Source organism: Burkholderia sp. APQ4-4ca, assembly GCF_057837105.1.
In genome coordinates this window covers 1-42,668 of the sequence record NZ_JBYQCG010000223.1, presented here as the reverse complement: position 1 = coordinate 42,668, position 42,668 = coordinate 1, and the positions used below count along the sequence as shown (strand labels likewise).

Here is a 42,668-nt window from a genome sequence, read left to right as displayed (position 1 = left end):
AGCGCCATCACGTTGCCACGATCCAATCTGAGCCAGGATCAAACTCTTCAGTTCAAACCTGTTACTGTTTTCGGTTCGGTTAAGAACCGGTCGCTCACTCAAAGCTGACAGGAATATGAATCACTTCATAAACCTGACTTACTTTAGTGTGAGACTCTTGATACTTTTGCTATCTGATCCGAGGATCAGCTCGCTGCCATCAAGCGCCCACACTTATCGGCTGTTAATTTTTAAAGAGCATTTCTGCGAGGAATCTTGAACCCCTCAGCAGCGCTGCGTTTTCAGCAGCAGAGAAGCGAGATTATGAACCGTGTTTCGCAGCTCGTCAACATCTTTCTACACGACTTCGTTGCGACTGCGGGGCTCAACCTCCTGCGCTGCCAAGGTTCGCTACTTCCCGAACCCGACAGCACCGCTTCCCTTCCTCTCGCGCCGCGTTTGCGTTAGCGCGAAAGAGGCGTGATTCTAAGCACCCGCCCCCATCCGCGCAAGCCCTTTGTGAAGAAAGTTTGAAAAAGCCTCCGTGCGCTCACGCGCACGGGGGCTTCGGGCTCGACGGGCCGTGAAACCCGACGCACGCCGCCTTTCAAAGATATGACGAAGGCGCCCTTTCCTTCTATATAAGGGACACGGAACAGGCAAGGAAACTGGCGCGGTCGAGTATCATGCCGCGACCGAACCACGCACTCATATTGACGATGGACAGCACGACTCAATCCGGCGACAGCGACCTTCGCGACGAATACGCGGCACTGCGCGAGCGCGCGATCCTGCTGGAAGAACAGGTGCCGCCGCTTCTGCAACGCATCTCGGACCTGTTGCCGCGCATCAGCGGCGAATCCGAACTGGCGGATAGGCATCGCGAGCGGCTCGTCGGCGCACGCAATGCGGCGCTGGTCTCGATCGAAAACTATCAGCAGGCCATTCCGTTCCTGCAAACGGCCGACTCGATCATCGAGCAGCTGGACAAGACGCCCGAGCGCGACGAAGACATCGAGTGGCGCGAATCGCTGCTCCAACGGCTGGACGAGCTGATCGACGTCGCGGTCGTGATGATCGACGATGCGGACAGCTACTTCGAACACGCGCAAGCCTGCGACCTGTCCAGCGTGCCGAAATCCATCCTCGAGGATTGAGCGGACTGACCCGAAATCGCGCGATGTAGATGCGTCGCGCCACGCCCGCCGACAGTCGCTAGCTGACCTGCCCGTCGCCGGGCCTGCCGCATTCCCCCACGAAACGCCGCTGCGGCCGCCATCCCGCGCGGAGCAGCACGCCGCTCCTACGGCGAATCGAGCGCGATCGTCTCGCTCATCACCGGCACACGGATGTATCCGCCCGCCGCATCGCCGTACGCATGCGCGTTCCCGTCGATCACGTATTGCGCGGTCAACGCACACAGCGTCGCGTCGCGCGCATCGACGGAACGCAGCGTCGATACGTCGATGCCCAGTCGCTCCAGCAAGTGCCGGCGCTGGTTGCGCTTCTGCTTTGCCGACGCCACGGCCTTGCCCAGCATCGCGCAAGTAATCGCATACGGATAGGTTTCGAAGCTCACGCGTCCGCCCGTGTAGCACGCGTCGGTCAGCAACGGATAGGCGTCCGCGAGCGCACGGTAGACGAGCTCCCCCATGAACATCCAGTCGAAGAAGCCCGACGTGCTCGCGACGGCTTGCTCCCGCGACGGCGTCGGGAAACACGAGATCCGTTCACGCGCGAGCGCCTGTTCGGCCGCGCGGCGGCCGCTCCCCGTCCACCACAGGCTCGGCGCGGCGACGCCGACGGCGACAACGTCATGAGCAAGACATAAGGCGGGCACCGACTCGGGCGCGACCCGCGCCTCCCGGCAGACGACCGTCGACCCACGCAGGATCACGAGATCGCACAGCTTCCTGTCGCCGCCGACGTCGACGCCCGCCACGGCAGCCGCTTGCCGCGCGACGGATCGGGCCGATCGCATGCGCGTGCGTCAGTCCGCCGGCCGCGCGGCGTACGCGGTGTCGAAGATCGCCTCGAGACCGGGATGAACGCCGCGCATCGGATCGACGACCGACTTCGCCCAGTCGAAGTACGCCTGCTTGCGTTCGAGCGGCCAGTCCGCGGGCGGATGCCGGGCGATGTCGCGCAGGTTGCAGATCTTGTCGGCCAGCTTCACGAGCTTCGCGCGCCGGCTGATGGTGGCCGCGTGCTCGACCTGCAGACGCTTGCGCTCGTCCTTCGGCAGCGACTTGTCGTCCGTGACTTCCATCACGATGTCCGCCACGTCCTTGCCGAACAGCCGCAGCAACTCCTGCTCGGTCGTCTCCGTATCCTCGACCGTGTCGTGCAACACCGCCGCGACGATCACGCGTTCGTCCTCGACGCCGGCCTCGTTGGCGAGCACATCGGCGAGCGCGATCGGATGATTGATGTACGGCGACGCCTCTTCGTCCTTGCGCCGCTGATTGCGATGCTTGTCCGCCGCGAACGCAATCGCGGCTACCAGCTTCTTCATATTCCCCCCTCGTGTGGCCAGACCCGCGACCGCCGAACCGGCCGCATCCGTTTCCGAACTGCTCATACTACCTGTACGCGATGCCCCTTCCCGCGGGCCGGCATCCCGGCCCGCTCCGCGTCATACGCCGGCCGGCGCACGCTGCAACTCGACCACGTTGACCCGCGCGCCGAACACGTCCCTCACGAGCGGCAGCAGGTGATCGTGGTGCGTCAGGAACAGCACCTGGGTGCGCGTCGACAGATCGCGCAGCGCGTCGAGCCCCGCCTTCGCGCGCGCATCGTCGAAATTGATGAACAGGTCGTCGGCGACGAACGGCAATGCGGTGCGGCTGCCGAGCTGCAACTCCAGCGCCGCGATCCGCAGCGCGAGGAACAACTGATCGCGCGTCCCTTCGCTCAGCCCCGCGACCTCGACCGACGTTCCCCTCGTGCGCCGCGCATACAGCGCGGGCGGCGTCCGTTCGGTATCGACGGTCAGCTTCGCGAATTCGCCCAGCGTGAGCCCGGCGAAAATCTCGCCCGCACGCCGGAGCATCGGCCCCTGCTTCTGGTCGCGATAGCGATCCGTCGCCCACTTCAGCAAGCGGCTCGCCGTGGCTGCCTCCAGATACTGTTCGGCCGCGTCGCCCATCGCCGCCAGCGCTTCCTGCCGCTTCGACTCGGCAACCGCCGCGTTCGCCTGGCCGTCGATCGCGCCGAACGCCTGGTCGGCCACGACCTGTTGCTGCGCCAGCTCGTTCAGCCGCTTGCCGACATCGCCCAGCGACTGCTTCGCCGCTTCGAGATGCGCGGGCACGTCGGCGATGTCCTGTTCCGCCACCTCGGCCTCGACGGCGGACCGGGACAGCCCGTCGCCGTCGCGCACCAGCGCTTCATGCGCGGCATCGACCGCCTGCCGAAGCTGGCGCTGCCGATCCGAGCGCTCGGCCAACGGCAGCGCCGCGTCGATCGACGCGACGCCGGCCAGTTGCAGCAGCGGCTGGATACGCGCATCGGCGCCCGCCACCGCGGCAGCCGCGTCCGCGACCTTGGCGTCGGCCTGCCGCACGGCCTCGTCGGCTCGATCGATCGCCCGCGCGACTTCCCTCGCGGCCGCGAGGCGCATCGTCAGCCGGCGCGCCACGTCCGGCCAGTCGCCGCTCGCCAGCCATTCCGGCGCGAGCGCTTCGGCAAGCCGTCGCGCACCGGCCTCGAGCGCGGCCAGCTCCGCGCGGATCGCGGCGATCCGGTTGCGCGGCGCGTCGGCATCGGCCAGTTCGGCCGTCACCGTGTTCGCGAGCCCGAGCGCCCCTTCCGCCGCGGCCAGCGTCGCTGCGCTCGCGGACAGTTTCGCGTCGGCCAGCGCGTCGCGCCATTGCGCCTGCCACGCGTCGTAAGCCGCCTGCGCGTGGTCGGCCCGCGACTGCGCGGTCGCGCACCCGCGTTCGGCTTCCCGCGCGCGATCGTCGAGGCTGTCCTTCCGTGCGGCCGCTTTCTCGGCCGACTGGACGAACGTCTCGGCGACGGCGACGAGCGCGGCCAGCCCGTCCGACTCGCCGCCTCGCGAGACCGTCAGCAGCGCTACACGCAGCGCGGTTTCCGCGCCGGCGCGGGCAGCACGCATCGCATCGAGTTCGCGGCGCTGACGATCGAGATCGGCCTGCGCGGCGAACACCGCGTCGCGCTTCGCGAGCCAGTCGCCCATCGCCGCCAGCGGCATGCCGGGCACCGCGGCCGCCGTCGCGAGCGCGGCCCACGCATCGCGATGCGCGGCCAGTTCGCGCTCGCGTTCCTCCAGCGCCGCCTGCCGGCGCGCCACGCCCGCCCGCGCGGATTCGACCTGCTGACGCAGCGACTGCAGCGTCGCCGCGGCCTGCGTCGCGCCGAGCTGCGCATCGACGAGTTCGTCGGCGAGACGCATCGCGTCGTCGACCGCCGGCGCGCCCGTCGCGAGATCGACGGCGCCGCTGCGGACGTCGCCCCACGCGCCGTCGCGACGCGCGCGCGCCGCCAGCACGTCGGCGGTCGTGACGACCTTGTGGTTCTCCGCGAAATGCTTTTCCTGCAATTCAAGCCGCTCGAGCTCTTCGAGCGCACCGTCCCGCGCGTCGCGCGCGGCAGCGGCCGCGCTCGCGCATTCGCTGTCTTCCTTGAGCAGCGCGGCGAGCCGTGCCGCCGACGGCACGTCGAGCGCATGCAGCGCGTCGACCGGCATGCGCCATGGGCCGAGCGCATCGAGCGCGCCGGACAGCGTGCGTTCGGCCGCCGCGATGTCGTGCGCGAGCGCCTGCTCGCGCGGGCCGCTATTGCGAAAACCCTGGGCATCGGCCAGCGCCGCGCGCAACGCTTCCGGCACGTCGACGGTCGACAGGCGCGCCTGTTGTTCGCGGACCTGCGCCAGTTCGCGCGTGCGTTCGCCGAGCGATTCGCGCGCGCCGACAAGCGCCTGATGCAGCGCGCCATGTTCGCGCAGCAGGTTCGCGACCGTCTTCAGCGACAGCGCCGTCGGCAACGCGGCGCGCAGCGACGCCTCGTCCGTCGGCCAGCCGAGCTGCGCGGCCGCCGACGACGCGGCGGACAGATGCCGTTCGACGTCCGCGCCGAGCAGCAGCAGATCCTGCGCGTGATTCATGCACGCGCCGCGCAGCCGATCGAGCGCTTCGATATCGGCTTCGAGCGCCAGCGTGTCGGCGTCCGCGACAATCGCATCGCGCGCCTGCCGCTTCGCGAGCAGATCGGCACGCCGCTCTTCGAGCACCTTCTGCTCGGCCGCGAGATCGCCCTGCGCCTTCAGCAGATCCGCATACGCGGTCGGCGGCAACTCGACGACCGCACCCAGTTCCGCCAGCGCCGCGTCCTTGACCGTCAGCTCCTTCAGATACGGCGCGAGCCGCCGCACGCGTTCGAGCTTCGAGCGCAGCGCTTCGAGCCGGCGCTGTTCCGCGCGCGCCTGCTCGATCTGCTGCTCGACCGCTTCGCGCGCGTCCTTGCGATCGACCCAGTCGCGCGTGCGCACCTGGACCGTCTTCAGTTCGGCCACCGCTTCGTTGAACGCCGTTTCGGCCAGCGCAAACGCGCTGCCGCTGCGACGCGGCGCCCACAATTCGAGCGCGCGCGCATCGAGCTCCTCGCGCACCGGCCCGAGGCTGCCGACCCCGGCAGCCGATTCGAACAGCACCTGGCCGAGCTTGTCCGATGCGTCGAGAATGCTACGGCCGCCATCCACCAGCCGCCCGTGATCGAGCCCGAACATCTGCTCGAAGAATTCGCGCGTCGCGCCATCCAGGACGGCCGCCAGATAGTCGTCGGGCAGCTTGTCGTCGGCGGGCGTGCGCAACGGACTGCGCCCGCGCGCACGGTGGAACGCGAGTTCACCCGTGGCGCTCTCCAGCACGCCGCCGATCCGCAATTCGGGCGTGCTGTGCAGGAAATCGAGCGGCGTCTGGAGCTTCATCCCGAACAGCAACTCGGACACGGCCGTGCGAATCGTCGACTTGCCGGCCTCGTTCGGCCCGACGATCACATGGAAATCCTCGCCGGCCGACGGGAACCGCAGCGTTTCGTCGGTGAACTTGCCGTACTTGATCAGATCGAGCTGGCTGATGCGCATCGCTTACTCCCCCCTCGCCAGCCGCGCGAGCAACGCGGGCCCGACCTGCTCGACCAGCGCCGTCAGCTGGCCCGCGCGCGCCATCGTCAGCAACGGCACGTCCTCCTTCACGTCGCTGCGGACCTTGCCGACGAACGGCTTCAGGTCGCGTTCGAGCAGCGCGAGGAAATCGGGATCGTGCGCGGCATCGGCCAGGATCTGCTTCAGGTCCTCCAGCGCTTCGAGCGGTTCGCTTTCGCCCGGCTGACGATCGGCAGCGGACGTCGCGAGCCGGACCTTCTCGAGCCACAGCCGCTCGTTGCCGATGATGCCGATCTGGTTCAGCACCTCCGCACGCAACTGCGGCGCGCGGCCGAAAAAGAGGCCGTGCGCGGGCGTGCGCCCGGTGACGGTGACGCGCACCGCGCGCGGCACGTGGCCGTCGACGGTCAACAGCGCCTCCAGCGACTGGCCGATCTTTCGCGACAGATCGGCCACCGACTGGCAATCGGACGCATCGACCGACACGGCTTCCCAGCGCAGCACGTCGAGATACAGGCGTTCGACCTGCGTCCTGCCTTGCTCGACCGTCACGAGCACCGCGCCGCGCCGGCCCGTCTCGCGGATATGACGCCCCTGCAGGTTGCCGGGAAACACGACGGTGGACGGGCCCGTCCATTGCTGGAATTCGTGCACGTGGCCGAGCGCCCAGTAGTCGTAGCCTTTCGCGTGCAGTTCGGCCAGCGTGCACGGCGCATAGTTCGCGTGCGCCGCGTAGCCTTCGAGCGCCGTGTGCAGCACGCCGATGTTGTAGTGCCCGGGCACCGGGTCCGGGTAGCCGATCGCGAGATTGTCGACGACGGCCTTGTCCTTGAAGCTCTGCCCGTGCAGCGCGACGTCGAATTCCGGCAGCCTGACGGTTTCCGGCTTGCGGTGGCCGAACACGGTGACGTTGTCGGGCAGCGTCAGCTTCTTCGTCATCTCGCTTTCGGCATCGTGGTTGCCGCCTAAGACGAACGCGCGGATGCCGGCCTTGCGCAGGCGGCCCATCTGCTGGCCGAAGAAGATGCCCGTGTTGTGATCCTTCCAGTCGCCGTCGTACAGGTCGCCCGCGATCACGAGAAACGCGACTTCCTCTTCGATCGCACGATCCACGAGTTGCCGCAATGCCTCGCGCGACGCGTTGCGCAACTGCGCGGCCGGCGCGTCGGGATACGCGCTCAGGCCGTGCAACGGACTGTCAAGGTGAATGTCTGCCGCGTGGATGAACTTCACGAAGGTTCCTCTGTTTCATGGCGAACGGGCAACGCCGCTCACACGGGCCGGGCCGTCAAGCGCCGGACCGGTAGCCGCCGGACTCGCCGCCGCACCGGCGACACGCGCCGGAGCTGATCATGCTGCCCGCTGCAAGCGGGTCGGGATGGTACCTGAAAGCGGGTAACGACATGCGTTCTCCGTCGGTCCGGATGGCGGGGAAGCACACGATACCGATGCGAACCGACATTGTGCCGCAGCACGAGCGAGCGACAGCGATACCGCGCCGCTGAAGAACGGGCAGCGCACGAAATGATGGCCGCGCGATCGTCCGATCGCGCGAATGGTCATGACGGGATGCCTTGGAATGCTATCGGACCGCGCCGGGCGGGCCGGAACGGCACTTTCGTATCGTCTGTCGTCACGGTGTCGATCGGACATGCTGGCCCGTGCCGACCGGCGCTGCGATCGTGGCGGCCGGCTGTCGGGAGCCCTGCTATTTAAGCATGGCGTGCGGGCATTGGGCAGGAGTCACCCGTCGATCCGGGACTGATCGAGCGCGGCGCTTCGGTGATGTTCGTTGGAGGCACTTTCTCACCGACGGAAGCGCTGCCGCCGGGCGACCCTGCGCATGCGCACCGTCGAAGCCCGGTGCTTCAACCGCACGTGACCCGCGAACACGGTCGGCAGATACCGTTTCGATGCCGGCTCGCCCGCCGCTCGACTTGCAGCACGGCAACGCATCGCTATCGGGCAATGCGGGAACCGGGACGGCGGCGACCCCGCCTTCCCGGCATCGACGATTCGACGAGATCGGTCTTTGCGACCCGATGGTGCCAACTTCAGATCATCGTCTCGCGCTCGGTCCGATTGGCGAACCGCCCCTCATGCGGTGACCAGCCTTTCATGCGGCTGCTCGAGAAAACCGTCTTCGTAGAAGTAATCGAAGAACGTGCGCAACCAGTCGTTGGCTGGACGCAGATTCGATGCGAGCACATCACCCGCAAGCCGCTTCAGTTGGGTGACGTCGATCGGAAGAATGCGCCCGACCGTCGGATCCGCAACGGGGTTCAATTTCTTGAGTACCGGAATCAGCATCGAAAGCGGATGCGCCGGGTCCTGCCGGACATGTTCCGCCAATGCCGCGAGCCACGCGTCGTAGCTCGTCCGTTCGATCGCGAAGCCTTCGTCTTCGATGAAATCGACCAGCGCGTCCAGCGAGTTCCAGCGCGGGTTGACCACATGCACGCCATGCCCCGCGGCAGTCGGGTCGAGCGACGCACGTACGATGATCCGGCTGACGACGTCGACCGGCAGGATGTTGTCGAACCCCACGTCGCGCGGCGCCTTTCCAAACAGGATGATGCCCTTGATCAATCGACAGAACAGATCGTCCAGGTTCATCCGCCCGCTCACCGCATGCCCGACGATCCGCGCCGGACGATAGACCGTGACGGGAACGCCGCGCGCGTGCGCCTGGGCGAGCAACTGCTCGGCGACCCATTTGCTCTGTTCATAGCCGCTCGTCAGGTGTTCGTGGAACGGCACCGCGAGCGTTTCGGGCAACGCATCGGAATAACGGTTCAGCGTGCCGACCGTGGACACGTAGTGAATCGGCGTCACGCGATGCAGGCTCGCCAGCCTGACGATGTCCTGCGTCGCCAGCACGTTGACCTGCTTCAGCGTCGCGTACGGATAAACGAAGTTGACCAGCGCGCCGTTGTGGTAGATCGCATCGATTCCACGTGCGAGCGCGTCGAATGCAGCCGCCGACAAGCCCAGGTTCGGTTCGCCAAGATCGCCCGGCACGGCAACGATCCGATCGCGGCGCCGCGCGTCCCACAAGCCATGCGACTGCATCGCGGCCTCGATGCGCCGTACGCCGGCCGCCGGATCGTCGGCGCGAACCACGCACATCACGCGCGCGTCGGTCGTCTCGAGCAGCGTATGAAGCAGGTGCACGCCGAGGAATCCGGTCGCGCCCGTGAGCAACACCGTGCGATACGGGCGCCACGCATACGGTTCCCGTGTCTCGATCGTCGGGTCGAGTCGCGCTTCATCCTGCAAATCGACGGCCGGCGTATCGCGACGCACATCGCCATTCGCGATGCTGGCGGCCAGGCCGGCGATCGTCGGGGCGGCCAGCAGCGTTTCCATGTCGATCGGCTGCTGAAGCCGTTCGCCGATCTGATACAGCATCACGGTCGCTTGCAGCGAATCCCCGCCGAGATCGAAGTAATTGTCGTGAATGCCGATGCGCGGCTGCTTGAGCAACACGCACCAGATGTCGTGGATCGCCGTTTCCACCAGGTCGCGAGGCGCCGCCTGGCGATCATGCTGGCGAACCTCGACGTCACCGGACAGCAGCCGGACGCGGTCGATCCTGCCTTTCGCGGAACGCGGCAGCGCCGCGAGCGCGACGATTGCGCCGGCGGACAGTGCCGGCACGCCGCGCAGCCCGGCCAGCCGGCGCACGATATCCGCGGCGTCGGCCGTCGCGTCCCGATGGAACAGCGCATAGTCCCATTGCCCGCTTTCGGCGATCCGCTCCACGAGCGCGACCTCATCGACACCCGCCTGCCGCGCAACGTCGGCCTCGAAATCGAGCCAGTCCACCGTCGTCTCGTCGGAACCCGCATTCCGGTCGGGCAGCCACGTATGACAGCCATGCTCCGTGTGCCACGCGTCCAGCGTCGTGCGCAACCACGGCCCGTTGCGCGTGACGGTCAGGCTGTCCCGGTCCGGCTTGCCGTTACGCAGCATCAGATCGGGCACCGAATGCCCCGACACGACGAGCGTACCGAGCGCGTCCCCACCCGCCGGGTTCAGATGGGTGTCGGCCACGAACACGGATTCATTGGCCGATTTTGCCGATACCACGCCCGATTCGACGCGATCGAATCCATCGGCCGACGACACCGCATGCGGGAGCGACCACGCAGGCCAGCACAATCGTCGCAAGCGTTTCGCGCCGGGTGCGAGTTCGACGAGCCGCGCGGCGTCCTCACGCGTCAACGAGCGTGCATCGACCATGATCCAGTCGGTGCGAAGCGCGCCGGCCGACAGCATCGAGGAAGCGCGGACGATATGACGCGTCGCTTCCGGGCTGAGGACGATACCGTGCCAGTGCGCGTCCGCAGACGCCGCCCGCCGCACAAACGCGGGATCGCCGGCGCTCGCGATCTGGTGCAACGACAGCCCGGCGCTCAGTGCGCCCAGTACCGTCCACAACGCCGTATGCGACAGCGGCCCGTCGCCGAGCGCAACATCCCGCGACGCACCGGCCGGTAACGTCGCGCCGAACGCGCGCGCGGCTTCGACAAGCTGGGCGTGCGTATAGCGCATGACATGCCAATCGCCATCGATATCGCGCCGCAGCAGCGAGCAGGCGCCCTGCACCGGATCCGACCGATCGTCGAGCGTACCGTCGATTTGCCCGTACATCGGATCCTGCTCGTCGAATACGTAACACATGACGCCGGTCAACGGCGTATGCTGCGCGGTCGTCACGCAGCTTCGCAGCGGTTCCGGCGACCAACCGCCATCGACGATCGCATCGAACGCGGACGACGGCAGATTCGGGTCGGTCATCACGCAATCGACGCCATACGTCAGTCCGGACAGCAGCAACACCAGCCCCGACACGGGGTCATCGCATGCAATCAGCACGCGCTCGCCCGGCCGATAGCCGAAACGTCGCCATTGACGCACGGCACGCTGCACGCGATCGGCAATCGTTCCATAGGTGACGCCGTGCGCGTCACCCGGCGACTCGCGCCCGTCCGGTCGGGAAAAGGCGATCCGATCCGGCGTGCGAGCGGCCTGCGCGGCGATATGCGCGGACAACGTCGCGTCGCCGATCGATGCGTGTGCGGATGCGTCGGGCGCGCCGCCGGCACCCGTCGACGATCGCGCATCGAGCACGAGATCGCATACTTTTCGCGGCGTCGCGTCGATCAGGACTTCGAGGAGTCCGCGGTATTGCGAAGCCATGCGTTCAATGAATGCCGCGTCGAAGCGGGCCGTGTCGTAGGTCAACTGAAACGTCAGCGTATCCGTCGGCAATACGACCAGCGCCAGTGCATAACTCGTTTCCTCGACGGCACGCGGCTCGTCGATCCGCCACCCGCAACTCGCCGCGAGCCGGTCGAACGCATCCCGGCCCGGATAGTTCTCGAATACGTAAAGCGTATCGAACAGCGATTGCTGGCGCGGCACTTCGCTGCATTTCAAGACGTCCGTGAGTGCGCTGGGCGCATGCTGTTCCAGCCGCTGCGTGTCGGCTTGCAAGCGCCGCAACCAGTCGGCCGTATCGAGTTCGCCGTCGAGCGTCGCGCGCCACGGCAGCGTGTTGATGAACAGGCCGACCATGCGTTCGATGCCGTCCACCTCCGCGGCACGCCCCGATACGACGATGCCGCCGACGACGTCGTTGCAACCGCCGTAGCGCGCAAGCAGCATCGCCCACGCACCCTGGCAAAGCGTGTTGAGCGTCACCCGGGCGGCGCGGCATGCGCGGCCGGCCGCCTCCATCCATCCGGCCGGCATCGTGTCGGCCCGAACCGATAGCGTGCGGCGCGTGTCGGCGCCGCTTGCGGCATCGTTCGCCGGCGAAGGGCATACCGACGGCGCGAATCCTGCCGGCCTGCGATAGCCGCGCAACAGATCGCGCCAATAGTCGAGCGAACTGTCGCCATGGCGCGTGCGCAGCCACGCAACGTAGTCGCGATAGTCCCGCGCGATGGCAGGAAGCGGCGCGTCCGGGCGGGAATAACGTTGAAACACCTCGCCGAGCAGCAACGGCATCGACCAGCCGTCGAGGATCGCGTGGTGATAGGTCCAGAGGAACCGATGCCGCTCGTGACCGAGCTGGATCAGCGTGACGCGCATCAGCGGCGCGACGCTGAAATCGAAGCCGCGTGCGCGGTCGCTCGCCAGCAGGTGCTCGAATCGATCGGCTTGCTCGCCGGCCGCGCGACCGCGCCAGTCGATCACCTCGAACGGCAATCCGACCGTATGCCGGACGACCTGCAACGGATTCTCTTCGTGCAGGCGAATGAACAGCGTCTTGAGTGTGTCGTGGCGATGCACGACCGCTTCCCACGCGCCGCGGAATCGCTCGAGGTCCAGCGGACCATGCAACACGCAGGAAAATTGCTCGACGTAGATGCCGGAGGCCGGATCGAGTCGCGAATGGTGAAGCATGCCTCGCTGCAGAGGCGTGAGCGGGTAAATCGTATCGACGTTTCGGGTCATCCTGGATTCCTGGTGCGGTCATGCTCGACGAACGCGCGGTATCGCGCGCCGCCGCGTTCAGCGCTCGAGTGCGTCGATTTCTTCCAGCAGCGCGTCGAGCGCGTCCTGGTCGACATCGAGTTGAGGAACGTCGTCGGGTGTCAGACCGCCCACCCCGTCGGCGCTGCAATGGCGAATCAGCATCGTCAACGCCTCTTCGACGCGGCACATCAGGCAGCCGATGCTTTCGTCGACGCCCGGCACCCCGAAGAAGCTCGACTCGACGGTCAGCCTGCCGCGCGACACGTATGCGACGACGTCCAGCAGGTGCGTGCGCCGCTGGCGCGGGCTGCGGATACCCGGCGCCGGTTCGGGCGGCCCGCCGTACAGCGGCGACGACGGCCCCGACAATTGCTCCAGTTGACCGAGATAGGTAAACAGGATCGGTGCGCGCGGAAACGACGTCAGCGCATCGGCGCCGGCCTGCGGCTTCGTGTCGAGATAGCGCAGCACGCCATAGCTCGCGCCCTTTCGCGGCACCTCGCGCAGTCGGGCCTTGACCGACTTGACGAGCGCCGACGGATCCGACGCGTTAGCCGGCGTGTCGATCAACACCGGATAGATCGACGTGAACCAGCCGACCGTGCGGCTCAGGTCGATCGCGTCGCCGAGCGCGTCCCGGCCATGCCCCTCGACGTCCACCAGCAACGCGTCGCTGCCGCTCCATGCGTGGAACCCCGCGTGCAATGCGGCGATGAGCAGATCGTTTGCATCGGTGCCATAGGCACGCGGCGCCGTGGTTCGAAACGCGTGCGTCAGATCCGCGTCGAGCGTGATCGCGCAACTGAGCGACGATTCCTGATAAGCATGCTGAACGATCGAGGTCAGCCCGTGACGCATCAGCGCCACCCGCTTCGGCCCGCCCAGCACATCGCGCACCTGTGCGTTCACGTTGCGCCAGTAGAGGCGATCGTCGTCGAGCGCGTCGCCCTGCGCCAGCGCAAGCCACTGGTCGACCCAAGCCTTCACGGAACTCGTCTTCAACGGCAACGCCGCGGCCGTGCGGGCACGCAATCGCAGATAGCAGTCCGCCAGATCCTGCAGCAGGATGCTCCACGACACGCCGTCGATCGCCATGTGATGGACGACGATCAACAGCCGGCTGCTCGACACGCTCGTGCTCTCGAGCCACCTGACCGCGATGAGCCGGCCGCCCTCGAGGTCGAGGCTGCCCTGCGCGGCGTCGATCGCGCCGCGCCACATGCGTTCGCAATGCCGGCCGGCCGAGTCGATACACGGGACGATCGCAAAATCGACGGCGTCGCCGTCGCCGGCGAACACGTGCCGCATTCCGTCGCCGTGCGCGACGAACCGTGAACGCAACACGTCGTGATGGCGCATGACGACGCGAATCGCCTCGGCCATGACGTTCGCGTCGGGCGTCTCGCCGAGCGGAACGAGCAGCGCCTGGTTGAAGTGCGAACGATCGACGTCGACGCGCTCGACGAACCATTGCGCCGCCGGACCGAGCACGGTCTCGCCCTGCACCGGCCCCTGATCGACATCGAGACCCGGCGTCTCGCGCACCACCGTCGACAGGCTCGCCACGGTCGTATGCAGGAAGATGTCCTGCGGCTTCAAATACATGCCGTCGAGCGCGGCCCGCGACACGATGACCGCGGCCAGAATCGAATCGCCGCCCAGTTCGAAGAAATCCTGATCGACGCCGACGGACGGCTGGCCGAGGACATCGGCCCAGATCGCGGCGAGTTTGCGTTCGGTGTCGGTCGACGCGCCACGGTCGGCCCGCTCGCTTGCGCGAGGCAGCGGAAGCCCGCCTGCGTCGAGTGCGCCGCCCGCGTCGAGCGGCAGCCGGTCGAGCACCATGATCGCGTCGGGGTGCATCGAGTCCTGCAGCGCATGCTTCAATGCCGAACGAACCGCGTGTTCGAGTGCATGCGCATCCGCGCGGCCATCGTCCGCGACGAGATAGGCGACCAGCATTTCCTGCGTGTCCCGAACGACGCACGCACAGGCGACGGCGGCCACGCCGGGAATCGCGGAGATGGCCTGCTCGACCGTGCCGATCTCGATCGGCACGGGCCGGTGAAGCGCGACCCGCGACGAAGGATCGGCGCACAGCAGGTCGCCGCCACGGCGGACGACCGACACGCCGGTGGGTATCAGCGTCGTGTCCGGGCGCGCGGTTTCGAGCGGCGCCCCCGCACCCGATGCGCGGATCGACGCGCCGTCGAAGAAATGCAGTTTTCCGGCCTGACGATCGTCGGCGAAACTTCCGGACGATCCGAGCGCGAACGCAACGCGCCCCGGATACGACGGCGCCAGCAATTGCCAGCCGTCCGGCCCGGCCGCGAACGCACACAGCGCCGAACCGGTGTCCGAGTGCTGCACCGGAACGAAGTACGCCGCTGCGGCTATCCGGTTGGCGGCGGCGAACGACTTCAACGGTTGCGGATGCTCGCCGTACGCGACGAGCGCGCGTGCCCGCCCCATGCCAGCGACATCGGCACGTTGCAACAGAAGCGACGGCACGAGGAGCGACGGGCCGTCCGCGAGCAACCGGTCGAGCGCCGCGTACGCGCTGTTCGCGATCGCGGGGTCGCCGGAAGCGAGCGCACCGATGGCGGCCTGCCCGGACAGTCGAGCCGTGCCGCCAACGAGTACGACCTGGGCCAGCGCCGCTGCCGACAGCCCGTCATGCGCGCCGTGCGGAACGAGCGTCGTTGCGTTGGCGTCGAGATGGAGCAATTGACCGACATAGTCGAGCATCGGCTCGACCGCCGACGCGTTGCCTGCGGCAACGCCGTCGGCACGCGCGGCGGCATCGCGCGCACGCACCACTTCGATCGCGTCGATCTCCCAGCCGGACCACCCGTCGCTACGACCGCGGCACACTGCGTCGGCCGTGTCGCCCGACACCGTATAGCATGCGCCCACGGCGCGGATCGCGAGCAACGCGACCGCGCGCTCGGCGACACTTCGCAGTCGGAGTTCGACACGTTTTCCGGCGCCGATTCCGAGGGCATCCAGTTGCGCACGGACGGCACGAATCGCATCGCGCACCTCGCCGTCGCCGATCGCGCGATGGTCGAATTGCCAGACCACGCGCGAGGCATCCTGCGGCATCTCGGATTCGACATGGGGCGCGCGGCGCACGAATGCGTCGGCCGCGGCAATGCGGTTTCGCGCATCGTCGATCGGTGCGGTCGCGAGCGTGTATTGGTGCAGAGAACGGCTGGTGTCAGCCACCACCTGCTCGACGAGATGCGCATACTGGCTCGCGAATCGCTCGATCGTTTCGTCGTCGAACAGATCCGTATTGAACGTCCAGGCGGTCAGATATTCGTCGCCGAGATCCTGTACGTTGAGCGTCAGGTCGTGTGTCGCGCCGCGCGTACCGGTGCTCGATGCGGCGAGACGCTCACGATAGAACGGCACGCCATCCTCGCCTTCGGCGGCGAAATCGCCGCGAGCCTGGTTCCAGTTGTACATCACCTGGTAGATCGGCGACCGGCTCGGATCGCGCGCGGGACGCAGTGCGTCGACCAGCAACGGAAACGGATAATCCTGGTGATCGAGCACGCGCAGCATCATCTCGCGCGTGCGCCGCAGCAGATCGTCGAATGTGTCGTCCGGTCGGACTTCGCACGCGAGCACGACCGTGTTCACGAAATGGCCGACCACGCTCTCGCTGCCCGGCGCATTGCGCCCGGAAGTCGGTGCGCCGATCATCAAGCGCGCCTGCCCGGTATGAAGGTGAAGATGCAATTGATAGACCGCGAGCAGCAGCATGTACGGGGTCACGCGCAGCAACCTGGCCGTGTCGCGCACCCGATGCGATAGCGTCGCGCCGAGCGACCGGTCGTACACGCGGCCATGCTCGGTTTTGCGCGGCGGGCGCAACCGGTCGGTCGCCAGGCTCAATGCCGGAAACCCGTGTGCCAGCTCGCGCCGCCAGAACGCCGCGAGATGCTCGCCGTCCGCGCCGTCGAGCCGGGCGCGCTCGTGTTCGACGCAATCCTTGTATTGCACCGGCAGAGGCGGCAATTTCAGCGGTTCGCCCGCGCGGGCAAGACGGTAGAGCGTGCGAAGCTCGTTGAGCAGGATCTCGAGCGACCAGAAATCGGCGGCGATGTGGTGGACGTTCAACAGCAGCACCACGCGAATCGCGTCGGCGCCGTCGTGCTCGTTCAGCAGCAGCTTGAGCCGGATCGGCGATTGCGTCAGGTCGAACGGGCGATTCGACTCTTCGTCGATCCACCGGCGGATGGCGGCTTCGTCGGCCGCGAACACGCGATCGACCGAGAACCGGGCGCGCGCTTGCGACCCGACCTGCTGGCGCGGCTCGCCATCGATCACGCGGTACGCGGTGCGCAGGATCGGGTGGCGTGCGATCAGATAGTCGACACAGCGACGCAGCACGGACAGGTCGACGTCGTCGTCGATGCGCGTCGCGTACGTCACGTTGTACGCCGCACTGTCGGGATTGAGCTGATGCAGCGACCAGAGCGATTTCTGCGCGAACGAGAGCGGGTAGGTGCCCGCCGTTCCCGCGAATTGCTCGAGCAGCGCGATGAGTGTCGCCTTGTGGGTCTTCAGCTCGTCGACGAGCGAAGGTGTCACCGCGCCCTTCGGCGCCTTGTATTGCAACTTGCCGTCCTGGGCCCAGAGCTCGATGCCGCGCCCCGCCAGTTCGTTGATGAATTCGATCGAGCTCACAGCTCTCCTCCTTCCATTTCGACGCCGAACGTCGCTTCTCCCGACACCACGTCGATCCGGTCCGCGGCGCGCGATGGCGGTGTTCCGTCGAGGGCCCGCGACTCGCCGCGGTCGAGCGTCGCCATGATCGTGCGCACGACGTCGTCGAGCGTCGCGCCTTCGAGCAATCGCCCGAACGGAACATCGACGCCCAGCTCGCTACGCAATGCATTGCGGAATTCCGCGGCCATCAGCGAATCGAGCCCGAGTTCGATCAGCGGGATATCCGGCGCGATCCGCTCGCTCGACGTATGCAGGGTCGCGGCGATTGCGTCGGTGAGATGTCCGCGCAGCAATTGCATGCGCTCTCCGTCCGGCAACCCCGCGATGCGCTCGCGCAAGCCAGGGCCGGTGCCGGCCGGGCGATGCGCCGGCGGCGTCGGCGGCACGAGTTCCGACAACAGTGCGCCCATCGCCCGGCTCGGGCCGCGCGTGATCAGCGTATCGACGTCCACGTTCCAGATCTGCGTCTGCCCGTCCGGTTCGGCGGCCAGCGTGTCGAACACGCGCAGTGCGACGTCCGGCTCGAGCGGCTTGAGACCGAACGATGCGATGCGGCGCAGTTGCCGCGCGTCGAGCTGATCGACCATCCCGTTGCCGCCCCACAGGCCCCAGTTCATCGTGTGCCCGGGCAGGCCGTCCTGGTGGCGCAAGGCCGTCAGCGCGTCCACGTAGGCGTTCGCGGCGGCATAGGCGCATTGCCCCGGGGAGCCGATGCAGGCCACGATCGACGAAAACGACACGAAGTGCCGCAGCGGCAGATGCGCGGTCGCACGATGCAGATTCAACGTTCCGGCGACCTTCGGCGCGAGCACCTTCACTACGTCGGTCATCGGCTGGGTCGCGAGCAGGCCGTCGTCAAGCGTGCCCGCCGCATGCAGGACGCCCACGAGCGGATGCGCGGAATCCGCCTCGAGCGCATGGACGAGCGCGTCGACGTCGGCGGCCGACGCGACGTCGGCCGCCACGAATTCGACGATCGTGCCGTGCGCATCGGCGATCGATGCAAGCCGCGCGCGTTCGCTGTCGGCCGGCACCTGGCGGCTGGCGGACACGATCTTCGGCACGCCTTTCCGGATCAGTTGCTCGATCACCCGCGTGCCGATTGCACCGCGCCCGCCCGTCACCAGATAGGCACCGTGCGCAAGCGGTTGCGCCGCGCCGGCGTCGCGTGCGACGAGCCGCGGGACGTATACGGTGTCGCCATGCGACACGAACTGCGTCTCGCCGGTCGCCGCGGCGCCCGCCAGTGCGGTCAGCGCGCTCGCGCAAGACACCGCATCCGGTGACGGCAGATCGACCACACACACCGGAATGTCGCCGCTCTCGTGCATGAGGCTGCGGGCGACGCCCCAGGCGGCCGCCTGAAACGGCGACACGCGCACGTCGATGCCGGGCACGCGCTGCGCCGCCTGGGTCACGATGCAGACGGTCGGCGTGCCCTGCGGCCAGCGGGCCGACTGCACTTCGCGCCAGATGTTCGCGAAGCGCCGGTAAGCTGCGCCGACCGCGGCGAGTTCGTCTTCGGATCCCGCATCGTCCATCGACGGCCACACGTAGAGCAGCACGGTCGGTCGTGCATTCGGGCCGGCGAGTGCGTCGTCGTCGAGCGCGGCACGAATGCGCCGGGCACCTGCATCGTCGTCGAACCGGTCGTCCACCGGCAGCGCCGCGATGGCACACGCGTTGCCAGCGTCTTCACATGCGCGCGCCAGCATCGCGTCCAGTGCGGAACCGCTGCCGATCAGCACGAAGTTCGCGTGCGCGTCGTCCCCTTCATGTTCGGCCGCCGCAAACGGCCGCCAGACGAGCGTATTCAGCGCGACAGGCTCCGCAGCCCGCTGAAATCGGCGCGGATCGACGGCCATCAGCCGCAGTCCGGAGACGACGGCGACGCAGTTGCCCGCGTCGTCGTACAACCAGAGATCCGCGGTGGCGAGGCTGCGCTTCACCCGCGCACGCACCGCGCACCACACCGCCCGCACGCCGGGCATCGGCATGCAAGCGATCCGCTCGATGCCGATCGGCACGAAGGCGGTGTTCAGTTCCGCATCCCAGAGCGCGCCCGCGACGGTCTGAAACGCGTTGTCGAGCAGCGCCGGATGAACGATGCGGACGAGGTCGTCCGCGCCGTCCGGCTCCATTTCGATTCGGGCCAGCGCCACGTCGCCGTCCCGCGACAGCGCGCGAATCGAGCGAAATGCGCCGCCATATTCGAGGCCGGTGGCCTGCAAGCGCGCGTAGAAACCGTCGACAGGCAACGCGTCGCCGCATTGCGCGCGCCATGCGTCAAGTGCCGGCACGTCGGGAACGCCGTGCGTCGTCCCGATCTGCGCGGCGCATTGCAACGTCCATTCGGGTTCCGAAGCGGCCGTGTCGTGACAGGCGTAAATGTCGATCCGCGCGCCTGCTTCGCCCGGCTGCGGAGTATCACCTGCGTGCACGACCGTGCCGAACGTCACCGCGTGGCCGGGCTCCAGCGTGAGCGCGTTATCGAACGACACGTCACGCGCGACCAGCCAGCGGCCGGCCATCGGTTCGGCATCGCCGCCATCGCGCCGCGATCCGGCGTCGAGCAGCGCCTCGACGAACCCTGCCGCCGGGAAAACGAGTTGCCCGTGCACGCGGTGTCCGCGCAGAAACGGCAGATGCCGATCGGATACCTCGCTCTCGTAGCGAAGGTGGTCCGATGCCGGAATCGCGAGACGCCGGCCCAGCACGCCGCGACCGGCGGTCCGCCGCGCGCCGGCCGCGCTCGTCAGCACGTTCGCCCGCTGCGCCGGCTCCCGCGCATTCACCCAGTAGCGGTGTGCCTCGAGCGGATACGGCGGCAGCACTCCGCGGCGCGCGGCTTGCCGCATCGGCGCACCGGTTCGGGAGCGCTCGTATGCATGCCAGTCGACGCGCCGGCCACACATATAGACATGTGCCAACGCACGCAACAACTGCTCGGTCTCGCGCCCGTCATGGTTCATCGACGGCAGCGCCATCACGTTGCCACGATCCGCCCGCTCCGCCGCGCATGCGGTGACGAGGCTCGAAAGCGTCTTGCCAGGCCCGATCTCGACGACCGTCGTCACCTTGTCGTCGAGCAGGGTGTCGACACCCGCACGGAAGGCCACCGTGGCCCGCACGTGCTCGACCCAGTACGCGGGATCGCACAGGCGTTCGCCCTCGAACCGACCCGTCACGTTGGACACGATCGGAATCGCGGGCGCGCGATACCGCACGGTCGCGGCGACGGCGCCGAATTCGGCGAGCATCGGCTCCATCAGCGGCGAATGGAATGCGCGCGATACCGCCAGCGCCTTCGTCGCGATGCCGCGCGACGCGAACAGTTGCTCGATCGACTCGATCGCGTCCGGGTCGCCGGACACCAGCACGCTCTCCGGTGCGTTGTCCGCCCGCTCCGCCGCGCATGCGGTGACGAGGCTCGAAAGCGTCTTGCCAGGCCCGATCTCGACGACCGTCGTCACCTTGTCGTCGAGCAGGGTGTCGACACCCGCACGGAAGGCCACCGTGGCCCGCACGTGCTCGACCCAGTACGCGGGATCGCACAGGCGTTCGCCCTCGAACCGACCCGTCACGTTGGACACGATCGGAATCGCGGGCGCGCGATACCGCACGGTCGCGGCGACGGCGCCGAATTCGGCGAGCATCGGCTCCATCAGCGGCGAATGGAATGCGCGCGATACCGCCAGCGCCTTCGTCGCGATGCCGCGCGACGCGAACAGTTGCTCGATCGACTCGATCGCGTCCGGGTCGCCGGACACCAGCACGCTCTCCGGTGCGTTGTCCGCCGCGATGGCGACCCGTCCGGGGTAGTCGCGCACGGCATCGGCCACCTGACGCACGCTCGCGAACACGGCGAGCGCACGGCCCGGCGCGGTGAGCGTATCCATCAAACGCCCACGCGCCGTCACGAGGCGGCAGCCGTCCTCGATCGAGAACACGCCGGCGATGCACGCAGCCGCGTACTCGCCGATGCTGTGGCCCATCACGACATCGGGCACGACGCCCCAGTGCATCCACAAGCGCGCGAGCGCGACCTCGAGCGCGAACATCGCCGGTTGCGTGTAACGCGTTTCGTTTATCCGGTCCTGATGGTCGCCCCACAGCACGTCGACGAGCGACAGTTCCCCTTGCGCCTCGATATGGCTGTCGCATGCGTCGAATACATCGCGAAACGGCGCGAAATCCCGATAGAGCTGTCGAGCCATTCCGGCGCGCTGCGCGCCCTGTCCGGTAAACAGGAACGCAAGCCGATCGCGAACGCCGCCGGGCTGCCCGCTCCGGACCGTTAGGGCCCGCGCCGCGTCCGACAGCGCATCGAGCAGCGTGTCGCGAGCATCCGCGACGATCGCCACGCGATGGCGATGGCTGTCGCGCGCGAGACGCAGCGCGCGGGCGACCGCGTCGGGCGCCAGCGACGCGTCTGCCCGCACGTGCGCCGCGCAGTCTTCGATCGCCTGCTTCAACATCGGCGCCGTGTGGGCGGACAACGGCCAGATGTCGTGACGCGCGTGACCGGCCAGCGCGACGTCCGCGTCGGGTTCCGCCGCGCGCGCCTCCTGCCATGCCTCGACGATCAGGTGTGCGTTCGTGCCGCTCATGCCGAACGAGCTGATCGCCGCCACGCGCCGGCCCGGTCGGGACGACGGCCACGCCGCATGCTCGGTCGGCACGCGAATGCCGTTCGCATGCCAGTCGACGTGCGTGGTCGGCGTATCGAAATGCAGGTGCCGCGGCAGTTCGCCCTTCTGCAGCGCGCACACGACCTTCATCAGCCCGGCGACCGCGGCGGCCGATTCGAGGTGCCCGATATTCGTCTTGATGCTGCCGACGTACAGGTCGCCGGTGCGATTCGTGTCGCGGCAGTACACGTCCTCGAGCGCACGCAGCTCGATCGGATCGCCGAGCGGCGTACCGGTGCCGTGCGCCTCGACGTAGTCGACGTCGGCCGGCGACACGCCGGCGTGCTCGAGCGCCTCGCGGATCACGTCGCGTTGCGCGCGGCCGTTCGGCGCCGTCATCCCGTTGCTGCGCCCGTCGTGATTGACGGCGGAGCCGCGGATCACCGCCCGGATCGGCCTGCCCTGCGCCCGCGCATCGGACAGCCGCATCAGCGCGACGACGCCGCAGCCTTCCCCGCGCACGTAGCCGTCGGCGGCCGCGTCGAACGTCCGGCAGCGGCCGCTCGGCGACAGCGCCTGAAGCTCGCTCAGCGCGATCGTCATCTCCGGCGACAGCATCAGGTTGACACCGCCCGCGAATGCGACATCGGACTCGCGGGTACGCAGGCTATGGCAAGCCAAATGGACGGCGACGAGCGACGACGAGCACGCGGTGTCGAGATGCAACGCCGGGCCATGAAATCCGAACAGGTAGGAAATGCGTCCGGCCGCGAAGGGCCGCGCGGTACCGAGCGAGGTCTGCGCATAGCTGAGCGTGTCGGCTGCTACGCCTTCGCTGACGCGCGCGTAGTCGTCGACCGACGAACCGACGAACACGCCGGTTCGGTACGACGCGATCGTTTCTCGCGAAAAGCCGGCATCTTCGAGTGCACGCCACGTACATTCGAGCAGTAGCCGCTGCTGCGGATCGATGTGCGGCGCCTCGCGCTCCGACACGCCGAAGAATCCCGCATCGAAACGATCGACGTCGTCGATGAACCCGCCATGCCGGCTGTAGCTGGTATCGCGCCGGCCCGGCCGCGGATCGTAGATCGCATCGGTCCATCGGTCGGACGGCACGGGGCCGACGGCGTCGGTCCCGTCCGCGAGCATCGACCAGAGCGCGTCGGCGGAATCCGCGCCGCCGGGCAGCCGGCAGCCCATGCCGACGATGGCGATCGGTTCGTTCATCGCGCTGCGCGCGTCGGCCAGTTCGCGTTGCAGCGCGTCGATCTTCAGCAACGCTTGCTTCACGGGGGTAAGGGGCGCGGCGGGCGCGCGGTTGGACTCGGTCATGTGTACCACTCCAGACGTTCGCGGAACGAGACTGCCGGGGATCGGCTCAGCGCTGCAGCGCTTTCAGCAGCAACGCTTCGGCCTGCGCGTCGGAGAGCGCCGCAAGCTGATCCCGGGTAGGCGGCGCGTCGGCGCCGCCGACGATCGGCTCGGGATGCGCGTGCGCGGCGGCCGACGCGGGCGCGTCGCTCGATCGCAACGCATCGGCCGCGCCCTGCATCCGCGCCAGGTGCGCCGCAAGCTGCTCGACGTTCGAACAGTCCCACAGCACGGCGGCGTCGAACGTCAGCCCGATCGTGTGCTGCACCTTCAACGAAAACTGAAGCGCGCTCATCGAGTCGAAACCCATCTCGACCCACGCGGCCGTGCGCGACACCTGCGTCTCGGCGATCTTGAGCCGCTCGGCGACGATCCGTACGATCCGGTCCGCGATCTCGCGCTCGATCAGCATCGGTTCGGAACGGGTCTCCACCTCGGCGACAGCCGGCGCCACCGCACCGTCCCGTGCAGCGCCCGCCTCCATCGCGTAGGCGCCGTCGGTCCAGCTGGCGACGGCGCGCAGTTCGCCTTGCAGATACGCACGACGGCACAGCGCGCGCGCGATCTTGCCGCTGGAAGTCTTTTCGATGGTCGCCGGCTCGACCAGCACGATCGCGTGCGGCGTGACCCCGAAGTCCTCGCCGATCGCGACCACCATCGCGCGCAGCGTGGCGTCGAGGTCCAGCGTCCGGCGCGCGGTGCGACCGACTTCCTGGATGATCACGAGCTTCTCTTCTCCGTCCGCCTGCACCGATACGGCGGCGCCGCATCCGCGACGCAACGCCGGCACGGCGTCCTGCACGCAGGCTTCGATATCCTGCGGATACAGGTTGCGTCCGCGAACGATCAGCATGTCCTTCACGCGGCCGGTCACGTACAGGCGGCCGTCGACGCGCGCGCCCAGATCGCCCGTGCGCAGGAACGGACGTGCGTCGGGCTCGTCATCGAAATGCGCGCCGAACGTCGACCGCGTTGCTTCCGGGTTGCCGTAGTAGCCCACGCCGATCGCGCCGCCGCGCACCCAGATCTCGCCGACACCGTTCGGGTCGGCGACCGGGCGACCATCGGGGCCCGCGATCCGGATCTCGGTGCCGGGCGCCGTGCCGCCGCACGACACGAGACTTTTCGCGTTCGCGGCGCCCGGCTGAACCGGTTCAACGATGCCGGCGGCGAGCTTCACGTTATCGACGTCCAGGTAATGGGCGCCTTCGCCGTAAGGGACACCCGACACGATCAGCGTCGCCTCGGCCATCCCGTAGCACGGATAGAACGCCCCCGGGGCGAAGCCGTGCGGGCATGCGGCGTCGATGAACTCGGTGACGGTCTGACGATGAATCGGCTCCGCGCCGCAGAACGCGACACGCCAGCTGGACAGATCGAGCCGGCCTCCGTCATCGCTTCCGTCGAGCGCGGCAGCGGCAAGCGCATACGCAAAATTCGGGCCGCCGGACGTCGTCGCACGGTGTGCGGAAATCGCGCGCAACCATCGGCCCGGCTGCTGGACGAACGCAACGGGCGACATCAGCACCACCGACAGCCCGATTGACGCCAGTTGCAACGGCATCGACAGCCCCATGTCGTGATACAGCGGCAGCCACGACAGCATGCGGGTGTCGCGATCGTGCCGCATCAGCAGCGCGATCGACCGTTGGTTGTCAATGATGTTGCCGTGCGTGATCATCACGCCCTTCGGCGTGCCCGTCGATCCCGACGTGTATTGAAGGAACGCAAGATCGTCCGGCGCCGGCATGCGCGGCAACGCCGACGTGTCCCGCGCCCCGGCGTCGACGAGCGCTTCGTACGTGACGAGCGTGCAGCCGGTGAACAGCTGCTGCGTCGCGCGCAGGGTCTCGATGGTATCGATCGAGGTCGCCGGCGCCACGATCAGCGTGGCGCCGCAATTGTCGGCAATCGCGTGCAGCTTCGCCCATTGCGCGACCTTGCGGACCTGCTGCGGATGATAGGCCGGCACGGCCACGCGCCCCGATGCCAGACATCCGTAGAACGCGCAGACGAACTCGGCGCTCGTCGGCAACAACAGCAGCACGCGAGCGCCCGGCCCGGTCAATTGCGCGAGTCCGCGCGCCACGCGCATCATGCCGGCATGCAGATCCTCGAACGTGCTCTCGCTTTCGATCGCTTCGCCGTCGCGCAGGATGGTCAGCGCGACACGGTCGGGGTCCCGCTCGGTGTGATGGGCGAGCGTCTCGATGATGGAGGTCGGTTCGACTTCCATCTGAAACACGTTCGGATTCGGATGCGTCGTCATGGTGTATCCAGAATGAGGTCTGTGCGAGCCGCCGCGCGAAGGCGGCGGCTCGCGCACGGGGGTGATCTCATGCGTCTCGCAGGAACGCGTCCGCGATCGCGCGGCGATTGAGCTTGAGGTTGCGCGTGCGCAATCCGCCTTCGACGTCGAATGCGCGGTCGGTGAAAATCACCTTCACCAGTTGCCGTTGTGCCGGCAGCGTGCCGTTGACCGCACGGACGAGTGCGCGCAGCGCGTCGGTGACTTCCAGATCGTCCGGCCGGCGCGTCGCGATGACGACGCCGAGCCCCGCTTGCGGGCCCGCCATCACCACGGCCACGTCGACACGCGGATCGCGATACAGCAGCGCCTCGATCGGCTCGGGATGGAATTTCTCGCCGTTGCTCGTGACGATCGCGTCCTTCTTGCGCCCGACGACGCGCAGAAAGCCGTCGCGGTCGAATTCGGCGATGTCGCCCGTCGCGACCGCATTCGGCGCGATGAATGTCGCGCGAGTGTCTTCTTCCGGCGCATCGAAGTAGCCGAGCGACAGCAGCGCGTTCCGTGTGACGACGACTTCACCGTCCTCCAGCAACGAGACGCTGCCCGGCTCCGCCGGCTGGCCGACCGTACCGACACGCACGTGCCCGGGCTTGTTCCACGCAACCATGCCGGCCTCGGTGATCCCGAACGCCTCGTACAGCGCGATCCCGCAATCCCAGAAGAAATCGAGCGCCGCGCGCTTGATCGGCGCCATCCCGGTGACCATGTAGCGGATGTTGCCGCCGGTCAGCGCGCTCAGTCGCTCGGCGAGCGTCGACGGGTCGCTGCCCGGCCCGGCAGCCGCGCGCGCCAGCGTATGCAGCGTCTCGTACAGCACCGGCGGGGCGATCATGAACGTCGGACGGTGCCGTTTGAGACCCGGAAAGAGTCCGTGGAACGGCACCGACACGAGATCGATCCCGTGATACAGGCAGAAGTAGTACGTCATCCGTTGCTGATAGTTCGCGAACGGCAAGAACGTCAGGAACCGGTCGCCCGGCGCGACGCCGAATGCGTCGCCATACAGGCCGAGCAAGTGCGCGGTGCCGCGGCGGCTCATCACGAGCCCTTTGGTCCTGCCCGTCGTGCCCGAACTGAACACCAGGGAATGGGTATCGGGCGCATGCTCGACCCGCACCGGCTCGATACGCGTGTGCGAATCGCCGCGGCTGGCGGGATCGATATCCACGACGCGCCCGGCGACCGCGCCGGCGGTATCGAGCCATCGTGCGTCCACGGCCAGCACGCTCAGCCGGTAGCGCTCGATCAACGCGTCGCACGTATCGATCAGGCCATCGTTCGGAAACGCGACCGATACGCAGCCGAGCTCGATGCATGCCAGATCCCACACCATCCACGGATACCCGTTCGGCGCCGCGATGCCGACGCGCGCCCCGGGTACGAGGCCGATTGCCTTGCCGCGCTCGACCGTGGCAAGCACGTCTTCGAACAGTTCGTGGAAGGTCCGGACGGTTTCGGCCCCCTTGTCGTCGACAAAGGTCAGCGTATGACTGCTGTCGCGCAAGCGCGCGACGAGATCGTCGAAGGTCATCATCGGCGTCGTCCCGTCACGCGTGCGCGACGCCCTCGGCGGATGCGTAATACTTCTGCGCGGCGCTTTCATACATGTTCCAGAACAGCTTGCACGTGTGGCGCACCGCGAACAGCGCTTCCTGTTGCATCTCCACGGTCGTGCACAGGTCGGTCACGAGCGAGATGCCCTCGGCGACGTGCGCGACGTCCTCTTTCTGGTGAACCGAAAAGAATCGCGTGTCTTCCTCGGTGAGCCCGTAGCACTTCGCCAGAATGGAGTGGCGCGCGTCGCCCGCACGGGTTTCCAGGCTCTGCCCTTCGCTCGCGATCATCACCGCGGCGGCGCCGATATGGTAGGTGCCCTCGCCCTTGCAGTTCTCGAGGCGATAGTCGATCAACTCGCGCGTGGCCGCGGACGGCGTCCATGCATCGCGCTCCTCGTCGCTAATGTTTTGCGCGCGAATGAAGTCTTCCATGAGCTCGACATGGTTCTTCGTTTTCGAGAAGCGCCCGGTTTCCTCTTCGAACAGGTTGTACAGCAGCCGGCGCTTGTGGTCGGGAAACGGGCAGCGGAAATACAGGTTCTCGATGTACTCGAGAAAGTACCGGGTGATCTGGTATCCCTCGAGCGAGATGATCTTCAGCAAGCGCCAGTTTTTCTGAGGCGTGAACAACTCCGCGAAGATCGGGTGATCGAGCGTGAGCTGCTCGTCCAGTGTTTCGCGCAGCGCGCGGGAAAACGTCGCTTTGTCCATCAGCACGGCTTCTTTGGTGAGGGTCATGATCGTTCCCTGTCGGTGAGGTAACCGGCAATGTAATGGCGGCTTTCAAGACTGAAACCTGTCCGTTCGGGCGAGTGTTTCCCCGTCCGCGCCAACCCTGTACGTCAGTGCAGGTAGGCAGTGCGGTGCCTTGACGCTATAAAGCGGAACCCCTACGGCACTTGGAGAATCCGATGGACGACCACGCGAACGTGTTCGCTACGCTTACCGAACTGATTCCGCAAATTGCTGCGCTCGATATTGCGCCGGACATGCTGACGCGGGAAACGTCGCTGACGTCGGATCTGATGCTCGATTCGATCTCGCTGCTGTCGCTGATGGCGCTGACCGAGGATCGGCTCGGCATCAGCTTCGCCTCGCACACGGAGCAGGTCGCGAACCTCGAAACCATCGGCGATGCGGTCGATCTGGTGGACATGCTGTTGTCCGTGAAAGCGTAACGAGATGACGATGAACGATCATCCGCTCGACGCATGCAGGATGTCGTCGGCCGGCGGCGACCGTGTCTTCCTGCTGGATGCCGGCGACCTCGACGCGCTGCGCGCGGCGGCCGAGGCCGGCGACACGACTACGGCACTCGGCGCGTACCCGCGCATCGCCCGGCTTCGCGACGCATTGAACGCGCCCGATTCCGGGCGGCTCGCCATCGTCGTCGACGATCCCGAGATGCGTCGCACACGCGAATTCGCGTCCTTGCCCCGCCTCCTGTCGGCCACGCTCGACGTTGCGTCCGCATCCGTTGCGAACGCATGCATCGTCGTGCTCGGCGACGCGCTCGCGGACGGCACGGCGGCCATCGGCGAAGCCGGGACGCGCTGGCCGGCGTCGCTCGACACGCTCGCCGACGCGGTCGCCGAAACCGTGTTCGAGGTGCGCCGCCGCGCCGACACGTACTTCGAGCAGGAACCGCTGGCGTTGCCCGCCGAAACGGCCGGCACAGCTTGCCTGCTGACGGCCGAAGCGGTGCTGGCCTGGCTTGCGACGGAAGCGTCGCCCGGCCTGCACGTCGTGCACGGCGACCGGCGTATTGCGTGGCGCGAACTCGCTGAAAGCGTCGCGCAAGCGGTGCCCATTCCGACGCGAAGCGATGCCGACCAGGCCGGCGCCGATGCCATCCTCGCGCTGCTCGAAACGAATCTGAAGCATGCCGAGCACATGCTGGGATACGCGGATCACACGCCCGTGCCGCCGGCCGACATCCGTTCTCACCGGCTGCGCTGCGACGGCTTCGACTGGCGAGCCCGGATCGCGTCACGCGTCGCCGCTCACGCGGCCCGGCACGAACGGCGCGACGCGCCCCGGTTTGTCGACCTGCCGTCCGCGCGCCGGATCACGACCGGCAGCGGGCATGGGTATCTCACTGCCGGGCGCGGCCCGCGGGCCATGTTGCTCATCAACGCATTCGGCATCCCGCACGACGTGTGGCACGACTTCGCGGCCGGATTGGCGCCGGATTTCTCCCTCTACCTGGCGGACGACGCAAGCGATACGCCAGCCGATGGAGAACTGACCCGCGCCTACTATTCGAGCCCCGATGCGCCGGACCGCTACGCGCGCAGCGTGGCTGAATTGCTCGACGTCGAGGGCATCGACGTGATTCACGTCGCGAGCTGGTGCGGAGGCGCCCGATACGCGCTGGCGCTGGCCCGCGCACTGCCCGGCCGCATCGCGTCGATGAGCCTGATCGCTCCGTCGTTTGCCGGCGCGCAGGACTACGACGGCGCCGACAGCGCGTACGAAAACAATCTCAACACGATGTGCTCGCTCGTCGCGCGCATGCCGAAGGCCGCGAACAGCATGGCCAAATCGATGATCGGGTTGCTGGAGAAGCGGGCACGAAGCGACGCACGCGAGGGCGGCCACGCATCGATGTTCGCGCTACCCGATTCGGCGACCCGCCACTGGCTGCACGCACCGTTCGTGTCGCCGGCGAACATGATCGAATACAGCCGGCAATTGCTGAATTTCCGCGCCCATCGGATCGAAGCCGAACGCGACGGATCGATCGCCGGCATCCCCGCGCTGCTCGTGACCGGCGAATACGACGAAATGACCTGCGCGATACGTGCGCGAGCCATTACGTCGGCCCAGCTTCGCCCGATCCAGGTCGAGCTCCAGGCCGGCAGTCATCACATGATTCACCAAAATGCGGCGCTGCTCGCGCAACTCGTCGGCACCTTCGTCGGCGCTCGGGCGCTGACACCCGACGCACTGCCGCATCCGAGGCTGCGTGTCCTCCGGGCGGCCGACCGTGGCGAGATGGAAACGGAGATGGAGATGGAGATGGAGTCGGGCGAACTGTGACGCACGCGCGTTCCGATGCCCGTTCGGACAGTTACAGGCCCCGGGCATCGATCACTAAAGTCGCACTGTGAAGCAAGCCGGATCACACGCGGCCGGTCGCGTCGTACAACTCGCAAACGACGCACAAGCCAACGCCAACCCGCTGGTCGGAGATGTCGAATGTACGCAAACAGCCTTGTCGAACTGATCGGCGATACGCCGCTGCTGTATCTGAAAAGCCTGTCGAATGAACACAGGCGAATCCGCGTGTATGGAAAGCTCGAGTGCTACAACCCCGGCAACAGCGTGAAGGACCGGAGCGCGCTGCAGTTGCTCCGCCAGGCCGAGCGCGACCATGGCCTCAAGCCGGGCTGGTCGATCGTCGAATCGACGTCGGGCAACATGGGGCACGCACTCGCGATGCTGTGCGCCACGCGCGGCTATCGCTTCATTTGCGTGCTCGATCCGAAGACACCGAAGACGAATGCGAATCTCGTGCGCGCATTCGGTGGAGAGGTCGAGATGGTCGAACACCCCGACGAGACGGGCAGCTATCAGCGCAAGCGCATTGCGGTCGCGAAAGCGATTGCCGCGAGCGTGCCGAATTGCGTGAACCTCGATCAATACAACAATCCGGCCGCGATCGACGCCCACTATTACTCCACCGGGCCCGAAATCGTCGCCCAGCTCGCCGATCGGCTCGACGCCGTGATCGTGTCCGCCAGCACCGGCAGCCACCTGAGCGGCATCGCACGCTACGTGAAGGAGCGCGACCCGGCCACCCGCGTGATCGGTGTCGAGCCCGACGGCTCGGTCGTGTTCGGCGGCACCTACCGGCCGCATCTGCAGAACGGCGCGGGGCTCAGTTTTCAGCCCGGCAACATCCTGATTCACCTCGTCGACGAAACGATGCGCATCGTCGATCGCGATGCATTCGTCGGCTGCCGCCGCCTCGCGCTCGACGAAGGGTTGCTGCTCGGCGGTTCGTCCGGCGCCATCGCGCAGGCCGCACGCCGCTACGTCGCCACCTTGCAAGGCCCGGCCAACATCGTGCTCGTGCTGCCCGACAGCGGCACCAAGTATCTCGACACGATCTACGACGATCAGTGGCTGGTCGATCATGGCCTCCAGGCCGTGCTCGACGACCTGTGCACCATCGCGCCCCCGCCACGCGCCGAAAGCGCCGTGGCCCTCGAAACCACGTGATCCAGGGACACTCATGAACGACTCCATCCGTACCTTGCTTGCCGACGGCGCGCAGTATCCGATCGTGTTGCCGAAGGCCAACGTCACGCACGTCACCTATCGCTGGACGAACGCCGTCGACGATACGTTGGGCGCGCAGATCGTCGAACTGATGCGGCGCACGAGCGAAAGCGCGCCGATCATCGGCTTCGCCGAAACGATCACGGACGCGGAAGCGAACCGCTATCTCGAGGAACTGCGCTCGAATCTCGCCGCGGAAAAGGTGCGCCTGCTGACGATCTTCGCGAACACCGGGCAATTGATCGGCCTGTGCACGTTGCGCCGCAACCTGAACCCGAACAATCGCCATATCACCGATCTCGCGAAAGGCATGATCCACGACGCCTGTCGCGGCGGTGGCGTGCTGCCCGCCGCGTTCGTCGAGATTGCGCTGCAATGCGATCGGGACAATGTCGAACTGTTGACGCTCGACGTGCGGGACGGCACGCCCGCTCACCGTGTATGGGAACACTACGGTTTTCAGACGTGGGGCACGTTGCCGGACTACGCCCGCGCGAACGGGAAGATGCATGCCGGCCACTTCATGATGCAGCGCGTGGCGGACCTCAAGGAACGTGCGCTCGGCATGCTCTCGGGTCGCGACGCCGAACGCACCGCCCCCGCCAAAGCATCGGTATGAGCCACGCCATCTACGACGGGCCGATCATCGACTCGCACTGCCACATCGCGTCGACGCGCTTCATCCCCACCGCGTTCCTCGAGGGATTCTGCGCCAACGTTCATGTCCGGCTCGTCGCCAACGGCGTACGGAAATCGCGATCGGAACTGCTCGATACCTATCTCGCGCAAAGCCAGGACCACTTCGGCGATGCACTCGTGGCCGACATGACGTCGGCCGGGATCGAGCAGGCCGTGGTGTTGCTGCCCGATTTCACGTACGTGATGAAAAGCGATCTCACGATCGCCGAGATGTATGCCGAGCATCATGCGATTCTGCAGCGTCACGGCGAGCGCTTTCACGTTTTCGGCGGCATGGATCCGCGTTGGGGCGCGGACGGTGTCGCGTTGTTCGAGAAAGGCGTGGTCGAGTACGGCTTTTCCGGATTGAAACTCTATCCGCCGTGCGGTTACAGCCCGAGCGACAAGCGCCTGTACCCGCTGTACGAAATCTGTCGCGCCCACCGGTTGCCGGTTCTTCTGCACGTGGGGCCGACCAGCCCGGCGCTCGAGTTTGCGTACTCGCATCCGGATCTGCTCGACCGTGCGGCGTTCGATTTTCCCGACGTGAACTTCATCCTCGCGCACGGCGCCGTCCATCACGTCGACGCTTGCGCGCGACAGTGCGCGTATCGACCCAACGTGTATCTCGACGTCAGCGCATTTCTCGGCTCGCAGCACCCGCGGGGGTGGCCGGTCGCCCTCGCGGAGTTGTTCCGCATGAACATCAATCACAAGATTCTGTTCGGCACCGACTGGCCGGTCTTTCGCAATTCGGGCGGCCACCGCAAGGTCATGGAGCAGTTCCTCGCCGCCGATGGCCCGCTCGCGGCCGTCGCGCCGGTGCAACGCAAGTGGTTGATGTCGGGCAATACGCGCGCGCTGCTGCCGGCATCGCGCACGATCGATGCGATCGCGTGAGTCCGGCCGTCGCGTGCGACGGCCGTCCCGCACGCACTACGGGCTCACGGCCGCGTCGATGATCGGCGCGCTGCTCGTCTGGACCGCATGGCCGGGGCATCGGGCCGACGCGATGGCGGAAACCGCCGACGCGCCGGACCACTGGCGCGCCGACGAACGCGCACAGCTCGAATCGATGCGCCTGCCCGCGAACGTCGTCGCCAAAGTCGACCCGTCGAATCGCATGGCCGCATCCCCACGGGCGGCCCAGCTCGGCAAGCGATTGTTCTCGGATCCTCGGTTCAGCCGAAACGGCGCGATCGCCTGCGCAAGCTGTCACACCCCCGATCGCCAGTTCGAAGACGGGCGACCGCTGGCGATCGGCCTGGGCATCGGCGCGCGTCGCACGATGCCCGTCGTCGGCACGACCGATGCGCCGTGGCTGTTCTGGGACGGCCGCAAGGATAGCGTGTGGTCGCAGGCGATCGGGCCGATCGAGGATCACAACGAACACGGCGGTACCCGGCTGCGCGCCGCCCATGTGCTTGCCGAGCACTACCGCGACGCTTACGAGCCGCTGTTCGGACCGTTGCCCGACCTGCGCGCGCTGCCCCGTGACGGGGGCCCGCTCGGCACGGACGCGGAGAAAGCTGCCTGGCAAGGGCTCCACGAACGCACCCGCACCGACGTGTCGCGCGTGTTCGCGAATCTCGGCAAGGCGATCGCGGCGTACGAAGCGACGCTTCAATATGGGCCTTCACGCTTCGATACCTATGTCGACGGCGTCCGGACCGGCGATCCGGTCAAGCTCGCCGCGCTGACGCCGACCGAAAAGGCGGGCCTTCGCCTGTTCGTGAACAAAGGCCAATGCATGACCTGCCACACCGGGCCCATGCTGAGCGACCGGCAGTTCCACAACATCGGCGTACCGCCGCGTAGCGGAACGGCTGCCGATCCCGGTCGCGCGGCGGCGGTCGCCAAGGTGTTGCACGACGAATTCAACTGCATGGGGCCGTTCAGCGACGCGAAGCCCGAGCAGTGCGAGGAACTGCAGTTCATCTCGACCGACGATCCCCAAATGCTCGGCGCGTTCAAGACGCCGAGCCTGCGCAACGTCGCGCTGCGGCCGCCGTACATGCACGCGGGTCAATTCGCGTCGCTGGACGCCGTGATGCGCCACTACGCGGACACGCCCGCGGCCGCGATCGGGCATAGCGAACTGAAAAGGATCGCGTTGTCGGACGAGGAGCAACGGCAACTCGTCGCGCTGCTCGGCGCGCTTTCCGGCCCCATCGTCGAGCGCTGATCGTCCCCGCCGTCGTGCGTCAGCGCGACGCGTCGCGAACGGCGACGCCCATCACCTTGACCTGGCCGCCGAACGGCAACGCAGCGGCCTGATAGACGGTTCGCGCAGGCCGGCGATCCTCAGGAAACAGATCGGCATACACGTCGTTCACCTCCGCGAGCGCACCGATGTCGGAGAACGCGATGTCGACGAACACGAGATCCCGCGGGCTGAATCCCGCCGCCTCGATCGCACGGAACAGGTTCGCGAACGCGCGACGCGCTTCTTCGGCCGGCGTGCCGGGCACATAGCGGCCGTCGACGTCCAGCGAAAGCTGGCCGCTGAGATAGCAGGTATCGTTCGCGACCACCGCATGGCTGATCGGCGACGGCCACTGCGGCAATTCATGGCCCGACGTTACATAGTGTTTCATGCAGTTCTTCTCCTTGGAGCAGGTGGCGCTGCCACTTCACAAATAGTGCTTGACGAGCAACTGGAAGAGATTCGACTGTGGCAGCGCGCCGTATTCGGTCGACGACGCGCCCGCATTGATCTGCCATTGCAGCGCGACATCGGTTCTGGCGAAGCGATAACGCGCCTCGAGCCAGGTGAGCCGGCTGCGATCGGCGAGATTCAACCGGACGAAACCGGAGAGATCCAGACGCGGGATCCACGCGTCCTGCCACCTGACCATCGCGAAGAGCCCGTCGCGGGTCGTGGGATCCTGCTGGGCGGCCGCGAGCGTTCGATACGCGGCGTAACCGGCCGGCGGGCCATTGCGCAGCGCCTGCCAACCGGCACGATCGAGCGCGGCGCCGTCCCGGTCATACTCCAGCGTGACGGACAGATTGCGCGACGTCGTGCACGTTGCGCCGGTGGCGAGTTTCCAGCGGAACGCGACATCGCTGTACGGCTGCCCCAGCGCACGTGCCAGCGTCGACGGCCCTCGCCCGCCCGACCACTCCACGTATCCGACGCACGCATTGTTGACGAGATGGACCAGGTTGACGCCGAATTGCGGCGAACTGCCGGGCTTGCCGTCATCGTAGATCACGATTTGCGGCGACAGATCCGAGACGACGCGCTGGCTGAACTGAAGCATCCAGCGCGTGCGCTGGTTCGTCGCGCCGAAGTCGGGCGAGAACGATGCGTCGGTCGCGCGATCCGCGAGCCGCGGCGCGACGAGCGCGCTGACGGAGCCGTCGGCCCACAATTGCTGGCCGCGCAGCATCACCGTACCGAGCCGGTTCTCGCGCAGGCTCGCGGGATCCACCGAGGTCACGGAACGGACGGCGTTGTCGCGGAAAAAGTCGGTGGGGTTGTAGCCGGTCGCCACGCCGAGCCGCACATTGACGCGGCCGGCCTGCAGCAGCGTGCTGCCGCCGCCAACGCGGCCGTCCACATACAGTTCCTTCAGCGTGTTGATCGCGCCCGAATCGCCATCGAAGCGCCACGGACCGTTCAGGTCGAGTCGGTCGGCAAGACTGATGCCCCAGCCGTTCGAGAATGCATGACGCGCGGTCAGGTCGAGCGACAGCCGCGTGGCCGTCCGCGTGCCGCCCGTGCGCAAGGTGGCGAAACGCAGGCCCGGTTCAAGACTGAACTGGTACTTGCCGTCGTCGACCTTCTGCACCGGCGTCGCGTCGGCCAGCGCCAGCCCGGCCTCTTCCGCGTCGTTGGCATGGCATACGCTCGCCATGCCGGCCAACGCGATACAGGCGATGCCGATGCGCGTCATCATTCAGGCTGGAAACGCGCCATGAAATCGGACTGGAACCACGCATCCGGAATCTCCCGAGCCACGTAGTCCGCATATCGCATCACGGTCACGAGATTCGGATTGAGCCCGTCGATGATCACGATCTCGGTGGGCCGAAACGCACCGAGCTGCTGTTGAAAGCGTCGATAGAACGCCGTCTTGAGAAGCTTGCCGCTCTCGCTGAAGAAACGTGCCTTCACGGGTCGCGCGTCCGTCGTGTCGATCCACATCTCGATCGAGTGATACGTCATGTCGGATACGCTCTGGACCAGCTTCAACCGGTAGGCGCGGCGCGTCTGGCGCTCGCCGTCCTGCACGTCCTCCTCCGCCTCGACCTGGGCGCGATATCCCTGGGCGAAATTGACGGTGACCACGTCGCCGTTCGACGCCTGCCCGAGCAACCGTTGCTGCGGCGAAATACGGATGGTCGCCTTGCTCGCCGGATCGAAAAACCACAGATCGTTGCCGCTCTTGAGCATCAGCTTGTTCGCATCGCGCGCCGGCGCGGCGAATCGAATCAGGCTGCGAAACTGACCGCTCGCCGGGTTGATCCGCGAATAGGCGGTCAGTGCGTTCGAATCCGTTTGCTTGCCGTCGGTGTACTGCGTCAGCGTGACATTCAGCGTGAACGGTTCGCTCGGGTTGCGAACGGCATCGCTCGCGGCGAGGATGCGTTGCGGATCGGGCGCGGCGTGTGCGGTACAGCAGGCGAGTGCGAGGATCGCGGCGGCGCCCAGGCGCGCCATCGAATGCGTCTGCATCGGAATCTCCGGGGCAAATACGGAATGACAGGGACGAGTTCGGCTCCCACCCGAAAACGGGTGGAGAACCGACAGGCTTGGGGAGGAACGGGTTGACGCTGCGGTGTGCAGCTCAGTAGCCCGGATACTGCATCTGCAGTGCGACCCATGCGGCCGTGCGCTTGCCGAACTCGGACGAGATCGCGTTCAGCGATGCATCGAGCGCATGCAACGGGTAGCGCGTGATCGGCGCGGACAGCATCCGCGTCGGCGCGTCGACGCCGGCCACGCGATCGGGAACGATCGTCAGCCCACGCCGGGTGCGCACGGGTTCGCGGTTCGCGGCCACCGTGTAGGCGGTCGAGCGGAACGTCGTGGAATAGGCGTCGGCCTCGAGCACGAGCGCGATTTCGTCGACACCCGGCGCGATCGGGATACCGAAATCCTCATGCGACCAGAACGACACGTAGTTGGTCGCGATCGTCGCCATCGCCGGCAAACCGAGGTTGAAGCGGTCGCTCGCGATCTCGGACGACCATGCAGGCCGTCCGAGCCGCTCGCCGACCTGCAGCGCGCGTTCGCGCCCGGCGAGCGCCTCGACGAGCGCAAGCGATACCGGGATCGTCGCGGTGACGCCGGTCGTCGTGACGACCTTGCCGTCGGCAACGTAACGCTTGCCGTCGACCCAGCGCGTATCGGCAAACTTCTTGCGCAGATCGTTCATCGAATACCAGTGCCCCGTTGCACGGCGGCCTTCCAGGAGCCCCGCACGGGCGACCACCCAGACGCCATCGCACACGCCGATGATCGTCGCGCCCTTCTTCGCCTGCTCGGCCACCCATGCCAGCAGCGCCGGATCGCTGTCGCGATGCACGGCCGGCACGATCACGTAGTCCGCGCCTTCGGGCACGCGCTGATCGAACTGGGCGGTGGTTTCGTCCGGAATGACGTTCATCGGCGCCGGGAACATCCGGATGGGGCCGGGCTTCGTCGCGAGCGCGACGAGATCCGCCGCGCCCGATTCGGCCACGATGCCATAGGGAACGACGTAATCGGTCAGCTCGGTATAGTAGTTTTCGCCGACGACGGCGACGATCGGGCGCGTGCGCCCGAAGCGCGGCTGATAGGCGGGCAGCCGGTCCGCGCGTGCCGCCGCGGGCACGGCGGCGGCCGGCGCCGACGCTTCGCTCGCCGGCCCGGCATGGGCAAGGTTCGCGATACCCGATGCAAACGGCGCGAGCAGCAACATCATCCAGTACAGCATGACTTTTCGCATTGAAGCCTCTCCGTGTAGGGAACTCATCCAGTAATCAGGCATGGCGCCCGTGTCGACCGTCACGACGCCACCGCCGGCGGCAACACGACGTTGAACGTCACGTCGTCGTCGCGCTGCGCGTGCCGGACCTTCAGCGTGATCGTCCACCAGCCGGGCATGCTGAACTTCATCCCTTGCAGCCGATACGTTCCGTTTGCGTCGCCGTCGACCACGCGAGGGCGCGTCGGCAGGCCGTGCCCGTGCTGAGGCATCCCGCCGCTGACTTCGATGCGTGCACCGCGCACGGGCTCGCCGGATGCACGGCTCACGGTAACGGTCCACGCATGGATTCGGTTCAGCGGCGGCGGAGCCGTCGGCGGTTCGAGCGTCACGACGTACGCACCCGACGCCGTCGCTCGCGTCAACGACAGATTCAGACCCGCGGGAACCGGCTGCTCGGCCGGCGCGCCACATGCGCCGAGCATGGCGATGCCGCTCCCGGCGAAGGCTAACATGACAATCCGCCGACGAATCGATTTCATCGACATTTCATCGACGCCCGATCCGATCGTTCGATCACGCATAGCGGAGCGCATCGACGATCTCCATCCGCGACGCGCGGCGCGCGGGCAGCAACGCGGAAAGCATCGCCACCACGAGCAGGCCGATCGCGGTACCGACGATCAGGTCGTTCTCGCCCCACACACGAATGATCAGCGGCACCGGCGAGCGGCCCGGCGGCGTCCACGTCAGCCCGCTGACGTTGATGACGCCGGCGAGCAACGCCGCGCTGGCGACGCCGAGCACCGCGCCGATCACGCCGAGCAGCAACCCTTCGCACAGGAACAGGCGACGGACGCCCGCGCGGCGCAATCCCATCGCGCGCAGCGTGCCGATTTCGACCGTGCGCTCGAACACCGCCGTGCTCATGGTGTTGCCGACGGTGAACAGCACGATCGCGGCGATCAGGAGCGCGACAAAACCGAACAGCGTCGCGAACATCGCAAGCGCCTGACCATAGAACGGGTTCAGCACCGTGTAATCGACGACTTCCGTGTCCGTACCAGCGAATTTCGTTTTCAGCAGCGTCTCGATCCGGGCCTTCGCGGCCGGCAAATCCGACGTATGGCGCAACTGGACGACGATCGCCGTCGCCTTCGGCTGCTCGGTGCCGTAGACAAGTCGTTGCGCTTGCGCGAGATGCAGGCCGACGTACATGTCGTCGTATTCCTTGATGCCCTGTCGCTCCGCCTTCACGACCTGCAGTTCCGCCACGTTCGGCGCACCGCGCGCGGTCGCCGCGAGCAGTTCGATCCGCCGGTCGCCCGCCGCGGCAGCCGGCGCCGCGCGCGTCCCCTCGGCAAGGGCCGCGATGTCGCCCGGAAGCGGCGAGGCGGGCGTGGTGTCCGTGGGCTTCCTGGGCGGGTTGCAGTCGGGCACCTTGAGCGGCCCGCACAGTTCGAGCACCCGCGCGAGGCCCGTCCCGATCACGGCTGCGTCGCCGGTCGTTCCGGTCAGCGCCATCGGCGGGATCGTCACGGGGAAGTGATAGTCGTTCCAGGCGCGCATCCGGTTCTGGTCGTCGACGCGCACGCCGAGCGCGAGCGCGGTACGCGACAACCCCGCGTCGAAATTGCCCGCGATACCCTGCAACTGCAGCGTGGGCGTCGCGACGAGCACCATCTTCGCCAGTTCCGGATCGGCCTTCACCGCGTCGATGATCGCCGCGTAGTTGTCGATCCCGTACGCGGAAGGATTCCCGCTGCCGAACTCGTAGAACCCCTTGCGTTCGATCTGCAGGTGGCCGCCGTATTTCACGTAATCGGTTTGCAGACCATACGTGATGTTGCGCGTATAGCCGCCGAACAGCAGCACCGCGTGCGCGCCGACGATCATCGCGAGCAGGGTCGTGATCGAGCGGCGACGATTGCGCAGCAGATTGCGGAGCGCGAGCGAAAAAGTCTTCATGCGAACGCCTCCTGGTCGGCGGAGCGTGTCACGTCGGACACGATCCCGTCGGCAATGTGGACGACGTCGTCGCCTGCCGCGATGACCTGCGGATCGTGCGACGAAATCACGAACGACACGCGCCGCTCCCGTTGCAATCGCCGCATCAGCGCGATGATCTGCTGGCCGGTCTTGCTGTCCAGATTGGCGGTCGGCTCGTCCGCCAGCACGAGGTTCGGCGACGCGACGAGCGCGCGTGCGATCGCGACGCGTTGCCGCTGACCGCCCGACATCTGCCCCGGACGATGCTGCGCCTTGTCCGCGAGGCCGACCGCATCGAGCATGTCGCGCACCCGCAGCGCACGTTCGGATTCCGTCAATCGCGTGCCCGCGAGAAGCAGCGGATATTCGACGTTTTCGTGCGCCGTGAGCACCGGCAGCAGGTTGAAGTTCTGGAAGACGAAGCCGAGCCGTCGCGCACGAAAATCGGACAGCGCGTCGTCCGACAAACGACCGACCTCTTCGCCCGCCACGACGATGCGGCCGCGGTCGGGCCGGTCCACGCATCCGACGAGATTCAGCAACGTCGACTTCCCGCTGCCGGAAGCACCGGCGATGACGGTCAGTTTTCCGTCGCGAATGTCGAGCGTGACGTCGCGCAGCGCGGTCACGTTGACGGAACCCATCAGATACGACTTTTCAACGGCTTCGAGTATTACAGCGTTCATGGTCTCGATATACGAAGTTGGCAGGCCGCGACAGCACGGTGCAAGACGATCGCGCAGCGCAGAATACCAACTTGCATGCAGGGAAAAACCTGTTCGTTGGGGCAGCATCCGGGCGCGAACCCGATGCCGGGATCACATGTCGCGTCCCGCATTCGAGAACAATCACGGCCGGGAGGGATCGTCAACCTGTACCGTCGGACGGCACACGTCGCCGGCCCTTGCGATTACGCTGCACCGTCATCGGCGCGCCGCCCCGGACCGGATCGCGGCCGCGACGCGTCACGACTTCCGTTCTCAATCGGCATGCCAGTCAAGATAACGCCCTGGTTCATCCTGCATCGCCCGCAACCCGCGGCCACGCACCGGCTGTTCTGCTTCCCGTATGCCGGTGCCGGTTCGCTGCTCTATCGGCGCTGGGCGCTCGATCTGCCCGACTGGATCGAAGTCGTGGCGGTCGAACTACCGGGACGCCAGACGCGCTTCTCGGAAGCGCCCCCCACGTCGCTGGATGCGATGACGGATGCGTTGGCCACCGCCGCGAACGGGCTGCTCGACAAGCCGTTCGGCACCTTCGGATACAGCTTCGGCAGTGTCGTCGGGATCGAATGGCTGAAGGAACTCGATCGGCGACGGCTTCGCGGGCCCATTCACGCATTCTGCGCGGCGCACCGCGCCCCGCATGTTGCGCCTCGTCCGTTAGCGCTTCATCGATTGCCGGAACCGGACCTCATCGATTGGCTGAAGACGATGGGCGGCACACCGGATGCGTTGCTGTCGGAGCCGGACTGGCTTCGGCATTTCCTGCGCGCGCTGCGGGCCGATCTGGCGCTGGCCGGAGGCTATTGCACCGACACGCCTTTCGCGTTGCGGTGCGGGCTGACCGTATTTGGCGGGCTGCACGATCCGCATGTCGATATCGACGCGTTGCGCGAATGGCGCCGCTACAGCGACGGGCCGTTTGCGCTTCATCGGTTCGACGGCGATCATTTCTTCATCCATGCCAGGGAGCGCGAGCTCCAGGATCACGTTGTCGCGATGCTGGCCGCACACGCATAGTCTCGATACAGCGAACCGGTCGCGCCCGCGTTGTTCGCGAGGTCGTTTCCTCACAACATCACGCGCTCGATCCCGCCATGGTTCGCTCGTGCGACATAATCGGCCATCCAGTTCTCGCCGAGCACCTGGCGCGCGATTTCGACCACGATGTAGTCGGCCTCCAGGTTCGCGTCCTCGTTGTAGCGCGACAGCCCCTGCAGGCACGACGGGCAGCTCGTCAGGATCTTCACGTCCGGGCCGTTCGTGCCCGCATCGGCCGGCGCCGGCGCGTCGCCCGCCACCACCGGAATCGCGCGCAGCTTCGCCGCGCCCTTGCGGATCTCCTCTTCCTTGCGGAAGCGCACCTGCGTCGACACGTCCGGACGCGTCACCGCCAGCGTGCCCGACTCGCCGCAGCAGCGATCGTTCTTCTCGATCCTGTAGCCGTCCTTCTGCGCACCCATCAGCTCGTTGACCAGCTTCACCGGGTCGATCGTCTTGATCGGCGTGTGGCACGGGTCGTGATACATGTAGCGCGTGCCCGTCACCCCGTCGAGCTTCATCCCCTTCTCGAGCAGGAACTCGTGGATGTCGATGATCCGGCACCCCGGGAAGATCTTGTCGAATTCGTAGCCCGCGAGCTGGTCGTAGCACGTGCCGCACGACACCACCACCGTCTTGATGTCCAGATAGTTCAGCGTGTTCGCCACCCGGTGGAACAGCACGCGGTTGTCCGTGACGATCTTCTCGGCCTTGTCGTACTGGCCCGAGCCGCGCTGCGGATAGCCGCAGCACAGGTAGCCCGGCGGCAGCACCGTCTGCACGCCCGCCTCCCACAGCATCGCCTGCGTCGCCAGCCCCACCTGCG

General features: G+C 67.0%; 26 protein-coding genes. 8 read left to right on the top strand and 18 right to left on the bottom strand.

Annotated elements, in window-relative coordinates:
- Window positions 1-698: 698 nt before the first annotated feature.
- On the top strand, window positions 699-1,136 hold the full coding sequence (locus AC3IFE_RS25010; RefSeq protein ID WP_256979792.1) for an ATPase: 438 nt from the start codon (window positions 699-701) through the stop codon (window positions 1,134-1,136).
- 146 nt (window positions 1,137-1,282) lie between these two features.
- Here AC3IFE_RS25010 and AC3IFE_RS25005 read toward each other — a convergent pair whose 3' ends face one another.
- From AC3IFE_RS25005 to AC3IFE_RS24960, 10 genes are all read right to left on the bottom strand, one after another.
- Window positions 1,283-1,960, bottom strand: coding sequence for a DUF429 domain-containing protein (locus tag AC3IFE_RS25005; protein ID WP_489192679.1), 678 nt, complete (start codon window positions 1,958-1,960; stop codon window positions 1,283-1,285).
- Between the two features lie 9 nt (window positions 1,961-1,969).
- A complete protein-coding gene (locus AC3IFE_RS25000) occupies window positions 1,970-2,494 on the bottom strand; it encodes an HD domain-containing protein (protein WP_027786250.1) in 525 nt (174 codons plus the stop codon).
- A gap of 120 nt (window positions 2,495-2,614) precedes the next feature.
- Complete coding sequence (locus AC3IFE_RS24995) at window positions 2,615-6,085, bottom strand: ATP-binding protein (RefSeq protein WP_489192676.1); 3,471 nt, start codon at window positions 6,083-6,085, stop codon at window positions 2,615-2,617.
- A gap of 3 nt (window positions 6,086-6,088) precedes the next feature.
- On the bottom strand, window positions 6,089-7,339 hold the full coding sequence (locus tag AC3IFE_RS24990; RefSeq protein WP_089470974.1) for a metallophosphoesterase family protein: 1,251 nt from the start codon (window positions 7,337-7,339) through the stop codon (window positions 6,089-6,091).
- 864 nt (window positions 7,340-8,203) lie between these two features.
- Window positions 8,204-12,574, bottom strand: a complete 4,371-nt coding sequence (locus AC3IFE_RS24985) for a thioester reductase domain-containing protein (protein WP_489192674.1) — start codon at window positions 12,572-12,574, stop codon at window positions 8,204-8,206.
- A gap of 57 nt (window positions 12,575-12,631) precedes the next feature.
- Window positions 12,632-17,293, bottom strand: coding sequence for a condensation domain-containing protein (locus AC3IFE_RS24980; RefSeq protein ID WP_489192672.1), 4,662 nt, complete (start codon window positions 17,291-17,293; stop codon window positions 12,632-12,634).
- Window positions 17,290-23,301, bottom strand: coding sequence for a type I polyketide synthase (locus tag AC3IFE_RS24975; protein WP_489192670.1), 6,012 nt, complete (start codon window positions 23,299-23,301; stop codon window positions 17,290-17,292). Before AC3IFE_RS24975 ends, AC3IFE_RS24980 begins: the two co-directional genes overlap by 4 nt.
- Window positions 23,302-23,347: 46 nt before the next feature.
- The gene (locus AC3IFE_RS24970; RefSeq protein WP_489192668.1) at window positions 23,348-25,609 is read right to left on the bottom strand and encodes an AMP-binding protein; all 2,262 of its coding nucleotides are present in this window, start codon (window positions 25,607-25,609) and stop codon (window positions 23,348-23,350) included.
- Window positions 25,610-25,676: 67 nt separating this feature from the next.
- Window positions 25,677-27,185, bottom strand: a complete 1,509-nt coding sequence (locus AC3IFE_RS24965) for an AMP-binding protein (RefSeq protein ID WP_489192666.1) — start codon at window positions 27,183-27,185, stop codon at window positions 25,677-25,679.
- Window positions 27,186-27,198: 13 nt separating this feature from the next.
- Window positions 27,199-27,945, bottom strand: a complete 747-nt coding sequence (locus AC3IFE_RS24960; protein ID WP_050016614.1) for an iron-containing redox enzyme family protein — start codon at window positions 27,943-27,945, stop codon at window positions 27,199-27,201.
- A gap of 173 nt (window positions 27,946-28,118) precedes the next feature.
- Here AC3IFE_RS24960 and AC3IFE_RS24955 point away from each other — a divergent pair, with 173 nt between their 5' ends.
- The 6 genes from AC3IFE_RS24955 to AC3IFE_RS24930 all read left to right on the top strand — a co-directional run bounded on the left by AC3IFE_RS24955 (window position 28,119) and on the right by AC3IFE_RS24930 (window position 34,357).
- Window positions 28,119-28,385, top strand: coding sequence for an acyl carrier protein (locus AC3IFE_RS24955; protein ID WP_089470967.1), 267 nt, complete (start codon window positions 28,119-28,121; stop codon window positions 28,383-28,385).
- A 10-nt stretch (window positions 28,386-28,395) separates the two neighbouring features.
- Window positions 28,396-30,249: an alpha/beta hydrolase gene (locus AC3IFE_RS24950; RefSeq protein ID WP_489192662.1), complete on the top strand. Its 1,854-nt coding sequence runs from the start codon at window positions 28,396-28,398 to the stop codon at window positions 30,247-30,249.
- A 159-nt stretch (window positions 30,250-30,408) separates the two neighbouring features.
- The gene (locus tag AC3IFE_RS24945) at window positions 30,409-31,434 is read left to right on the top strand and encodes a PLP-dependent cysteine synthase family protein (RefSeq protein WP_301740218.1); all 1,026 of its coding nucleotides are present in this window, start codon (window positions 30,409-30,411) and stop codon (window positions 31,432-31,434) included.
- Window positions 31,435-31,447: 13 nt separating this feature from the next.
- The gene (locus tag AC3IFE_RS24940) at window positions 31,448-32,113 is read left to right on the top strand and encodes a GNAT family N-acetyltransferase (protein ID WP_089470965.1); all 666 of its coding nucleotides are present in this window, start codon (window positions 31,448-31,450) and stop codon (window positions 32,111-32,113) included.
- A complete protein-coding gene (locus AC3IFE_RS24935) occupies window positions 32,110-33,072 on the top strand; it encodes an amidohydrolase family protein (protein WP_089470964.1) in 963 nt (320 codons plus the stop codon). The genes AC3IFE_RS24940 and AC3IFE_RS24935 overlap by 4 nt, the downstream gene beginning before the upstream one ends.
- Before the next feature lie 13 nt (window positions 33,073-33,085).
- Window positions 33,086-34,357 carry a cytochrome-c peroxidase gene (locus tag AC3IFE_RS24930; RefSeq protein ID WP_489192659.1) on the top strand — a complete coding sequence of 424 codons (1,272 nt, stop codon included), beginning with the start codon at window positions 33,086-33,088 and terminating at the stop codon, window positions 34,355-34,357.
- A gap of 19 nt (window positions 34,358-34,376) precedes the next feature.
- On the opposite strand, the gene AC3IFE_RS24925 is transcribed toward AC3IFE_RS24930, so the two are convergent.
- The 7 genes from AC3IFE_RS24925 to AC3IFE_RS24895 form a co-directional block, all read right to left on the bottom strand.
- On the bottom strand, window positions 34,377-34,769 hold the full coding sequence (locus AC3IFE_RS24925; RefSeq protein ID WP_089470962.1) for a RidA family protein: 393 nt from the start codon (window positions 34,767-34,769) through the stop codon (window positions 34,377-34,379).
- 36 nt (window positions 34,770-34,805) lie between these two features.
- A complete protein-coding gene (locus AC3IFE_RS24920) occupies window positions 34,806-36,077 on the bottom strand; it encodes a hypothetical protein (RefSeq protein WP_489192657.1) in 1,272 nt (423 codons plus the stop codon).
- A complete protein-coding gene (locus AC3IFE_RS24915) occupies window positions 36,074-36,856 on the bottom strand; it encodes an outer membrane lipoprotein-sorting protein (protein WP_489192655.1) in 783 nt (260 codons plus the stop codon). The genes AC3IFE_RS24920 and AC3IFE_RS24915 overlap by 4 nt, the downstream gene beginning before the upstream one ends.
- A 112-nt stretch (window positions 36,857-36,968) precedes the next feature.
- On the bottom strand, window positions 36,969-38,111 hold the full coding sequence (locus AC3IFE_RS24910) for a DJ-1/PfpI family protein (RefSeq protein WP_489192653.1): 1,143 nt from the start codon (window positions 38,109-38,111) through the stop codon (window positions 36,969-36,971).
- Between the two features lie 59 nt (window positions 38,112-38,170).
- Window positions 38,171-38,605: a FixH family protein gene (locus AC3IFE_RS24905; protein WP_489192651.1), complete on the bottom strand. Its 435-nt coding sequence runs from the start codon at window positions 38,603-38,605 to the stop codon at window positions 38,171-38,173.
- Window positions 38,606-38,666: 61 nt separating this feature from the next.
- Window positions 38,667-40,058 (bottom strand): ABC transporter permease, encoded by a 1,392-nt coding sequence (locus tag AC3IFE_RS24900; RefSeq protein ID WP_089470958.1) that lies wholly within the window; start codon window positions 40,056-40,058, stop codon window positions 38,667-38,669.
- The gene (locus AC3IFE_RS24895; RefSeq protein ID WP_089470957.1) at window positions 40,055-40,765 is read right to left on the bottom strand and encodes an ABC transporter ATP-binding protein; all 711 of its coding nucleotides are present in this window, start codon (window positions 40,763-40,765) and stop codon (window positions 40,055-40,057) included. The genes AC3IFE_RS24900 and AC3IFE_RS24895 overlap by 4 nt, the downstream gene beginning before the upstream one ends.
- Before the next feature lie 75 nt (window positions 40,766-40,840).
- Here AC3IFE_RS24895 and AC3IFE_RS24890 point away from each other — a divergent pair, with 75 nt between their 5' ends.
- Window positions 40,841-41,821 carry a thioesterase II family protein gene (locus AC3IFE_RS24890; protein WP_489192648.1) on the top strand — a complete coding sequence of 327 codons (981 nt, stop codon included), beginning with the start codon at window positions 40,841-40,843 and terminating at the stop codon, window positions 41,819-41,821.
- Window positions 41,822-41,871: 50 nt separating this feature from the next.
- Here the strand turns inward: AC3IFE_RS24890 and AC3IFE_RS24885 are convergent.
- Window positions 41,872-42,668, bottom strand: a 797-nt coding sequence (locus AC3IFE_RS24885; RefSeq protein ID WP_489192646.1) for a DUF3400 domain-containing protein, incomplete at its 5' end; no start/stop codon positions are given.

Coding starts and splice junctions, on each gene's coding strand:
- AC3IFE_RS25010 (WP_256979792.1), top strand. CDS start 699: ATGGACAGCACGACTCAATCCGGCGACAGCGACCTTCGCGACGAATAC.
- AC3IFE_RS25005 (WP_489192679.1), bottom strand. CDS start 1,960: ATGCGATCGGCCCGATCCGTCGCGCGGCAAGCGGCTGCCGTGGCGGGC.
- AC3IFE_RS25000 (WP_027786250.1), bottom strand. CDS start 2,494: ATGAAGAAGCTGGTAGCCGCGATTGCGTTCGCGGCGGACAAGCATCGC.
- AC3IFE_RS24995 (WP_489192676.1), bottom strand. CDS start 6,085: ATGCGCATCAGCCAGCTCGATCTGATCAAGTACGGCAAGTTCACCGAC.
- AC3IFE_RS24985 (WP_489192674.1), bottom strand. CDS start 12,574: ATGACCCGAAACGTCGATACGATTTACCCGCTCACGCCTCTGCAGCGA.
- AC3IFE_RS24975 (WP_489192670.1), bottom strand. CDS start 23,301: ATGACCGAGTCCAACCGCGCGCCCGCCGCGCCCCTTACCCCCGTGAAG.
- AC3IFE_RS24970 (WP_489192668.1), bottom strand. CDS start 25,609: ATGACGACGCATCCGAATCCGAACGTGTTTCAGATGGAAGTCGAACCG.
- AC3IFE_RS24965 (WP_489192666.1), bottom strand. CDS start 27,185: ATGATGACCTTCGACGATCTCGTCGCGCGCTTGCGCGACAGCAGTCAT.
- AC3IFE_RS24960 (WP_050016614.1), bottom strand. CDS start 27,945: ATGACCCTCACCAAAGAAGCCGTGCTGATGGACAAAGCGACGTTTTCC.
- AC3IFE_RS24955 (WP_089470967.1), top strand. CDS start 28,119: ATGGACGACCACGCGAACGTGTTCGCTACGCTTACCGAACTGATTCCG.
- AC3IFE_RS24950 (WP_489192662.1), top strand. CDS start 28,396: ATGAACGATCATCCGCTCGACGCATGCAGGATGTCGTCGGCCGGCGGC.
- AC3IFE_RS24945 (WP_301740218.1), top strand. CDS start 30,409: ATGTACGCAAACAGCCTTGTCGAACTGATCGGCGATACGCCGCTGCTG.
- AC3IFE_RS24940 (WP_089470965.1), top strand. CDS start 31,448: ATGAACGACTCCATCCGTACCTTGCTTGCCGACGGCGCGCAGTATCCG.
- AC3IFE_RS24935 (WP_089470964.1), top strand. CDS start 32,110: ATGAGCCACGCCATCTACGACGGGCCGATCATCGACTCGCACTGCCAC.
- AC3IFE_RS24925 (WP_089470962.1), bottom strand. CDS start 34,769: ATGAAACACTATGTAACGTCGGGCCATGAATTGCCGCAGTGGCCGTCG.
- AC3IFE_RS24920 (WP_489192657.1), bottom strand. CDS start 36,077: ATGATGACGCGCATCGGCATCGCCTGTATCGCGTTGGCCGGCATGGCG.
- AC3IFE_RS24915 (WP_489192655.1), bottom strand. CDS start 36,856: ATGCAGACGCATTCGATGGCGCGCCTGGGCGCCGCCGCGATCCTCGCA.
- AC3IFE_RS24910 (WP_489192653.1), bottom strand. CDS start 38,111: ATGCGAAAAGTCATGCTGTACTGGATGATGTTGCTGCTCGCGCCGTTT.
- AC3IFE_RS24905 (WP_489192651.1), bottom strand. CDS start 38,605: ATGTTAGCCTTCGCCGGGAGCGGCATCGCCATGCTCGGCGCATGTGGC.
- AC3IFE_RS24900 (WP_089470958.1), bottom strand. CDS start 40,058: ATGAAGACTTTTTCGCTCGCGCTCCGCAATCTGCTGCGCAATCGTCGC.
- AC3IFE_RS24895 (WP_089470957.1), bottom strand. CDS start 40,765: ATGAACGCTGTAATACTCGAAGCCGTTGAAAAGTCGTATCTGATGGGT.
- AC3IFE_RS24890 (WP_489192648.1), top strand. CDS start 40,841: ATGCAGGGAAAAACCTGTTCGTTGGGGCAGCATCCGGGCGCGAACCCG.